This window comes from Phaeobacter sp. S60 (assembly GCF_000826845.1).
GTDB classification, from domain to species: Bacteria; Pseudomonadota; Alphaproteobacteria; order Rhodobacterales; family Rhodobacteraceae; genus Phaeobacter; species Phaeobacter piscinae.
Window position 1 is genome coordinate 1 of sequence record NZ_JSWJ01000013.1, and the last position, 54,067, is coordinate 54,067.

Consider the following 54,067-nt stretch of genomic DNA (forward strand, 5'->3'; position numbering starts at 1 on the left):
CTGCGCGGCGCGCGGCCGGTCACCGCGCGCGCGACCGCCAGCCGCCGCGCCTGCGGGGTTTGGCGGCGCTCTCCAGCCCCTCCTGCAGCACCGCCGTCATCGGATGATCCGGGTGATCTGCGGCCACCTGCTCAAGCAGGGTCGACATGGCCTGACGGCTATCAACCCCGTCGGGCAGGCTCAGCGCCCAGTCCAGAAAAATGCTGCGGCATTCCCCACTCTGAATGCCATCGATGCAAAAACTCTCCCGGATCAGCCCCTTGGGATCGAGCTGGGCAAGCGGTAGTTGTGGTGTCGCCTCAGTCGTCATGGCCAGTGGCCCCTTCTCTCTCCAATGCGGCGGCAATGATGTCACCGCAGCGCGCATAGCGCGCCGTCAAATCCGCTTCCAATGCCGCAAGATCCGCATAGCCCGTGCTGCGGCAGAGGAACAATGCGCCGCCCTCTCCCAGGGTCTGCGCATCAATGGCCTTGCCCGAAACCAGACGCGCTGCGGTCTGCACGGCCCAGAATAGATCATAGCCGCGCTGCAATTCAGCTGCATCTGCGGCATCCAGCCAGCCACAGGCGACAGCGCCCTCCAGACCCGCGGCCACATCCTGTCCGGTTGCCGCGCTGAGCAAGACCCCTGCCTGAGCGATCAACTCGATGTCCATCATCCGCCCGGCGCCGGTCTTGGCGTCCCAGGGGCCGCTTGGTGCCTTGGCAGCGGCGAGCCGCGCCCGCATGCTGGCGACATCAGGAAGAACCGTTTCGCGGCGACGCGGGGCGGCCAGAAATGACCGACGAAACGCGCTGATATCCTCTGCCAGACCGTCGGCGGACGGCGACGGCGCCGCAGCCACCACGCGTGCGCGGGTCAGGGCCAGATGCTCCCAGACCCAAGCATCATTGCGTTGGTACTGGCAGAAGCTTTCCAGACTGGTCGCCACCGGCCCCTGCGTGCCCGAGGGGCGCAGCCGCATGTCCACCTCATAAAGCTGGCCCTGCGACATGCGGGCCGTCAGGGCGGTGATCAGCGCCTGCGTCAGCCGCGCATAATAGGGCCGTGTGGCCAGCGGTCGTGGCCCGTCTGAGGCCTCTTCATCACCGGGATCATAGATCACGATAACATCCAGATCCGACAGCGCATTGATCCGCCCCGCACCCAGCGATCCCATTCCCAGAACCGCCGCACCGCGCCCCGGCGGGGGGCCGTGTTTCTGGGCAAACTGCTGCACCACCACCGGTGCCAGCCCAGCGATCACAACCTCTGCCAATTCGGCGTATTGCGCACCGGCTGTTGCGGCATCAATCAACCCGCGCAGGTGATGCACACCGATGCGGAAATGCCATTCCTTGCACCAGCGCCGGGTCGCGTCCAGCTGCGTCTCATAATCTTCTTCCTGTGCGAGCACCGCCGCCAGCAACTGTGACAGCGCGTCCCGCCCGGGCCAGTCGTCAAAGAAAGATCCACCAATCACGGCATCAAATACGCTGGAATTGCGCGACAGATAGCTCGCCAGCGTGCCGGAGGTGCCGACAATATCAATCAGCAGATCAATCAGCTGCGGATTGGCCTCAAACAGCGAAAACAGCTGCACCCCTGCGGGCAGGCCTGCCAGAAACCCGTCCAGCGCCACCAGCGCCTCGGCCGGTTGGGCGGTGCGCGACAGCCGCGCCAGCAGTTCTGGCTTCAGCCGTTCAAAGATCTGCGCCCCCCGCGCTGAGCGCAGCGCCGGATAGGTGGGCCAGCGGGCAAGGATATCCCCATCCAGCGCGTCCGGCAGGATGTCAGGCGCGGCCTCCGGCGGTGCATCCGGTGCAAAGAACCCCTCCGTCAACTCATGCACCTCCTGCAACCGCGCCTTGGTCTCCGCCAGCAGCGCAGCTGGGTCACGGTCCATCAGGCAGGCAATTCGGGCGATGCCATCCTCGGACTGTGGCATCCGGTGGGTCTGGGCGTCATGCACCATCTGGATCCGGTGCTCCACCTCGCGATGGGCGATATAATGCGCGCCGAGCTGGTCGCAGACATCCTGTGGCACCCAATCCTTGGCCGCCAAAGCGCGCAACCCATCCAGCGTGCCGCGCGGGCGCAGGCTTTCATCACGCCCCCCCGCGATCAGCTGCCGGGTCTGGGTGAAAAACTCAATCTCGCGAATTCCGCCCCGCCCCAGCTTCATATCATGGCCGGGCACTGTCAGCGGGCCGCCGGTGCCTTTGTTCTCACGGATCCGCAGGCGCATATCATGGGCGTCCTGAATGGCCGCAAAATCGAGATGCCGCCGCCAGACGAAGGGGCGCAGCGTCTGCAAGAAATCCGCACCCGCTTGCAGATCACCGGCGCAGGGGCGCGCCTTGATATAGGCGGCCCGTTCCCAAGTGCGGCCTAGGCTTTCATAGTAGCGCTCTGCCGCCTCCATCGCCATGGCGACCGGCGTCACCGATGGGTCGGGCCGCAGCCGCAGATCGGTGCGGAAGACATAGCCATCAGCGGTGCGCTCACTCAGTACTGTGCACATATTACGCGTGGCCCGAACCATGCCCTGACGCGCCTCATAAAAATCATCAGGATCAAACCGCGTTTCATCAAAGAGACAGATCATGTCGATGTCCGAGCTGTAGTTCAGCTCATAGGCGCCCATCTTTCCCATCGCCAAGAGAGTCAGCCCGCCGGCGGTTTCGACGTCCGCTTCGGTCAGCCCCGGCAATTTCTTCCGGCGGATCAGCGCCGCGACTTCGGCCTTGATGGCGACATCCGCACAAAGCTCTGCAAACTGCGTCAACGCCGTGGTCACCTGCATAAGGTCCCAGGCCCCGGCAAGATCACATAGACCGCTCAACAGCGCCAGTTGACGCTTGGCCCGCCGCAGCCCCGGTTTCAGCTGATCCGGCGCCAAGGTCCGGACATCTGCGAAGATCCCGGCAAGAGCAGCCTGCGGATCCGCCAGTGCGGGCGCCAGCCAGTTCGCTTCGCGGCTGATCAGTTCTTTCAGATAGGGGCTGGATCCAGCAGCTCCGGCCACCAGACCGGCCTGATCGCCCTGAAGTGCGGGCACAAGTGCCAGCGCATCCTCTCCCAGATCTGCATCAAATGCCCTCGGAAGGCGCTGAATTTCAATCGACTGTCCCATGTGGTGACACTGCGATCAGATGCAGTCGCCGTCAATCGACGAAACCACACCAACACGCTGCCATATCACACAAGATGACGTGGGTAAGGGGTGCCGGAATGGCCCTCTGATTAACAACAAGCTAATTCTGACTCCGCGGCTGCGCTCATGTTCCCGGGGGCCTGTCAGACAGTTTTGTAGTGACGAATGATACGGTGATCAGCGACACGTGGACGCCCAGAACCAGACGGCGCCGGCCTGTAGCACCTGTTAGGTATATTTCACGTCGTCTGACGGGAAAACGCTGCCGTGTGCCCTCTCCCCTACACTTTTCGCCACACACTCGTTTGATCAAAGCAGAAGTGGGTTCCCTGCACGCAGTGATCCGTGGCCAGACCGCAGAAGGATCGACGCGCTCTAAACCGTCAACTCCGGTGCCCAGCGCCTATGCCAGGCTCAGGACTCTTAGCCAGTAAATGACGCGAGCCGTGAAAGCGATCGCGCAGAGAAAGACCTTTGGGTATAGGTCGCATCGGGTGGTTACGTGCCGCCAATCCTTCAGCCGACCCGACACTATCGCAACCCGGTAATACGTTTTGTTTCGACGCATGTCCCAGTTTACGGTCGTCTTGCGTTGCTTCCGATCAGGGATGCACGCGCATATCCTCTTTTTCTCTTACGCTTCTCTGACCCAATTGGCATATTAGCCTCTGTCGCCAAGCACCCAATCGGCGTTCGGCAAACTAACTCACAATGCCCGCGCGCCGATATGCTCACTGACGTGCCCGCCGTCACAACGAGATTTATCGGCCAGCGTGTCGAGAGAAGCGGTGTCAAACGCCCTAGACGATCCTCAACTTGGGCACTCGGTTAGCTTTTACTGGCTATGGTCTCGGACCGACTCTCGGCCTGCATCCTTACGGTTCTAATTCTTTTGGATTGTATGGCGCTTCTGCCCTGGTGCCTTTGATCGCAAAGTCTCGGAAACCGTCTTGACAACACGCGCACATAGGTTAGTTAGTGTGACTGACCATACAGGGCGTATTTTATGAAACTGGCAAGACTGATTGAACTGGCCCACAGACAAGGCCACAGACAGTGGGCAAAAGCTGGCGGGCACTTGGGGATGACCCACAGCGAGTATGAGTATCTTCGCGCCATACAAGATCAGGAAGCCAGGAAGACTGACAAGGACAATCACGGACAACATCTTCAAGATGTTGTCGATGAGATGGGTGTTAGAAAAGCCTCCGCCAGCGCAATGGTCTTGAAGCTTGAAGAACGCGGGTTGGTCGTGCGGTTCCCGTGTCAGTACGACGCCCGCGCCCAACACATTATGTTGACCGAACAGGGACAGACGCTGTTGTCGTCTGGGGAAGAAATCTACGAGGCCGCAGCGCAGGCATTGGTTGCAGGACTGTCCGAGTATGACATCGAAGCCCTCAAAATCGCAATTGATCAGCTAGGGAAATCGGGATGACACCCATTTAACCAATAACGTAAGTCAGCCTTACTAATTGAAATAACGGAGACACGACATGACGTTCGAACTTGCACTCATGGCAACGGCTATTCACATTCTGATCTGGGAAAAGCTTCCGGAATGGGGAACATGGTTTAACACTTTCATAGCCGCATTACCGCGCCCATTGAGTTCTTTATACGAGCAATGGCACTGCCCCTATTGTGCCGGCTTCTGGATCGCGCTGGTGCTGCACGGTTTGACTGGGTTTTGGACCATCCCCGACCTCGCCTCGCTGCCAGGTTATCTGAGTGTCACTGCAATCCCGATCGGCTGGATCCTCGATGCACTTGCAACTGCAACCATGGTATATGCTGCGATCATCGGCCTGAAGGCGATTGGCCTGCCCGCGATGAAAGCACATATGATGAAAGAAGATTTCATGAAATTCGCCTTCAAAGGAGAGGATATTCAAGCGAACACTGGCGCCACCTCAGCGAATTAGTTTTTGCACCGCGCTGCTGCCAGTCGACCAAACACCCATCCTGCGCTTGCGGCGAACATCAACTCCTGCGGGCGACATCGCAGCAAGAATCTGCAACAGGTCTCGTCTATTTGCAGAGTTGGCAAAGGTCGCTGCCTGCACCGATGTACGCTCGGTTGGCCGGCACGACCTTCTTGTGATCTGCTATGTGGTCAGTGGCTGGGATTTGAGCTTCTTTGCGGCCTGCGCATGCAGCACGTATGTCTCCGCGACTGCATCATCTCCAGCGCCGCCGCGTCAGGAGAAGCCAGGATGCGGCGTCATTCGCTTCACCGCCTGCCGGCAACAATCCGGTCAAGGATAAGGGCGCAGAACAGGATCGCCAGACCTGCCAGGATGCCCTGCCCCGCCGCCGAATACTGCAGCGCTTCCAGCACGTCCTCGCCCAGCCCCTTGGCGCCGATCAGCGACGCCACGACCACCATTGCCAATGACAGAAGAATGGTCTGGTTAACGCCGGCCATGATTGTTCTGCGTGCCGACGGCGAGCCATCCCACGATACCGACGAGAACCAGGTAAAGGTTCCAAGGAGTCCAGCCAAACCCCGTCGCGGTATATCCCATGAACTGACCGGCCGATGCGCCCCACTTGCCCCCAAAGACAAGGCGCTCACGCGGCAAAACAAGGGCCAAGGCATCAGACCGCACGGGTCAACCCTCCGTCGATACGCAAGTTTTGACCTGTCATGTAGCTACCGTCTTCCGAGGCCAGCCAGGAAATAAGAGAAGACACCTCTGACGCGAAACCGTAGCGTCCCATGGGAATACGCGCTTTACGGTCTTCGGTTTCGGGCAGGCTGTCTATGAAACCCGGAAGAACGTTGTTTATGCGAATATTCTCTGACGCATAATTGTCCGAATAGAGTTTTGTGAAAGCGGCAAGCCCGGCGCGAAAGACGCCCGACGTGGGAAAAAGAGGGTCGGGTTCGAATGCCGCGAAGGTTGAGATGTTGATGATTGCCCCACCGCCCTGCGCCTGCATCAAGGGGGTGACAAGCCGTGCCGGACGGATGACGTTCATGAGGTAGACTTCCATCCCTTGATGCCAGTCGTCGTCGCTGATTTCTAGAACTGGTCCTTTGGGCCCGTGGCCAGCAGAGTTCACCAAGACATCTATACGGCCCCATCGCTCCTGCGCCCCCTCTACCAAAGCGTTCAGCGCTTGTGCATCAAGATTGGAGCCGGTCACACCAAACCCGCCGAGTTCGTCGCCAAGCGCCTCACCCTTGCCAGACGAAGACAAGATGCCAACTTTGAATCCATCTTCTGCCAGTTTGCGCGCTGCATCCGCACCCATACCGCTGCCGCCTGCTGTGATTAGAGCTACTTTTTCTACTGTCATTTTGAGCATCTCCTACTGTTTGATTCATAAATGACGCTTTCCGTGAGAAATTTCGATTCAGAATTGATGTTGAAGAGCAGTAGAAATACTACTGTAGAATGACCGACCTTCCCCCACTCAACAGTCTGCGTGCATTCGATGCAGCAGGCCGCCGCCTCAGTTTCCGCTCTGCCGCAGATGAATTGGGCGTTACGCAAGGGGCCGTTGCGCAACAGGTGCGCCAGCTCGAAGCGCATCTAGGTGTGGTGTTGTTTGAACGGGTGCCGAAGGGTCTAGCGTTCACATCGGTCGGACGCAGCTTTCACAACCGAATTGCCGGAGTGTTCTCAGACCTTCGAGCTGCAACTGCCGAATTGAAACCAGAGCCAAACAAAGTTCTCATCAGCGTCACACCGACTTTTGCTGCAAAATGGCTGATCCCCAATCTACCGGATTTTACCGCAGCACATCCGGATATAGATTTGCGGATCATGGCGACCGAAAGAATTTCCAGCTTCCACAGCGACGGAATAGACCTTGCAGTGCGCCAGGGATCGCCGCCGTTTGGCGCGTCATTGAACGTAACGCTTTTGTTCAGACAATCACTGATCGCAGTTGCCGCGCCAACGTTTGGGGACAAGGGTGATACTCCTCTTGATCCAGCATCCCTTGCCAAACAGCCGAAGATCCATGACGCCCATGACCAATGGCCAAACTACCTTGCGCATTTGGGCAATCAGGACCAGTCGCCTCGCCACCTACGCCTGAGCCAAACGTCTCTTGCGGTCGATGCGGCCATTGCCGGGCAAGGAGTGGCCTTGGTAAGCCGTTTCCTGGTGGCTCAAGACCTCAAGGTTGGACGTCTGGTGGAGGTTGGCCCGGCCTGGGAGGCAGGCGGAAATGACTTCTATGTTCTCATGCCACGAACCGCTAAGAACAATGAGACGGTGGTCACTGTCATGACATGGCTGACGGAGCGCTCGGCGGACGTTTCCTGCCTGTCTTAAACCAAGAGCGGTCATTCAGATAAGTCTAAGATTTTTTGATGCAGGCGAGTGCGTTAGGTATGAGCTTGGCGGTTTGGCCCGCGTTGACAAAATCTGACAAGGTGGAAGCCGCGGGAAGCAAGCGCCAAGGTGTTGCGGTTGCGACAACGTCCGCGATGTTAAACCATGTGTCTGGCATCGTGTGCAGCCTGCTGGCGCAGGCGAAGGAGACCAGCGAAATTGTGTCCAGACTGACTGGGCTGCCCCTTACGCTTGTTAATGAGCTAAAGGAGTGTCGTTTGGGTGTTTTCGAAGGACAAGCGGAGGAAAGCCTCTAAATATTTGATCCTTGGCTGGCAGGGGAGACGCCGGATGTCACGGCACCCACTGTTAGGAGACAATTTATATTGCAGTAACCGGAAGAGGCCGGGGGAAGCCGGACAAACGCGGATGAAGCCTAAAAAATTGGGCTTTCAAGAGGGTTTTAAAGGCTCGGGCCAAAATGGCGCTTGTCTTGCACAACTTGAAAATCGGGCGACTTTGGGGCCGATGTCGAAAACTGAGACAGTTCAAGTTTCAAATTATCCGGGGCTACCTGCCTCTATGCTTCCCAGCGTAGCGCACAGCAGCGCCCACCTGCCCTGTCGGCCTTCATTGTAAGGCTGTGAGGGCATAGCCCCAGCCAAAACGGCACCACCACAGCAGCGCCGCAAGATCCCAATAAGCGCACTTATGTTAAGTTTCTAACCGCCATGTGGTCCACCGAACTTGGAACTAGCGCACCATCGGAAGGGTCAGTTCCTAGAACGGGATTAGCTACATAAAATCAAATAGATGATCAAACACAGCTGTCTTATCCACAGCCCTTAACTTGGAACTGATTCTGACCTACTTGCACACTTCGCCGAAATTCTTCGCAAGCGCAGTTTTGTAGCCCCAACGTCAGTACTGCGCAGAGAGCCGACTTTGCAAAGTAAGGCTAATCCAGTGTTGCCAATTAGCCTAAACGGCCCAGTGCGAACATTTACTGCAGGCTCGTGCCTAGCTTTATGCTTTCATCGTCTTAAGAGGATCTGTCCTGCCATCGACAGCAGCTCCAACGGAACGTTTATGATTCTATGATCGATTGGATCCCACACGAGGCGCTCTTGGACAGAGAATTGGCGAAGCTGTAGCCACCTGTCGGCCGGAAAGCCGGTGTTCTGAACCCAATCCCTGCCGAAGGCGTCTTCGCATGCTTCTTCGGTAAACTTGATTTCGCGGAAACTCCGAAGATGCTCCGTCATCGCTACCTTGGTTCGCGGCAGAACAAACCGGTCGCGGATGAATGACTGAAACTGCGGCACTAGGCCGTCTAAGGTGATGCCAAGCCCTACGCGTAGATACGGGGGGAATGGACCTTGATACCCGAAATGGAACCGCTCCCAACCATTGGCCATGAGAGACTCGAACAGAGTGACACCGTTGTCTGCTATGCTATCGCTGTTTTCCACTCTGCACCCCGAAGTCAACACCCGGAAGGATAGGCGAAGCCTGGAGGCCGATCAACGACCCCGGCGCTTGCCACTGAAATCCTTCGTGTTGACAGTCCGCAATGGCTTCGATGCCGTCAAGCGGTGACGCAGCGGGGCGCACACATCTGCCCCCAAGCGCGCCATGGTTCCCGGCCCTTTCCAGACCTTCACCGAGCTTACCATCGCTGTAGCGCAGTTTGCCTTAAGCTGTGGTGCGAAGGTAGCTCTTAGTAGTGCAATGGTCTTTGAGTGCTGATGAAAAAGCGGTAACAACTTCGTCACCGGCATTATACATGTTTTCAAGTTCTGTAATTGTATATCGCTCTCCAACGTTGGCCGCACTTTCTCTGCCATGAGCAACTGCGTTACGTCTTTCTCGAAGAGTATTTGTTCGTCCTAGTGCTGCAGGAGAAGCACTCATAGCCGAAGCACCAAATAAACCAAGAACCCACAGCATAGTCTTACTATCTACATTTTGGAGACTTGGAGCCAGTGGATTGTCGGTGGTTCGGAGGATTTCATCGCCAGCTGATGCACTAAGAAGAGCAATTGATTTTTCAAAAATAGAATTTCGTCCGCACGAGTGTAATGATTGAACCTTGGGGAAGTGAAAAATGCTATGAAGAGAAGAAACCGTGTCCGCGCTCTTTATTCCTTCGGCTGAAATCTCATTAAGTGCAGCCTCTACGGATGCGTTTACGGATCTCTCCACCGCTGCATATAACGACACTAGCCAGAGACCGCGTTGAGCTTTTTGTAGCTGTGTCACTGGTTGGAGCGGCGGCGGCGCGCCCCGCCTCAGTTCTGCAAGTAGTATTCTAGACTCACCGAAGCGTTCTCTTGTTTCTGCCTCAGCAATAGCAAAGCTCATTGATGCGCATTCTCACTAACAAAATCTATTCTTGCATGCAGCTTTGGCGGACTGTTTGTTGCTCCCGTAGTAAGTAGTTTTAATTGATCGTCATCCAATAGGTCGTTAAGCTTCGCAGCGTCTAATTGCAGCCCAGAGCGCAGCATATCAGCTACCCCGACGGTTATGGCCTCAAACAACACTAGTGGAGTTGAGTTTGGTCTATTTGATCTCACGATGCCTTGCGGTAACGCCGTATGAATTTGAGAAAAAGTTTGATCAAAGATCAGTTGTAGCTCGTGCTTGTTATCGAACTTCGTAGATTTTTTTTCCATGTAGTCGTTCAAGAAGTCCTTCACGGAGTGTTTAAAAGACTCTCTATCCTCAAGGTAAGCGAAAAACTTGAGAGCCAATTCTTCAACGTTGCCACGCCCCGTCTTGTCAGAGCGTTTGATAACCGAAGTGAATTCCACGCTCATAGCGCAGTCTTTTAGAAAATCATTGAAAGGTCCTTGGAATACACAATTTCGAATTTCTTGTTCATGGAGGACTATCCCGCCTGTGTTGAGTCTTTCAAAAAGATCAAAACGTACTTGAAAGTCACTGTTGTCATTCAAGACAGTGATCCTCATAGGGCGTGTCATGAAGCTCAATTTCAGATTACTAGGCAATTCTTCGAAAGTTGCGCCATTCAACGAAGGCGTTTTTTCTAAGCCTTTGAGCTTTAGTGCTGGCACGGCTTCGCCATCAATTGACGAAAGCCTCGGCGATACAAATCGAAGTATTGTAGTTATCCTTTGCAGCCCGTCGATGACATCCCATGTGGCATCTTGATTTGTTGCCATGAAAAGATTTGGGACTGGGATACCTAAATATATGGATTCAATCAGTTGTGATTGTCGAGCTGCATCCCAAACAAATTTCCTTTGATAGTCAGGCGAGATGTGGATTGCCCTTTCCTCGACCATATCGACCAATTGCTTGATCGTTATGTCGTAGGTATCGAACCCGACCGTGCGCCGCTCCGTTTGGATTTCAGATAGTGCTGCAGCGTACTTCATGATTGCTTCCCGGATGATGTTACGAGGCAAGATAAGTCATGTGATGCACAATTTGAAGCTATCGTTTGAGACCCGTCTTAAACTCTGGTTTTGACCAAGGCTTACAAGGCTTACAAGGCTTACAAGGCTTACAAGGCTTACAAGGCTTACAAGGCTTGTGAAAATTTAGCCAAGTACTTTGGTACCAGACCCGCACCGTTAACCCCGGAGCTAAGAGGGAACGGTGTCATTTTTGCACCTGCAGCGAAAGACCGCTACCCGCCCGACCTGCATGTGCTGGCCCGCCAGGCTGGTCGCCAGGCATGGGGCCGCTTTGGGCTGGCGACTGCCTTTCACTTACCCCTCACAATAAGCGCCATTATATCAAGTTTTCGATCAGCGACAGCTTCGCCGAACCTAAGAGCAGTTTTCGCCGCAACCTAGACCACATCGGCTCGCTCCTGGTGACAACGAGTCACAGGCTGTACGCTCGAATTATGCCGCCCCGATGAATTGGCTAGCGCTGTTGGCGTAGCATACGCGAGGAATAGCTTTTCATTCACCGCCGGATCGCAGCCCATCACAAATGCCCAGTATTCACGCTGATCATCTTCGCACAAGTAGCGGTTCGCCTGCCTTTGAACCCTATATCCAAACCTTCTCAGTAGTACGCCAAGTGCTCGGGGCGAAAGTGACAGTAGACTGGTAGCCCCGAGCCAATGTGTGCCCCGACACAAACCAGCCACAACCAACTTAGCTTCGACGCTATATGGAGAATTTTCCGCCAACCTGTCATCGGTGACAAAGCGCGTACATTCCCACGCGGAGTGATCCGTCGGGTAAACGTCCATCAACCCGTCAGGAATACCCTCCAGCTTCCCATCGGCTGCATCTTTCAACATGTAGGTCCAATGGCCATAGGCTGCACCACAGGACAAAGCCCGCGCACCGGCGACAACAGAATCGTCATTGGTGACAATAGAGTACACAGCACCCGGCCTGTCATACTGGTCGCTCTCCAGCACGCCGTCGTGCGCTAACGCCCAACCCAGCTCGTCAACCAGCTTGCGCTTCCTAAGGGCATAAAAACCCTCTAGAACCCCTGAATAACTCAATCTCTGTGCAAATGAAAAAACATGTAGCTTCATGGCGTTCTCCTAATAAAAACGCCATGTTCATCCGGTCGACAATCTTGTGAATCGATAAGCGCTAAATCAAGCCATATTTTATCACAAGTGATATAAGCTGAGCGGTGGATGTCGCTTCGACCGCCTGCATCGCAGTTTGCCTTCGTTGCCGAACTGTCTCAAGCTTGACCCCTAGCCTCTCTGCAATTTCCCGGTCCTGGTATCCTGTACACATCAGTCTGATAACATCTTTTGACTTCTCTTTGATCGTATACCGGCAGGACTCACGATGGTGGACGGCATGGATCGAATAGAGCGCCGCTTTCGCCAATCGACGCTCCGTATCTCCCCATTTCGACCCTGAACAACTTAATATGGAGACCTGACCATCAACGTGGATGGACAGTGTATTACCGCAATCTAAGCCGAAACGAGCCGCATCATCGAAAAACTTGTTGGAAGTTGGGTAATGTCGTCTCAGATCGTCCCAAGTTGTGAAGCCGGTTGCAGATTTCCCAAAGTGGATGGTGGGGTCTAGGTCGAAATATCGTTGCACTAGATAGTGATCGATCCACTCCCTTGAGTAAGTAGACTTCATGAACACAGGTTCTGCGCCGTCGAAGCCAACACCGAGCGAGAAGCCTTTGTCCGAAATCTCTTCCAGGGTACGCAAATGCACCCTCATTATATCATTAATCATATTGGACACACACGCTATATATGTAATGACCATACTTAATACCGCATTACGGTATTATCACAAGTAATACTTTTCTGAACCGGGCGAGACAATGAACAGCAACGGAATAACGGCTCGCACCCTCGAACTCATTCTTAAGCGCGTAGCCGAGCAGAATGCGGCCAAGCCAGGAAAAGGAATACAGGCGTTTAGAGACGCGATAGAAACCGCTCTGTCAGAGAGATCGGGAACTTGCGACCAACCGACTGACTAAGTCGGCATCACTCTCAGTAAGGTCACTCGACTTTGATATAACCTCGCGCTCTCCAGCGGAGGGGCTATCTGAAAAAAGATAGGCCATCTCTATATTTGCGACTTCGCAGATTCTCAGAATTCTTGCCACCGTTGGATTGAAGCGACCATTCAGGATCTTGCTGACGTACTCGTCGTTATTACCCGCTGCTACTGAGACCTCTCCGTAGTCCAAGCCACGGTCATCCAACGCCTGTCTTAGGCGTTTGCGCCACATCTCAGTGTCGGCACCACTCACCGCTTGGCTTCTATCAATCGGTCCAACCATGATTGCATCATACAGGGAATTATAGTTCCCGCAATCGGGAATATAAATCCCTAGGAGTGCGTCTGGCCACATTAAATCGCCCTATACTTCTATATAATCGACTTCGTGTGTTGAGTTGATAGAATTTTAGTTCTATCGTGTCGAACTACAGGAGGATGCGATGACGCCGAACACGATTATTTCACAGATGAGCGGGCGACAGTTTGCCAAACTCTTGAACAGAGAGTTTACAGCCGCAAACCGAGGGTTGGGAAAACTCTCTTATGCCGAGCTGGGCCGCTCATGCGGTGTGACAGGTAAGTGGCTACGCAAGCTTGCCGAGCAGCAAGGTACGCCTTCAACCCTGACCATACGACTGGTGCTCTACACCTTGGGCTATGAGGTCGATGGACCTGAGGAAGATGTTGTTCCTCACCTGCAAGGCAAAGATTGTTACATTGATGCACTGCACAGTCCAAATCGCCCCCGTAAGCAACTCACGGCAAACGACATTACGCTAAGCGCCGAGAGCGCAGGTGCGCCGACATGAGAGCGCCTGAGGTTCTTTCCCCGATAGCCTACGGCGACAATGTCCTCGTCGCTAAGTCGGGTAACTACCCCAGCGGCCATGGGGATGCGCCGCTGGGGGCTTTTCTGCGCGACCCAGCAGCCGTGCGGCGAAGGTTGCGCGACGGTTTCAAACACTACTTCCCCACCCCGTTCGACTTTTGGGGCGACCTTGTCGGTGCCGTATGCGTCTTCGTCCTGCCCGTCGCCCCCCTACTTTGGAGCCTTTTGCAATGAGCGCGATTGACTTTGAATTGATCCAATTCCCCCCGCACCGGCTTGCGGGTGAGCTGACAAAACACGCCGCCAACTACGCGCGATGCCGGTCAGCACTGCAACAAGCGATTACGGCCCATCAAGAGGCCCGAACCCTTGGAAGCCGTGATTGCGGTACTTTGGCCGACGCCGTGGATAGCGCCGCTGAGGCGGTTGGCGCGGCCCAAGAACGCGTCGCCGATCTTGTCGCCCACCTAAATGGTCGCGGTTCCTTGGAGTGCCTCGCTGACCTTCTGAAACTCGAAACCAGCGGGCGTCCCTGATGCCCGGCGCGCTGACCCACGCAGGCCATGCAGCCCAGGTGAAGCGCCGCAACCTCATCTGCCATGTCGCACAGAACGACAGGCCCAAAAATTCAACTTTCAGTTACGATGGAGCATCCCCAATGACCCCACCCGTCTGGCAACAAATCCAAACCCTGCCCCTAGATGATATTCAGGTAGAGGAACGGTTGCGCACCGCCTCTGAAACAGCGGTTGCAAGCATTGTGTCCTCTATTCAAGAGGTTGGCAGCATCCTGCAACCGCTCTTGGTCCGCCGTGTCAAAGACGGCTATCGCCTGCTGGACGGCCTGCACCGCCTAACTGCCGCAAAAGAAGCAGGATTGGCCGAGGTGCCGGTTAAAGTCAGCGAGTGCACCAACGATCAAGCGATCCGTATTGAGGTGGACGCAAATGTGGCCGGCGCACCTTTGACGCCGCTGGATATGGCCGTGTTTCTGGCCGCACACAAAGAGCTATACGAGCGCGAAAACCCCGAAGCGACCAGAGCACACAAAGCGAGGCAAGCCCGCCTGTCTGATCATACTGACAAAATGTCAGTACGATCATTCGCCGCCAACGCCGCTGAGGTGTTCGGTAAGGGTGAACGTCAGATTTTTCGCCTGATCAGTGTCGGCGAAAAGCTCTCACTTAGTGAAATCGCCCAGCTCCGGGACGCCCCGCAAAAGGTCCAATTCAAAGACCTAGAGCATATTGCAAAATGTGGAGAACAAGCCGACCGAGCTGCTATCTGCGCCGCCCTGGGCGATGGGACAGCCAAATCCGCTAAAGAGGTTTTGGACCGTAAAAAAGCGCCCGGTGCCGCCCTTAGAACGCCTGTTGAACAGCAGTTTTCAAAGCTGGCTGATGCGTTCATCCGCGCCAGCAAAGAAGCGCGCCGCCAGTTTGTCGCGCAGTATGGCGACGTTCTCTCTGAATTGATCGAAGACGCCAAAGGCGAGGCACAGGTATGACAACGCCCGTCTCGCCCAAACAGGAATGGTGGTCTGTGGCTGAGCTGGCTGCGGCCCGCCTGCCCGGCATTCCTGGCACTGCACGGGGGGTGACTGCAAAAGCCGACCGTGAAGGCTGGCGGGACGTGCCCGGTGCGATCAAACGCAAGGTCGGTCGCGGTGGTGGTTTACTCTATCATTGGTCGGTGCTGCCGCTGGCCGCACGTGCTAAACTGATCAAGCATGACGCCAGCCGCCCGGTCAAAAAGCTCGACCGCAACAGCGCCTGGGCCTCCTATGCAGCCCTACCCCAGAAATCCAAAGACGAGGCCGCGCGCCGCCTAGATGCGATCACCAAGGTTGAATTGCTTCACACCAGCGGTGCGGGCCATGTCCACGCCGTCGACACTGTCGCCGCAGAAATCGGGTCCAGTACCCGGACGATCTATAACTGGATCGACCTTGTCGCCGGTGTGGCACCAGAGGACCGGCTTGCATTCGTCGCGCCCAAGGCGCCGAAAAAACGCACCCAACAGGCAGATCGCACCGCCTATCAGCCGTTTATGGATTGGCTCAAGAGCGCTTGGCTGCGTCCCGAGCGCCCTACCTTTGCGCAATGCTACCGTATGTCCATGCGTCAGGCCGAACAGGCGGGATGGCCCATCCCGATTGAGAAGACCGCAAAGCGCTGGGTAGATGCCGAGGTGCCACGCACAACGCAAGTCTATCTCCGCGAGGGCGTTAATGGCCTAATGCGCTGCTACCCCGCCCAAATTCGCGACCGGTCGAGCCTCCATGCGCTGGAAGCTGTCAACGCCGATTGTCACAAGATCGACGTCTTTGTCGAATGGCCCGACGGCACCATCAACCGCCCCCAAATCGTGGCGTTTCAAGACCTCTACTCCGGCAAATTCCTGTCCTGGCGCGTGGACCACGACCCGAACAAAGTCATGGTGATGGCTGCATTCGGTGAATTGGTCGACAACTGGGGCATTCCAAAACGATGCCTGTTCGACAACGGGCGCGAATTTGCCAACAAATGGATGACAGCAGGCGCGCCAACCCGGTTCCGTTTCAAAGTTCGGGAAGACGATCCGATTGGTGTTTTACCCTTGCTTGGCATTGACATGCACTGGGCCACCCCGGCCCACGGTCAGGCGAAACCCATTGAACGCGCGTTCCGCGATCTGGCCAGTGATGTGGCCAAGGATGTGCGCTTTGCAGGCGCCTACGTCGGCAACCGACCCGATGCCAAACCGGAAAACTATGGCAGCCGGGCAATCAAGGCCGCTGAGTTTCTGGAGGTCCTGGCGGAGGGTATTGCCGAACACAACGCCCGCACGGGTCGCCGATCCGATACCGCCAACGGTCGGTCCTTTGATGAGACATTCGCCGAAAGCTATGCGACCGCGCCGATCATAAAGGCGACCGAAGAACAGCGGCACCTTTGGTTGATGGGCCAGGCAGACGGGAAATTGCACAAGGACAGCGGCAAGCTCACCCTCCACGGCAATGTCTACCATTGCGATTGGATGAGCCAGGAAGCGGGTCGCAAAGTGATCATCCGCTTTGATCCCGAAGACCTGCACAGCGGCGTACATCTTTCAGCGCTTGACGGCCAATATTTGGGCTTTGCCGAATGCCAGCAGAAGGTTGGTTTCTTCGATCTTGACGGCGCGCGGTCAACAGCCCGCCGCAACCGCCAGATCGTCAAAGCGGAAAAAGCCCTGGCAGAGCTGCAACGGCCCATCCAGGTCGAACAACTTGCCGCTGATATGACCAACTCGGCTCCGCCACCGTCTGAGGTTCTGGCAGATCTGGAGGCCAAGGTGGTGAAGCCGGTTTTCCGCAAGCCCGCTGCGGTCACCACGTTCCGCGATCACATGGACCCGGCGGCGGAACGCGAACAAGAGGCACTTATCTTGCAGATGGGTGCCAAGACCCCGGCCAAACCAGAACCGCAGAACAGTGGGTTCTCGGTTGCCAACAGCCCCGAGGAGCGATTCCGCCAGGCCGAAGACATCGCTCAGCGACAGCGGCAGGGGAAACCTGTTGGTGCGGCCGAAGCTGGTTGGCTGGAGGGGTTTTTAGAACACGCTGAATACAAGGCATATTCGGCGATTTTCGGAGATTTCGGCAGCAACAGCGCCGGATAAGAAAACCGCCGCCCGGCTGGCCCCGAAGCGACGGTCAATATTGAGTAGGAGCAAACGATGTCACAGCTTATCGAGGTTGGCAATAGCATCCAGCCGCTGACCAATGTCGCGAAACTGGCAACGCTGGTTAACCAGCTACAGGATCGTGCCTTTGGCGTCCCCGGCCTCGCGGTTTTCTATAGCCACCCCGGCTACGGCAAGACCTTTGGGGCAATCTACTGCGCGTCTAAATTTGACGTGATCCATATCTCCATGCAGGCGGACTGGACCAAGAAAACACTTCTGTCCCGTCTGCTCGGAGAGCTGAGCGTGTCAGCCCACAAGACGATCCCAGACATGGCCCTGCAAGCCTGCGAAGCTTTGGCGTTGAATGGCCGTACATTGGTTGTCGACGAAGCCGACTACGCGCTCAATCGCGGTGTCATTGAACTGATCCGTGATTTGCATGACGGATCTGACACGCCGGTCGTTATGATTGGCAACGAGAGCTTTCCTCAGAAATTGAAGAAATTCCCGGTCATCGACAGCCGAGTGTTGAGCTACGTCGCCGCGCAACCCGCGTCCCTGAAAGACGCCCGCCTGCTGGCGACTATCTACGCGGCAGGCGTTGAGATCCGCGACGATCTGCTGGGGTCTATCATCGAACGCAACACCGGCAACCCGCGACTGATGGTGGTGAACATTGCCCAGGTCAAAGAAGAGGCTATCAAGCTTGGCCTGAAATCCATGGGAGCCGATGAATGGGGCGGTATTGAGTTCATGGCCAACGAGGCCCCAGCTCCGCGTCGGGGGCTGAAATGGTGAACGCACTGGCCAACAACAGCGCTGAACAGGAAATCCTTGATTACATCAGCACCCGCCTGCGTTTCACCCATGCAGAGGTCGCAACTTACTGCGGTGCCAGCGAGTGGACCCGTCAAAACTACCTGCGCGCGCTCCAGCGCCAAGGTGTGGTGCGCGAATGCGGCAAGGACGGGTACGCCACCTGCTATACTGTCTTCGATCCCGAAGAAGCCCGGCAGTTTGAAGCCAATGGCAACCAGCATGAACGGGATACAGAACGGTCCAAAGCCCGTCTTGCATCGTTGATCGCGTCAATGAATGAAAACGACGCGCGCAATTTGGAGCTACCGAGTGCTGAGCCGCGTTCGCCAGAAGAAAAGCAGATCTGGAAGTATATCAACGACCTTGCCTATTTCACTGCCAAGGATCTGAAAAACGTCTGCGCATCAGAGACTATCAGAACGCGGTTCTTCCAGCGTCTTAAGCAAGCTCAAGCCGTCCGGGTATTCGGGCGCGGCAACGGGGAAACCTTCTATACAACCAAGCTGCCAAGTGAGGTTCGTGACAGCTCCAAGAGCAAGCGCGACAGCCTGGAAGGCATCATGTGGACGGCTATTCGTCGGCAAAAGCGCTTTCGCCCCATCGACCTATATGCGGCCCTTGTACCGGCCCGGCCTGATGTATCGAAGAAAGGCATTCTGGCCTATTGCCGCACCCTGCGGCTGGCTGGATACCTGCGCGCCGCCGCCAACAATCGCGGTCTGGGCGAGGAAACGCCCCTGCGGCTCATCAAAGATAGCGGTCCCCTACCCCCTGTAAAACGGAGCATGACGGTGGTCGTGGACAGTAACGACGAAAAGATCGTCTACGCACCCGGAGGGCGTCTGTGATGAGCGACCGCCTGATCCTTGCCCAAGATGGTTGGGGCGAGGCCCTACCCGAGTGGGTCGCCGTCCTGATCGCCGAATGCGACCGCACTTCGCAAAACGTGGTCGCAAAGCAGCTCGGCGTGAGTGCCACCGTCGTCAGCCAAGCAATCCGCAACCGCTATGCCGGAAATATGGTCCGCATTGAATCTACGGTGCGTGATGTCTTCATGAACGCACCGGTGCAATGCCCGGCCTTACAGGTGGAAATTGCGAGTGCAGCTTGCCTCGACCATCGCCGCCGCGCTGAGACCTGGTCCCATTCCAACCCATTTCGTGTCCGCATGACCCGCGCCTGTCGCGCCTGCCCGAAATTTACAAAATCAGAAGGTGAAACATGATCACTCCGCACCCTTTTTGCCGCCCGAAACCTGAGAAGGTGCGCGCAGCAGTGAATGACCTCGTATCAGGCGCGCACGTTCCCATCGGCACCGCCGACGTGCTCGCAGACGCCATCATGATCAAGGATCCGGTTCACGCAGGTATCGTGCTGCGCAGCCTGGCTGACGTGCTGGACCCAGAGGGCGCATAGCCCGACTTGAACCCAAGCCACCACAAAGAGAGCAATTGCAATGACCCAAGCCCAGACCTCCTCCCTCGAACGAGCAGACATTCCCGACGGCATCGTCGAGGCCAATGGCAACAAATACATGACCGACGCAAAGGGCAAATTGGTGCCACTGGAAACGGTCAACGCCCGCGACAAACTCCAAGACGAAACCGTCCGCAAGATCATCAGCTATGCCCTGCCGCTGCGTAGCCAAGTTGCCCGCTTCAAAGCGCATACTGGCCGCGATGTTGCCGATTTGCAGGCCCTGCTGGCTCAGGAATACGGCGCGCAGCTTGGCGGTGCTAAGGGTAATATGACCCTGTCCTCTTTTGACGGTCTGTTCAAAATCACCGTTTCCGTCGCCGATAAGATCGACTTTGGCCCGGAATTGCAGGTGGCCAAGCAGCTATTGGACGAATGCCTGAACGAATGGTCCGCAGATGCCCCGGCAGAGCTGCGCGCCATCGTCACCCGTGCGTTCAACACCGAGAAGCCCGGCCAGATCAATCGCGGTGAGGTGATGATGCTCTTGCGGCTCGACATAACCGATGAGCGCTGGAAACGGGCAATGACGGCCATCAAAGACGCCATGCGCGTTGTCGGCACCGCCAGCTATACGCGTTGCTATCAGCGGCCCAGCGTCGATGCGCCCTGGGAACATATCACGATTGACTTGGCCAAGGCATAGGAGCGCGTCCAATGGCAATGACCCAATCTGAAATCCAAACCGCTCTGCACCGCGCATTCAGCAGCTATGCCACCAAAATGCGGCGCGCCAATCTGCTCCTGGGCAATGGTTTGGTCGTTCTGCGGCGTGAGGCGGAGATTGCCAAGATCCCGCCTGAGGCATTCGACGCGATGGTCCGTAAGGAAATGAACCAAGCCGACAAGCGGATGCAGGACGACGTTGCCCGGCATCCCGTTGCCGCCCCGATAGCCGAGGCTGTGTGATGAGCCGCGCCCTGCAACAGAAGATCCACATCGGCTGTCGTCAGCTTGGCATGGACAGCGATGCACGGCGCGGCCTGCAACTGGCCGTCACGGGCAAAACGTCGATGAAAGACATGACCGAGGCCGAGTTAAAGAGCGTTTTAAAGCGCCTTAAAAACGATGGTTTCAAGGCCGCGACAGCCGGGAACCACCGCCATAAGAAAGCCTCCTGTGCTGATCTGCGTTTGGTCCATGTCCTTTGGCGCAAGCTCGGTGAGGCCGACGCGTTGCGTGACCCTAGCCGCAAGGGGTTGAACACATTTATCCGCAAACGATTTGGCTCCGCTTGGCAGTCGGTGCCCGCTGACGTTGATATGCTCCGCGATCATGAACAGATCGACCAGGTCATTCAGGCGTTGAAGTATTGGGGCCACCGCCAGGACATCGACTTTGATTGGTCAGACCATCAGCGATGAACCGCAATTTCCGCCCATATCTGCCCGGTGTACTGTCCTACATCGCCGAGGAAATCAGCCTTGATCTGGCCGTGCGCCTGGCAGAGGCAAAGGGCGGGCGTGAGGTCTATATCTCGGATAAGGCAGGCTCCAGCCTTGCGGAACTGCTGGGCGCAGAGGATGCGCTCCGCCTGTACAAACTACTAGGTGGCGGCAAACTGGTTGTCCCTGCCGGAAACTTTGGCGGTCAAGCCGGGCGCCGCCAGCGAATTGCCATGTTGCTGGGCCAAGGCAAAAGTCACTCGGTGGTCGCCGCCGAGGTTGACGTGACCCTGCGAACAGTCGAGCGTGTCGCGGCCAGTCTGCGCAGACGCAACGACGATCAAGGCGACTTTTTCATCTAATATTGCATTGCCCCCGACACCTGCCGGGACGGCAATCACCCAGCACCACAGGTAGTTTTGTCTTACACAGACGGAGCCACCGGCCATGCCATCAGTCCAAACCATTGCAGAGGAAATCGTCGCGCGCGAAGGCGGGTTCGTAAATGATCCCGCCGACCCCGGCGGCGCAACCAATTACGGCGTCACCATTCATACGATGCGCCGTCTGGGATTGGACCTTGACCGTGACGGCGATGTTGACGTGTTGGATGTGCGCGCTTTGAGCCGCGCGCAGGCCGTTGAAATTTTCATCCGGCATTATTTCACAAGACCCCGGATCGACCTGTTGCCGCAGGCGCTGCAAGCCAGTGTTTTTGACATGCAAGTCAATGCCGGTGCCTATGCCATAAAGATCCTCCAGCGCCTGCTGGCGGGTTTTCAGGAACCGGTCGCACTCGATGGCGCACTTGGCCCAAAGACCGCCGCAGCAGCCCACCGGGCCTATGAAAAGGCCGGGCACTATCTGGTCGATGCCTACGGTATTGCCCGCCGGGACTACTATCTGCGCCTCGCTGACCGTCGGCCCGCATCCCGTAAATTTGCCCAGACCCGTGCAGGCGGCAAAGGCGGTTGGATCAAGCGCGCCGAGGAATTCATTTCACCCCGCTACCACCTGAGCGACGCCGCTTTCCAGCAACGGACAGCGGCGTGGGGATGAGCGCGCCGGGCGATTGGCAGGTTTCGCAGTTTCCGCATCCGTTTTGCTGCGACGTAGGAGGCAAGATATGCAGTTTTTGAAATGGCTCTTTGGCGATGGTCGCAATGTGATCGCTGAAACAGCAGGCGTTTTCCGCCCACACGCCGAGGCGAGCGCACAACGCGACGCCGTTTACGTGCAATCCGCGCTGGCCCAACATGGCGCCGAGTTCAGCCGCCCCGCCCTGGGGCGTTTTGACCGGCTTATGGATGGCATGAACCGCCTGCCGCGCCCGCTGATGGTGATTGCCACATTCGCCCTCTTTGCCTCGGCCATGTTCGACCCGCTTTGGTTTGCTGCCCGGATGCAAGGGTTGGCCCTGGTGCCTGATCCGCTCTGGTGGCTGGCTGGAACAATCGTCGCCTTCTATTTCGGCGGGCGGTTTCAGGTGAAGTCGCAGCAGTTCCGCCAATCGTTGAGCCAGGGCACCGCGCTGTTGCCGCAGGTTCTGGAAAACATCAGCGCAATCGACGCTCTACGACATGACACGCCCGGCGCCGCTGAGGGCGGCGTGGCGGGCGATGACATCGCCAAGGCGCAGCCGAAAGAGGACAATCAAGCCGTGATGGACTGGTGGGAAGCGGGGCAGAAACGGTGACCCTGGATCTTGAGACCATTCTAAAGCTGACCAATCTCGGAATTTCGGTCTGCGCCATCATCTACACGTTCTTTGCCACCCGTCAGAAAGACACCGACGAACGGTTCAAGGAAGGGTCCAAGCGGATGGACCGCCACGAAAACCGTATCGCGGCACTAGAGCAAACGGTGCAGATCCTCCCCGGCACGGGCGACATTCACGCCCTGCAATTGGAGCTGGTCAAACAGACAGGATCGCTGGCTGAAATCCGCGCTGTGATGGACGGCAACGCCAAGATTATGGCCCGCCTTGAAACCATCGTCAGCCGTCACGAAGACCATCTAATCGGGACCTAAGAGACCATGAGCGCATACCAAGACACCCTGTCCAAACACCGTCGCCTGACAATCCTAAAATTCCTGTCAGACAGCCCGGAATATACGTCCAACGCATCCATCCTCGTGGACGTCTGCAATAGCTACGGCGTAGCTACCACCCGTGATCAGGTCATGGGCGAGCTGGACTGGCTGAGCGAACAGGGCTTGGCCAGTGTCACTGATAACGGGCTATTCCGCATTGCCACTGCGACCAGTCGCGGTGTTGAGGTGGCCGAAGGCAAAGCGCGCCATTCTGGCGTCCAGCGCCCCCGGCCTGGGCCGTAGTCATGCCCCCACCCCGCAAGATCGACCTACTGCCAAGTGAGATGCGCCATTGGCTGCAAGATGAGCTGAAGGCGCGTGGTTTCTCTGATTATGAGGATGTCACCGAGGCGTTGAATTTTCGCCTTGAAGACGCCGGGCTGGAAATGCGTATCGGCAAGTCTGCCGTTCACGCCTATGGGCAAGAGTTTCGCGACTACGCCAAGATGCAGGAACAGGCCCAGGACGAAATCCGCGCCTTTCTTGAAGAGGCCAGCCTGCAAGATGAGGTCGATGTCACCTCGGCCCTGTTCCAGCAGCTCACCACGATTCAATGGCGGTTGCAGATGGCGATGGCCAATCCCGATCAGCTTCCCGATCCACGCGGGCTGAAGGATCTGACCACCGCCCTGAACAACCTGATCCGCAGCACCTCGCTGCGTGATGAAATCGCCAAGGCCGAACGCGACGCAATGGCGCGCAAACTGGATGAGGCGGTGGAAGCCGGAGACGTGGAAAAAGAGGCCGCGCAGAAGGCCCGCGAAATCATGGGGTTTGTCTGATGAGCGATATGGCAATTGGAACTGTTGTGCTGGTCGGTGACTACAATTGGCGCAAGGGGCCAATGTGGCCCTCTATAGCTGCTGTGTTCTTTGGGCGGCGCCAGAGGTTCGTCCACCTTGGAATGCGCTGCACAATCGCGTGGTACAAAGAGCAGCCCTACCTGATTGCAATGCGTGAGGCGCCCGAGGCCAAAAATGGCGGTTAGCGTTGGGCCGGTCATTGACTTCCTGCCCTACCAGAAGGCCTGGATCGCCGACACATCCCGTTTCAAAATTGGCATGTTTACCAGGCGGGGCGGCAAGACGTTCGGCTCGGGTGGCGAAATCGTGGGCGACTGCGTTGATGCCGAGATTAAAGGGCGCAAAACGCGTTGGACGATCCTGTCACGGTCAGAGGCAACCGCCAAAGAGGCTATTGAAGACGCCGTAAAACCCATGACTGAGGGCTATTATGCGGCGCTTACGACATTGGCCCGTAAGGGTCGGCCAGAGTTTTCCGAGGAAGATTTCCACGTGCCCGCCCACAAACGCGAGGTCGTCCAGAATGGCGCTGTCCATCTGGTTGATGTTGAGGCTGCAACCTACAAGGCGCAGGAAGTCCGCTATCCGGGCGGCTCCCGCGTAACGGCGATTTCCGCCTCACCCGACGCCGCCCGTGGCTTTGGCGGCAATATGCTGTTTGACGAGTTTGCCTTCCATGCCGACAGCCGCCGGATCTGGGGGTCGGCCTTTCCGGTTGCCGCGCGCGGTGGCCATAAGATCCGGGTGATCAGCACCCCCAATGGCAAGGGCAATAAGTTCCATGAGCTGATGACCACGCTCAACAACGGCTTTTCCAAACACCACGTCGATATCTACGAGGCGGTCAAACAGGGACTGGACGTTGATATCGACGAATTGCGCGCCGGTATGTCCGACGAGGACGCCTGGGCGCAGGAATTTGAGCTGAAATGGCTGGACGCGGCCTCGGCCTGGCTGGACTACGATCTGATTTCATCCTGCGAAGATGTGCGCGCCGGTCACCCTGCGCTCTATCGTGGCGGGCTTTGCTATGTCGGCGTTGATATCGCGGCACGAAACGACCTCTTTGTGATCTGGGTGATGGAACTGGTCGAAGGCCAGTTGATCACCCGCGAAGTCATCGCCGAACGCCGTATCAGCTTTGCGCGGCAAGACCAGCTTTTAGCAGATGTGTTCCGCCGCTACCGGGTGGCGCGCTGCTGCATGGATCAGACCGGCATGGGCGAAAAGCCGGTGGAAGATGCCAAGCGCAATCACGGCGAGGACCGTGTTCTCGGCGTGTTGTTCAGCGCGCCGGCCAAGCTGGATCTGGCCACTGGCATGAAAGACCGTTTTCAGGATCGCTCAATGTTGATCCCCGAAGGCGACCCCAAGCTGCGCGCGGATCTTCATGCCATCAAATCTGTGACCGGCCCCACGGGTATCCGGCGCCTCGTCGCGGACACCGACACCGACGGCCACGCCGACCGCTTCTGGGCAGCAGCCCTGGCCTGCGAAGCCGCAGAAACCGAATACCAGCCGTTGGTCTATCGCCCCGTCGCACCCGGCGGCGACAAACACACACAACGGCTGATCAACCTGACCGCAGGTTTTAATGCCAGAAAAGGAATTTGGTGATGACACCCCGCTTGCTTGATGCCTATGGGCGCCCGATCAAACTCCAGAGCCTGACGCAGCGGGTGCCCGAACCGGGGATCACCTCTATCCGCAACGCATGGGCCCCCTCTGTCGCACTCGGTCTGACACCGCAGCGCCTGTCGCGGATTCTACTGGCGGCCAATGAGGGCAATATTCAGGACTATCTTGTCCTGGCTGAGGAAATGGAAGAGCGAGACCAGCACTATGGTTCGGTCCTGGGCATCCGCAAACGTGCGATTTCGGGCGTTGACCCCGTTGTCACTCCGGCATCCGGTGACCCGCAGGACGAAAAAATCGCTGATGCCGTCCGCGAAAACATTGCAGAGCATGACGGGTTTTCCGACCTGATTGAGGATATGCTGGACGCGCTCGGAAAGGGGTTCTCCCAAACGGAAATCATCTGGGACCGGAGCAAGACAGAATGGTGGGTCAAAGAGTTCTTACATCACGACCCGAGGTTCTTCACCGTAAACCGTGAGACAGGCCGCGAGATCCGAATGCTAGACGAGCGGGACATGATCGACGGGATCGAGCTGGAGCCGTTCAAGTGGATTTCCCACCAAGCCAAACTGAAGTCCGGTTTGCCGATCAGGGGCGGTCTGGCCCGGCTCGTGTCCTTTGGCTGGATGTGCAAAGCCTATACGATGAAAGACTGGATGGCCTTTGCAGAAACCTACGGCCTGCCTTTGCGCGTTGGGAAATACGGGCCAAGTGCCACGCCCGACGACGTCGAGGTGCTCTTTCAGGCTGTTGCCAATATCGGCACCGACGCGGCGGCGGTTATACCCGAGGCCATGAAAATTGAGTTTGTGCAGGCCATGAGCGGCAGCGCCAGTGCCGAGGTGTTTGAAAGCCTTGCCCGCTGGGTCGATGAACAGACATCAAAGGCCGTGCTCGGCCAGACCATGACCTCAGACAATGGCTCATCCATGGCCCAAGCCGAGGTGCATAATGACGTCCGCCACGACGTTGCCAAGGCCGATGCCAAATCTGTCACCACCACTCTGAACCGGGATTTGGTGAAGCCCTATGTAGATCTGCATTTTGGGGTCCAGAAGCGATATCCACGCCTGGTGATCACGATTGACGAGATCGAAGACGTGGACATGATCCTGCGTCACACCGCTGAGATGGTGGATCGGGGCGTTCGGGTGCGCCAGTCCGAGGTGCGCGGTAAGCTGGGCTATTCTGAACCCGATGCGGGAGACGAGATCCTGACGCCATCACGGGCGAAATCCAACGCCGCAGATGCAAAGCCGCCAGCGCCGCCCACCGAAACCGCCGCCAACCGATCTGAAACGCCGACGGGCGCAAGCAATCCTTATGCGCCGCTGGACGATCTGGAGGCAGAACTGGCAGATGACTGGGAGGCAATCATGGGGCCAGTTGTTGCCCCGGTTCTGGAACTGCTGGAGACCGCCACCTCCTATGAGGATGCGCTTGCGACACTGGCAGATGCGTTCCCCAAAATGGACACGCGCCCGCTCTTAGACAGCCTGGTCAAATCTGCCGTGAAATCGCGCGCCCTGGGAGACATTAGCGATGGCTGAGTTTCGCGACCGGCCCGGCTACAGCTTCAATCCCGGCGCGCCACCTGAGGTGGCGGATTTTTTCCGCAATAAGGCCATGCGCCCCAGCTTCAGTTTTCGCGATGTTGAGCCTGAAGAACACGCCGTCGCATTCACCGTAGCCAAGGCCATGCAGGTCGATGTATTGCAGACCATCCGCGACGAGCTGCAAACGGCCCTTGACAAGGGCATTCCCTTTGAAGAGTTCCAGAAGACTTTGACCCCACGCCTTCGGCGCATGGGCTGGTGGGGTGTCAAAGAACAGGTGGATCCGCTTACCGGTGATGTGAAGAAAGTGCGCCTTGGATCGCCTCGCCGTCTAAAGACCATCTATCGCGCGAATATGCGTTCGGCCCGCGCGGCGGGCCAATGGCAACGCATCCAGCGCAGCAAGCGCGCCCTGCCCTATCTGGTCTATCTGCTCGGCCCGAGCGTCCGCCACCGGCCAAGCCACGCGGCCCGGAGCGGCATGGTGCTGCCGGTCGATGATCCGGCCTGGCAGGTTTGGTATCCGCCCAATGGCTTTGGCTGCAAATGCCATGTCCGCCAGATCACCCGCCGCGAAGCTGAAGAAATCGGCATCAGTGAAAACCCCGACACCCCCAGCCGCGAGGTGTTCAATCCGCGTACCGGCGAGCTGAAGAAAATTCCGGTTGGCATCGACCCTGGATGGGAAAGCAATCCTGGCCTCTACCGCCAACGCCGCATGGCCGAGTTCCTGCAAGACAAATTGAACACCGCAGATCCGGCCATTGCTCACGCCGCCGCCCGCGACATGGCGACAAGCTGGCGTGTGCGGCGCATCCATGACGGTTCAGCCACCGGTTCGGCCCCCGTCGCCATGCTGCCGCAGGAGCTGGCAGACCGGATCGGCGCCAAAACCCGCGTGGTGCAGTTCTCCGATTACACAGCCGAGAAGACCAGGCGCAAACATGGTGAGGCCACCGCCGACCAGTTCAGACGCGTTGCGGAGCTGTTGGAAACAGGATCTATCGCGCATGAGATATCAGGCACCGGAACCGAAAGCTTGATCTTTGAAGGCCATGGCGCGAAGCGCTGGCGACTCGTACTAAAGCGCACTGCGGCCGGGGATGAGATCTTCCTGAGCACATTCCATCGCAGCACACCCGCCAAATGGGCAAAGCTGTTGCGCGGAAAAAACGTAACCATAGTGAGGGAGTGACGCGCGTGGAGGGGCGGAAATTCCCTCGCGGCTCAAGACCGGCTTCCCTAGGCTCACGCGCACTTCAAAGATAGCAATCAGGGATGAAATTTTCAATACCAGCCCGAATAGTGCCTGCGAGCCGCTGATCGCCCCGACCTCATGCCACGAGGATCGTTTTTAAAGGGGGGTTAAAGGGGGTAGAAAGGGGTGGAACGGGTTTTCGGGCGGCATCATGCGAGATCAGCCGTTACGCCCGTCTAAGCCCCCTCATTCGGCAACCTCTTTCTGACCCTCGATCTTGCCCCCGACACCTGCCAGGGCTGAGTAGTGCGGCACGGCGGGGCATTGTGGCCTCATGACACAGGCCAACTCCATAACCACCATTGCGCTAGCGCTGAACGCTGAAGGCGATAGCGTTCCCGATTGGATCCAGCTCACGCCGACCGGCCCGCACCTGACGGGCCGTGACGGGCGCCAATGGCGGCTGACCAATCCCGACGCGGTTGTCGCTGAATTTGCGCGCAACCGTGCCGACCTTCCCGTTGATTTTGAACATGCCACCCAAGTGAAGGGCGCAAAGGGCGATGCCGCCCCTGCGGTCGGCTGGATCAAAGAACTGGAAGCGCGCAACGGGGCGATCTGGGGGCGCGTTGAATGGAATGACGCAGGCCGCAATTCCATCGCGTCGAAAGGATACCGCTATGTGAGCCCCGTTTTCACCTTCACCAAGGCGGCCAAGGAAATCAGCAAGATGATTTCAGCGGGCCTGACCAACCAACCCAACCTGGAACTAGCCGCCCTGAACACCGAAGACCGTCAGGGTGGCGCTGATGAGGTACTGCCGATGAACAAGGCGATCCTTGAGGCCCTCGGCCTGCCGGAAAACGCGTCCGATCTGGATGTGGTGACGGCGATCAACAAAATGAAAACGGATGAGGCGACCGCCCGCAATCGGGCCGAAAACCCTGACAGCGGCAAATTCATCCCGCGCGCCGATTACGATCTGGCGATGAACAAGATCAGCACCTTTGAAACCGCTGAGAAAGAACGCCAGGACGAGGCGATCAACACCGCCGTCGGCGCTGCCATTGAAGCGGGTAAAATTGCGCCAAGCAGCCGCGACTACCATGTGGCGGCCTGCCGCTCCGAGGGCGGGCTGGAGAAATTCCGGCAACTGGTCGAGGCCAGCCCCGTCATCGCCGCAGACAGCGAGCTGCGCGACAAAACTCCGACCGCACAAAACAAGGCGCTGTCGCCCGACGAATTGGCGATCTGCCGCCAGATGGGCCTCACCCCTGAAGAATTCCACGCGGCGCAAGCTGAAACCGAGGAGAGCTGATCATGGCTGCAATTACACCAGCGGTGCTATCGGCACTTTGGACAGGCGCCAAAAAGAACTTCAATGATGGCTATGAGGCGATGGCAAACCAGTCCTTTTACAAGGACGTCTGCACCATCGTGAATTCCAATGATGATCGCGAGACCTACGACTGGTTGGGCGATGCGCCGGAAATGCGGGAATGGATCGGCGACCGGGTGGTCAAAGATATCAAGTCGCACGGCTATCAGATCATCAACCAGGAATTTGAGACAACCATCGGCGTCAAAGCCAAGGACATCAAAAACGACAAGCTCGGCACCTACGGTCCTCGTTTCCGCCGCCTTGGTGAAGCCGCCGCCCGCAAGCCCGACCAGATGGTCCGCGATCTGATCATCAACGGAGCAAGCCAGACCTGCTATGACGGCCAGTACTTCTTTGACACTGACCACCCTGTCTATGCCGGGCATGACGGCACTGGCGCGGTGACAACCGTTTCCAATATGACCGATGGCGCCGGGTCGCCCTGGTATATGCTGGATCTGAATTCGGTCCTGCGCCCGTTCATTTTCCAGGAGCGCGAAAAGGTCGGCCTCATTGGCAAGGAAGACCCCAAGACCAGCGACCATGTGTTCATGCGCAACCAGTACCTCTATGGCGCCGACGCATATTGGGCGGCTGGCTATGGCTTCTGGCAAATGGCCTATATGTCCAAGGCCGAACTGAACGGCGACAATTTTGATGCCGCCTTTGAGGCCATGATGGGCGTGACCGGCGACGGCGGGCGCGAATTGGGCCTGATGCCCTCGCACATCATGGTGGGCCGGTCCAACCGCTCCAAGGCCAACAAGGTCGTCAAGATGATGCTCGGCGACGGCGGCGCATCCAACCCCAACTACAACGAGGTCAAGGTTCTGGTGAACCCCTGGCTGCCTTAAAGGAGGGCCGCGCTATGACATCCAAGAGCTATACAATTTCAGGCGTACCAAAAGAGGGTTTTTGCCGCTGCGGCACGTTCTTTCCCAACGCTGGCATCCCGGTCAACGCCGAGGATTTCGACGCCGATCAATGGCGCCGCCTGAAGGCAGAGCCAAACCTGCGAGTGGCACTGGCCGAAGCTGACCCAGCTTCAGACGCAGCAGCACGTGATGCCCAGATCCGCGAGGCTATCAAAAGCCTCAGCCCCGAGGATTTCCAGAAGGACGGCAAGCCGAAAATCGACGCCCTGTTCGACCTTCTGGGCGATGATCTGGGCAAGATCACCACCGCCGAGCGCAACGCGGCCTGGGATGCTCTCACCAGTGGCGGGTTTGGAATCCCAGCCGCCACTGCACCGGCTTAAACCAGGGGGCGATGATCCGACGCGGCCACGGGGTGCTGCATCGGGGAGCCTCTTGCCCCGACGACTTATCCAAGACCCGCAATCAAAGGTGACCTGATGGCCTACGCCACTCAGACAGATATCGTGACGCTCTATTCGCAGGACGCGCTCTATGTGGCGGATCGCGACGGCGACGGCGTACCCGACGAGGCCGCCATTGCCCGCGCCTTGCAAACGGCGGGTGATGAGATCGACAGCTATCTGGGCGTCCGGTTCAGCTTGCCGCTGGAGACCGTGCCCGGCCTCTTGGTTCAGTTCAGCGTGGATATCGCCCTTTACCGGCTGGCGCTGTCCGGCGACGTGCTGTCGGACGAACACCGCACCCGCTACGAGGACGCCCAGAAACACCTGAAGGACATCGCGCGCGGCACCGCCACATTAAACACAGGCGCGACGCAATCCGGCGACGGCGAAGAACCCGCAGCTCCGGCCCGGCCCCGTCCGGTGGTCGCGGTCGGCCCGGAACGCGAGTTCACCCGTGACAAGATGCGGGGGCTTTGATCCATGGCCGGTGTTGCTGCAACTCTCACATCCACGGGCTTGACCGAAGCCATTGCCAAGGTCCGCCGCCTTGAGGGCTTTCGCTTGGCCGAACTGGCAGATGATGCCGGGGCGGTTCTGGAAAGCTCTACCCGGCGCCGGTTTGACACTGCCGTCGCCCCCGACGGCGACCGTTGGGCGCCCTGGTCAGAAAGCTATGACGAAACCCGCGACCATGACGTGCATTCGCTTTTGGTCGATGAGGGAGATTTGCGGGACAGCATCGCCAGCTATGCCAGCGAGAGCGAGGTCCAGATCGGCTCCAATCTTGTCTATGCCGCCCACCACCAGATCGGCGGCGATGAAATCGACAGTGGCATTCCGGCCCGGCCCTACCTTGGCGTCTCTGGTGAGGATGAGCTGGACTTGCACGACCTCGTCACGGTGACGCTGGAGGATTTGTTGCAATGAGCGATCCGAACAACGTTATGGCTGATCTGCCCACCCAGGTCTGCGCCCGGTTCAACGCCCTGTTGCCGGATCTTCGCCAGTGTACGCCGCATGAGGGCAAATACACCCTTGATGACCTGAAACGCGAAGGCATTCCCGCGCCAGCGGTCAAGGTCTCGTGTCTCGGCGCAAAGCAGGATCAAACCTATGCAGGGGCACCGGCAACCTTTCTGCTGTTGATGGCAGCATATGTGGTCACCCGTGATGGCCTCGGCATCAGTCGCGATATTCTCGCCGCTCAGATCTGCCAGACGCTGCTGGCCGCCATCCCCGAACAGACTTGGGGCCTGGACGGCATCGGCCCCGCCCGAACCACGGCGATGCACACGTTGATATCGACCAAGGTCAAATCGAAAGCGGTTTCCCTTTGGGCGGTCACCTGGCTTCAGCCCATCAGCTTTTTTCAGCCCGTGCCCCGCTCTCTGGGCGTGGAACTGCATGTCGGCATCGCGCCCAAAGTCGGCGCGGATCATGTCGATGACTACGAACACGTTGGAGGCTCTGACGATGAGTGAACACCTCGCAGAAGCAGACCGCCGCATTGAAAACTTGCTGATGACCGGAAAGGTCATTGCGGTTGATGCGGCCTCAGGCCGGGCGCGCGTCCAATGCGGCGACATTGAGACCAACCTGATCCCCTGGATGGCACAGCGCGCCGCGAGCAACCATTCGTGGTGGCCCTTGCAGACCGGCGAATGGGTGATGCTGGCCGCCCCATTCGGCGATCTGGCCCAGGCTGTCATTTTGGGCGCCCTGCCCACTGGAAAGAACCCGCCCCACGGGGCGCCAGACACATTCCGCCTCAGCTTTGAGGGCGGCTCATACATCGAAGCTGCTGGTGGCAATATCGCCATCAAAGCGGTTGGTGAGCTGATCCTGCAAGGCGTCAAAGTAAGGATCAACTAATGCCAAAAGCAGCCCGTAATACCGACACCTGCACCGGCCATGCCGATTTTCCATCCCGGCCCGCCACTGGCGGCAGCCCGAATGTAGACATCGAGGGCCTCGCCGCCCTGCGCCAGGGCGATAGCTGGGCAACCCACTGTAACCCCGACCTGCTCTGCCACGGTGCAAGCCAGGCGACAGGCTCATCCACCGTTTTTGTGAACGGCAAACCCTTGGCCCGTGTCGGTGATGCGGTGGGCTGCGGCTCATCCATCGCGACTGGCGCCGGAACCGTGATTGTAGGAGGCTAAGATGCCATTGAAACTGGATTATGTGACCACTGCCGAAGGCTGGACGGCGGGCCAATGGCGCCCCAAAGGCGCGCCTTTGCAACTGACCCCGGACCAGGCGCAATATGAGAATGTTGTCCTAGCGGATGAGGCCCCGAAACCAGCTGCCAAATCAGGCGCAGGCAAGCCGGAGCGCGCCAAGTCGTGACCGGTATGAGCCGACATAGCGGGCGGGCGTTGCAGGGCGACGGGCATCTTGCCCAGTCGATCCACGACATCCTGACCACCCCAAAGGGGTCAACGGTGATGCTCCGGGACTATGGCTCGGACCTGCCCTTCATCATCGACCAGCCCTTGAATGGTGACACCCTCATTGACGTCTACCAGGCCACTGCCGAGGCGCTGGCCCTCTGGGAGCCGCGCATCACGCTTGCGCGGGTACAGGTCACCGAGGCGCGCCCCGGCTATGCGGTTCTGGAACTGAGCGACCCCGACGGCAACCTTTTGCCCCTGCCCGTGGATCTGTCACCGGAGGCCCGCCAATGAGCGGCTTTACTGCCATCGACCACAGCAAGCTTCCCGCGCCGGAAATCCTGCGCTCGGTCGGCTTTGACGTACTGTTCGCCGATATGAAGGCAGAGGCGATCCGCCTGGAGCCGGAGCTGGCGCCGTTCCTTCAGCTCGAAAGCGAGCCGGTCAGCAAACTGATCCGCGTCTTTGCCTATTACCGCCTGCTGGATCGTTTGGAGTTTAACGACGATGCGCGCGGCCTGCTGCTGGCGCTTGCAACTGGCGCAACACTGGATCACCTCGGTGTGTTTTGGGGCGTTGAACGTCTGACCATTCAAGGGGCCGACGACAGCCCCATTCCGCCGATCCCTGAGCTGAAGGAGAGCGACGACGCATTCCGCCACCGCATCCAGCTATCCATGGAAGGTCGCAGCACCGCCGGGCCGCGCGGATCCTACATCTACTGGGCGCTGTCAGCGGCGGGCGGCATCAAAGACGTGGACGTGGCGGCGCCAGCCTTCACGCGCCTGCAAGTCGCGCCCGAACTGGCTGCGCAATTGCCTGACGGTGCCCTGGTGCTGGGCGTTCTGGATGATGCCGGTCTGGTGGACCCGATGCCGGGTGACGTGGCCATTACGGTATTGAGCCAAACCGGCGACGGCAGCGCTTCAAACGAGGTTTTAAGTGCCGTTGAAACCTCTGTGAATGCCGAAGACGTCCGCCCGATCACCGACAACCCACGCCCGCGCAGCGCCGGTATTCTACCCTATGAGATCACCGCGGAATTGTTCCTGAAGGACGGCCCCGATCGCGCCTTGGTTTTGGACACCGCGCAAGCCTCACTGGCCGATTACATCAACCGCAATCACCGGCTTGGTCACGACATCACACGCGGCGCAATCTATGCCGCGCTGTTTGTGGAAGGTGTGCAGCGCGTGAATCTCATCAGCCCTGCCGCCGACATCGAGGTCGGAGACTGGCAAGCAGCCTATTGCGCGACCGAAGGCGTGTCCCTGACCGTTGGGGGGCAGCATGTCTGATCAGCCCTCAATCCTGCCACCAAACAGCACATCGCTAGAGCGATCTTTGGAACGGCTGATCCAGAGCACACGCCCGGATCTGTCGCCTGTTACCACGCTGATGAACCCCGATACCTGCCCCGCCGATTTGCTGGGCTGGTTGGCCTGGGCGTTCTCAGTGGATGTTTGGGAACCCTCCTGGGATGAGGCGACCAAACGCCGGGTCATCAAGGCCGCGCTCGCGGTTCACCGTCGCAAGGGCACTGTCACAGCGCTGCGCCGCGTTTTGGAGAGCATCGGCTTTGATGCGGAGGTCCTAGAATGGTTCGCTCCTCGACCGGGGCGTCCTCCCATGGCGCCTCGCAGCTTTGCGGTAGTTAGAAGCATTCCGGCGGGGGCGTATTACAACGCCAAAGAAGCGTCTGTGGCCCGATCCGCCAAAGAGGCCATTGCACGAACTAAGCCTGTTGCGGCTCAATGCTCATTTGGAATTGAGCAACAGGTCGAAACGACTGCAAACCAAACAGGTGCCTTGCTCGGTAGACGTATAAGCGAGAAAGCCTACTCCGTCGTTCTGAAAGCCGCAGGAAAATACCGACCCCATTGTGCTCTCGCGATGCAGCTACGCCAAGTCGCCCCCTCATCGAAACCCGTTTTCTCCCGCACCGAACCCTCTGGTTCGATGCTCGTTCTGATCCGTAAAAAGGAGTACGTCCATGCGGCTTGATGTAACGACCGCTGGTTTTGCCGCCCGCCAAGCCGCGCTGCAGTACGGCACCCCGCTGTCGCCGCTTCATCGTTTTGAGGTCTCATCGGGAGGCACCGAAGATCTTACAAATGCAGACCGACTTTCCAATGTGTGGGCCGAGGTGCCGATTATATCTAAGGAAAGCAAGTCGGCTTACACATTGGAATTGACCGCGAATATCCCACCGGAATCTGCGGGTCAGATGGTACACGTCGGCTTGCTTCTGGAGGATGGCACGCTCTACGCCACCGCGACTTACAGCCCCGAAACCGAGGGTATTTTTGTGGATGCGTCCACGACCTTTACGTTTTTTGCACTGCTCACCGAGGGCAATACAGACGGGCTCCAAGTTACGTACTCCGCATTGGATATCGACGAAACTGCGACACGGATAGCCGATCAGGCCACCGCGCAGATTAATGCCCGGACCGATGCAGGAATGATTGAAATTCTCAAGCACCTTTCCGGCCTGAATCGCGAAATTCTCACTCAACAAGACAAACTGAACACCTTGGAGACATCCCATGTCTGACATTCCAACGCTCATCGCAACAATTGAAAATGACCGCGCGCTTGCGCTTGAAGTGCTGCGCAAGCTGCCCGCATTGGTCAACACGACCGCCCTAGTTCAGTTTGATCTGGACACACCGGTGGAGGTTCCCTCTATCCCTATGTTCCAAAAAGAACTCTCGGCAGGAAATCTCGGCACCCGCGTTGGCAACCTGGAAACCCTCTCTCGTGGGTTGATCCAAGAGGTCGACGACATTTCCAGCGAGGTCGGGCTAGATCGGGTCAATCCATTCTGGTCGCCGCTGTTGCTAGAAAATGATGGTGACGGTGACCGCACAGAAATTCTGTTCCGCGCTGAAGTCGAAGACGGCATCCGTATGCCCTTTGACGGCTATTATGAGATCTTTGTTGACCGTCAATTTGAGACCGATGCGGCGCGTCTGGGTAATTGGATGTTGCCAAACCACACCGAAGACACCGACGCGCGCTTTACTTCGCCCCCAAATTACAACGAGGTCGTGGATGCGAACAGTTACCCGCTGACGACAGGAACCCGCACACGAACCCGTAGCTACACACGCCGGTCCTACCGCGTTGGTCACTACTACCGGTGGCTGCGTTGGCGTCGTCGCAAGCGTCGGATCGTAGTAACCCGTAGCTACAGTGTTACCACTGTTGAACCGGTCACCTCAGCCCTGGAAGGTTCGATGATCGGCCAGACGTTCCGCGTCGATGAGGCGCGTATTCTGACTGGGCTAGACATCTATCTTGATCGTCCCGGCACTTATGCACCCGCAGCCAATGCGCGTGTTATCCTGTGTGAAACAGCCTATGGGCGGCCTGATCTTGATCAGATGGTCGCGCAAGGCACATTTCGCGAAAATGCAGCGCTCACCTATACCACGAGTTCCAGCTCTCGTAACCAACAGCTTTGCAATGTCGATCTTGATCGACCTGTCTTGCTGGAGGCCGAAAAGAGCTATGCCTTTGTGATTGTCGCTGACGCGGCCTTCCATGTTGGCCGGTTGGGCAATGTAGATAAAACCGGCAGCTTGTTTTATACACAAGACGCCGCAGCCTGGGATCAGAATCTCAGTCAGGACATCGCATATCAACTGCGGTTCGCTGTATTCGAAGGCCCAACCGAGACAATCAACATCAGCCCAATGTCTTTGTCTGGTGGCATTGCGTCCATCAAGCAAGACCTTCTGGCGGTGGTGCCTGAAGGCGGTGATATCCGAACTGAATTTGAACTGGGTGGCACTTGGTTGTCTGTCGAGGACGTCGAAGAACTGAACAGCCTACCCGCTCATACGCCCATGCGGTTGGTCTTGTCCGGTTCTGAGAAGGTGATGCCGTTGATTGATGTGACCGGCTCCAAAGTGATCGGCCTGCGTCCGGCATCACAAATGCAGTTCTATTCAAAAGAACGGCCTGAAGCGCAGGAGGTGCGGGTTTCCTATGAACTGGTCGGGTTCGTGGATATCTACCACACATTTGATCCTGGTCTGAAGGTTGGCGGCACCCGCTATACTCCGTCTCTGGTCGAACACAAGGATAGCGCAGATGGCAATGTGCGCTCGCTGACTGCTGTCTTCGAACTGCCCACAGTGTTGGCCTATCAGCACGACATCAAGGCCAGCACCACCACCGCAGCAAAGGTGTTTGATATCTCATCCATTATTGAGCTGAACACATAAGGAGGCGCGCAATGCAAACCACCACTCTACAGGCCGCCGCGATTATCGGCGGCAAACCATACCCCGCAGGCACCAACGTGACCGCTACCCCGGAAGCTATCGAGAAGGGCATCCAACGGGCAGTAAAAGCGACAATCCGTCAGCAGATCGAAGCACGGGCAGGGGATGCGTTGTCTCTTCTCGGCACGCTGTCCGACATTTCTGGCGTGCTGTTGGCACATGTGGTGGCCGATGTCGTCGCCATTTCGGAAAACCCCGGCAATGAAGCGCAGCGCCGCCGTCTGGATATCATGCAGGCGCTTGCAGGTGATGATGATGTTGAGGCGTTGGCAAAGGATGCGCTTGCCCGCCTGACAAGCGGTGATGCGGTGCTGACATCCAGTATCAAAGGTCTGCCCGCGGTACTAGACGAGGTTCTTGGTCGGGCCACGGAAACTGCGAAAGTCCTAACGGCTGCCCTCGAAACCCAACCCACAGGCCAAGAGGAGATCCCCAATGCCTGAAATGTTTCTTCACGGGGTCGAAGTTGTTCGCATTGACGACGGCCTCCGCCCGATCCGCTCGGCCAAAAGCTCCGTTATCGGGCTTGTCGGCACCGCGCCCGATGCGCCCCTCGGCTTTCCCCGCAATAAGCCGGTCCACCTGAAAGGCCCCCGCCACGCCAGTGAACTGGGCGTCGGCGGCACCCTGCGCGATGCCTATCTGGCGGCCTATCAAAACGGCGCAACCGAGGTGGTCGTGGTGGCCGCTCCAGAAGGGGAAAACGCCGCTGCAACCAAGGCCAATGTGGTTGGCGATCCGACCACCGGAACCGGGGTGTTTGCCCTGGAACATGCCCGCAGTATTTTGGACATGACCCCCCGGATCACAGCGGCACCCGGCTTCACCTCTGGCCTGCTCGGTGAGGGCGTCAATCCGGTTGTGTCCAATCTCATTACCCTGGCGGAAAAGACCCGCGCCGTGGTGCTGAAGGACGGCCCCAACACCACCGAAGAGGACGCGAAGTTGGACCGGCAGAATTACGGTTCCGACCGTCTGTTCATCATCGACCCAGCGGTGACCGCGTTTGACACCGACAGCGCCAGCAATGTGACCCGCCCGGCATCCGGCTATGTTGCCGGGCTGATCGCCAAGAATGACGTTGAAAACGGCTATTGGCATTCCCCGTCAAACAAGATCCTGCGCGGCATCAATGGCACCGCTCGCCCGGTTGGGTTCCACATCAACTCAGCGGCTACCGAAGCCAACCGGATGAACGAGGCCGAAGTCGCCACGATCATCCGCAACAATGGGTTCCGTCTCTGGGGTAACCGCACGACCTCAGCAGATGCGCAATGGGCGTTTCTGTCGGTTGTGCGGACGGCTGACATCGTCGCCCAGAGCATCGCCGAAGCCCATGATTGGGCCATGGATCGTCCTATGTCGGCGCAGCTCATCATGGATATCCGCGATGGTGTTCTGGCCTTTGGTCGCGGGCTGGTTCAGCGCGGCGCCCTTTTGGGTTTCAACTGCTGGATGGACCCGGAACTGAACACCGAGGCCACCCTGAAAGCGGGCAAGCTGTATCTGGACTACGACCTGGAGCCGCCCGCCCCACTGGAACACCTGATTTTCCGGGGCCACCGCAATGGCGCCTATTACGACGATCTTGTTTCCGGCGTGAAACAGGCAGCATAAGGAGGCTGAACGATGATCCAATATCCCCGCACAATCCGCAATTTCGGCGCGTTCGTGGACGGGCGCAGTTATTGCGGGCGCGTCACCGAGGGCAAGCTGCCGGAACTGAAACTCCAGCTTGCCAATCATCGCGGCGCAGGCATGGACGGCACCGTCGCTCAGGACATGGGCACAGAGGCGATGCGCTGTGAGCTGACGCTGGCTGATTGGCCCCCGGAGCTGATTACGATGTTTGGCACTCGCAAGCGGCTGACACTGCGCCCCGGCGCGATGGGTGAAGAAGACTTTTCCTCTGACACCTATGTCGCCACCGTTGGCGGTCTGTTCGCTGTCACCAATTTTGCCGACCTCAAGCCCGGTTCTGACGCTCCACTGAAGCTCACGCTTGAGGCCGATTATTTCCGCCTGCTGCACAACGGCAACGAGCTGTTCGAGATCGACGTGCGCGCGGGCAAGCGCGTCATCGGTGGCGTTGATCAATTGGCTGCGCTTCGCGCCTCAATGGGCTTTTAACGCAGCATTTAAGACCCATTGAACACCCCGCAGGGCGGCTCATCCGCCCTGCCCTTTCCCCCACTTTTTTGAAAGCCTGCCCCATGAGCAAAACCCAAAAACTCAACGCTGTCACCCTGTCCTCGCCCGTTACCATCGACGGCGAAAAGATCACCGAAATCACCCTGCGGCGCCCCTCACCTGGGGAACTGCGCGGCCTGTCGATGGTGGATATCCTGCGGATGGAAGTGGACGCCATGTTCAAACTGCTGCCCCGCATCACCCAGCCGCCGCTGTCGCCTGTGCAATTGTCCTCGGAACTGGAGCCGGAGGACTTCACCGAACTGGCGACGAAAACCCTGCTTTTTTTCGCGAAGAAAGAACAGTTGGAGGGGCAGTTTCTGGAACTGGAGGCGACCCCCTAAAACTGCCCGAATTTGTAGAGGACGCGATGGCGGATATCGCCCTCGTGTTCCACTGGCCGCCCGATGTGATGGACAGCATGAGCATCGAGGAGCTGGCCATGTGGCGGGAAAAAGCGCGCGAGCGGTCCGAGGCCCAGAACGGCGCGCAGCAATAGGCTGATATTGGAGTGGGTGGCATGGCCACAGGCGATCTGAACATTGCCCTGATCTTGAAACTGGTCGACCAGGTGTCGGCCCCAGCGCGTCCGGTAACTGCCGCACTGGACAAGATCGGCCACGTCACCGAACAGACCGGGCGCCGTGGTGTGGAATGGGCCAATCAACAGCTTGAAGCCAACAAGGCGCGCCGCTCCGCCCTGCAAGGCGAGGTTCTGGGGCTAGCCGCATTGGGCGGGACTCTGCTCGGCTTGACCGAACCCGCCATTCAGGCCGAACGGCGTTTGGCCGAGGTGTCCAAGGTGGTGTCATTCAAGGACGCCAATGGGCTGAATATCCTGCAAACGCAGATCCGCGAGTTGGTGACGTCTGGCGGGTTGGCCGCCACCGCCGAAGGCATGACCGATATCATCGCCGCCGCTGGTCGGATGGGCGTGGTAGAAGAAAACCTGCCCGATGATGAGAAACGTCGCCAGTTGCTGGAATTTGCCACCGACGCTGCCAAGATGAGTGCCGCCTTTGGCATCACCGCCGATGAGGCCGGAACGGCGCTGGCGCGTTGGCGTCAGAACCTGAAACTGACCCACACGGAAGCCATGGTTCTGGGCGATACCGTCAACCTGCTCGGCAATACGATGGCGACCAGCGAGGCGGACATTCTGGCCGTGATCAACCGGCAAGGCACCGTTGCCAAATCCGCCGGTCTTGCCGCCGATGAAATCGCCGCACTCAGCGCCACATTGCTGGCCGCAGGCGCGGCCCCAGAAGTGGCCGCAACCGGGCTGAAGAACTTCACCAACGCGCTGACCCGTGGCAGCAATGTCACCAAACGCCAGAAGGCTGTCTATAAGGCACTCGGCTTGGATCCGGTTCAACTTGCAAAAGACATGCAGGAAGATGCAACCGGCGCCATTCTGAAGGTGATCAAGTCATTTGACAGCGTCCCGGTTCATCAGCGCAATTCGATGGTCGGTATTCTCTTTGGTGAGGAAGCCAAGGGCGCGATCACCCCCCTGATCACCAATGTCGAAATGTTGGAGACCGCCTTTGCCAACGCCGCCGACACCGCCAGCTTGCTAGGGCTGATGGAGGAAGAATACAGCCGACAGGCGGCCACCACCTTTGTGCAGCGCCAGCGCCTGCTGGAGTTCGCCAAGGGGCTGGCCGTTGTCGTCGGCACTGCCGTTCTGCCACAGATGAATGAACTGATGGCCACGCTGATGCCGATTGTGGCTGCGATGACCGATTGGGCCGCCGCCCACCCCGCTCTGATCAACGGCATGATGAAAGCCGCACTTGCGCTGTTCAGCCTGCGGGTCGCATCCATTGCCCTGCGCTGGTCGCTGTTCTCGATCCTGCCGGTGTTCCTGCACATCATCCGGGCGGGCAGCGGTTTCCTGATGTTGGCGCCACTTCTGGCGCGTGGATTGCTGGCGCTGGTGAACCCGTTAAAGCTGGTGCGCGGCGCGTTGATCGCGATCCGTTGGGCGTTTCTGGCCACCGGCATTGGCGCGCTCCTGGCCGGTGTCGCGATGGCGGGTATCTGGATCTACAACAACTGGTCCGGCCTTGGCGCCTTCTTTACCGGGTTCTGGGACGGGTTCCGCGCCGCCCTTGGTCCCGCCGCGCCAATGCTGGACGAAATCGTCCGGGCCGCGCGTGATCTTTGGCAGTGGTTTAGCAATCTCCTGGGGCCGCTGGACGCCAGCCGCGACGCCTGGACGTCCTGGGGCACCGATGCCGGGGCCGCGCTTGGTCAAATGGTGGCGTCGCTGTTTGAATGGGACGGCAGCTTAGGCCGTGTCATTGCCTCAGCCGCAGCCCTCTATGCGGGTTTTGCCGCGTTGCGCCTGATCTGGTGGCTTCCCATGGCCCCCATCTTCGCGGCGGGCAAACTGCTGATGTGGGTTGGCAAAGGTCCGCTGTTGTTGTTGCTGCGCGGGGTCAAGCTGCTGAGCGGTGCCTTTGTCCGCCTTGGCGCTCTGGCCATGGCCAATCCCATTGGCCTGGTCGTCGCAGCCGTCGCCGCACTTGCCTATGTCGTCTATGACAATTGGGACAAGATTGTCGGCGCAGTCACTGAGAAAATCGAACTGGTGCGCGCGGCCTTTGATGAGGGGCTGATCAAAGGCGTGTTCAAGCTGCTGGCAGAGTTCAACCCCTTCACCCTTGCGATTGAAGGCGCCATCGGGCTGGTGGCCTATGTCATGGAGCTGTTGGGCGTCCCGCAGCAGATCATTGCCAAGTTCCGCGAAATCTCTCTCTTTGCCAGTGGCGTCACGTTGATGAAATCACTCTGGGACGGCATGGCCTCAATCGTCGACCAGGCGGTGACGTTCATCACCAACAAATTGGTCAATCTCAAGCCGCAATGGCTGACGGATCTGCAAGCCTGGGCCAGTGGCGACAGCCCCACCGCCAAGGCAGCGACCGGCGAAGGGCGTGAACGCTCCCCCAGGTCACATCCCCTGAGCGGGCAGCGAGACGCAGGCGGGCCGGTGCGCGCCGGGATGCCCTATCTGGTCGGCGAACGCAGCGCCGAGATCTTTGTGCCTGGCGTATCCGGCAGCATCCTGCCCACGCGGGTTCTGAAGGCGGCAATGGCGGCGACCTCGCTGTCGATCCCGGCGGCCGCCGTCGCAGGCCCCGGCGACATCCAGCGCCAGATTGACCCGCGCCCGGCCCTGTCGGCGCAAGCCGCCGCACCGCAGATCACCCGCCAAGGCGACACGATCAATATCACCATCGCACCGCCGCAGGGCACCGATGAGGCCGCAATCGCGCGGATGGTGATGCAAGAGCTGAACCGACGGGAAAGCGCGCGCCGCGCCGACCTGCATGATGGGTTGGATTACTGATGTTGAGCATGGTCATGATGGCTCTTGGCGGCTTTCGCTTTGGTATGGGCGGGGATTCCTATCAACAGTTTGCCCGCACCGCCGCGTACCGCTGGGAAAAGGTGAATCGCATCGGACGTGCCCCGGCCCTTCAGTTCACCGGGCCAGACGCTGAGGAACTGCGGCTTGAAGGGGTGATTTATCCCCATTTCAAAGGCGGTTTACGGCAGGTTGAGATGATGCGCCTGCAAGCCAAAGTGGCCAAACCGATGATGATGGTTGATGGCCTCGGCTGGGTCTGGGACCGCTGGGTGATCACCCATGTTGAGGAACGCAAAAGCGTCTTCCTGGCCGATGGCGCCCCGCGCAAGATTGAGTTCTCGCTGACCCTGCAAGCCTATGGCCAGGACAACGGCGTCCTGTCCTCATTCCTCGGGGGGCTGTGATGAGCATCGTCGTCTACGAAACCGAGTTTCTCACTCATTCAGATTTGCTCGGTCCCGACGGCAAACCGCTGGCCTATCAGCCACGTCAAAAAATTGGCTTTGATCTGACGCCCAAAGCCAAGCAACCGGAGCAAAAGAAATGACGGCTCACCGCACCAGTGAAGGCGATATGATCGACGAGATCTGCAAGGATCACTATGGCCGCGAGGACATGACCGTTGCCGTTTATGAGGCAAATCCGGGGCTGGCGCGGCTTGGTCCTATTCTTCCTAAGGGGTTGCTGATCACCCTGCCCAATCCGGCCCCGGCCACCGTCCGCAAGCCGCTGCGCCTCTGGGGCACGTCATGAAGGTCGCCTATCAGATCATCGCCGATGGTGAGGATGTCACCGGCAATTTTGCCGACCGGCTGATCGGCCTGACCGTCATTGATGAGGCGGGCAGCAAATCCGACCGCGCAGAGATCACAGTGGACGACCGCGACTATGCCATCGCCCTGCCCGAAACCGGCGCCGCACTGCAAATCTCGCTTGGTTTCACCGGCGATCTGGTGGAGATCGGGCGCTTTGTGGTGGATGAGTTGAGCGGCAGCATTGCGCCGGATATTCTGACCATCGGTGCCAAGGCCGCCGATATGCTGAGCGGTATCCGGGCGCGCAAATCCCGGTCCTGGCGTAACGTCTCCCTTGCCGACATTGTGACCAAGATCGCGGGCGAACACGAGCTGAAACCGGTGATCAGCGACAGCCTGAAATCCCACCGCTATGCCTATCTTGCCCAGACCACCGAAAGCGACCTCAACTTCCTGACCCGCCTGGCCAAGGATCTGGACGCCGTCGCCAAACCGGCGGGCGGTGCTCTGGTTGTGGCCAAACGCGGGGAGAACAAAGCCGCAGATGGCTCTGCCCTGCCGGTGTTCGAGGTGAACCGCGCGCAGATGTCGTCTTGCGATTGGCAACTGAAAGGGCGCGGCAAATATGGCTGTGTCATCGTGGAATGGACCGACCTTGGCAGCGCTGAGATCCGCACCTGCAAGGCCGGAGACAAAGACCCCAAGCTGAAGCTGCGCCACCGTTACCCAAACGAGGCCGAAGCACAGCGCGCCGCCGACGCCGCCCTGTCCCGCACCGCCCGCGCCAGCGGATCGGTGGATGTTCAGCTCGGCGGCTTCTGGGGTGATCTGATGGCCGAGGCCAAGGTCAACCTGACCGGCATCAAACCCGAACTGGAGGGCGAATGGTTGATTACCAGCGTCACCCACTGCCTCGACACCACACTCACAACAAGCTTCAAAGCAGAACGCGACAACGAGAAAGCGAAGAAATAGTGCCTTCTCTGCGCATTGGCTAATCGAGATAGCGTTCAACGGACAAACCACATCGCACCCTGCACCCGGAATTTGACCGGAAACCCTGATAGCCCTCTCTGGGAAAGGTCGATAAAAAACACATTCTTATCAATCCCTCCTTGCATTCCGTTTGCTGAATAGTGAGTTGTCTTAGTAAAGCGATTCATTTTTCTATCGAAGGTAAGATTTTTGGTCAGCATTCGAGATTTTCTCAAGAAAACGGCACCGTATAGTCGCAACCGCCATATCGAATCCATTGCTCAAAAATACACGGACAGCCGTCGGCGTCGTGCACTTAGGCGTGGTTGGGGTGTCGACGGGTTACCGCCTCGCCAGCGAGCGAACATCAAACGAACGATACAGAGAATAATCCGAAAACACAAAACCTACCTTGGTGGCAACAGGCCTCTGACGACGAGCGACATGGTACTACTCATGCGCGCAATGCGGCCATCAAAGCTACTAGACAAACTTCATCCAACTCGTAGCAAACCAGAAGCCTGGAAAAAACTACAGGATCGTAGTCCTGAGACCTACGGCACGCCCATACCAATTGATCTTAGCGACTTCAGTTTCTTAGATGCTCCTCAAAAAACACTGGATGGACTTGTCGAAATTGCGAAAGCAGAAGCAACTTCGGCTTCAGCGATAATTAATTTTAACGACACCTTTTGCCAAGATGTAGCTCCATTCATGCTCCTCGTGGAGTGTTGGGATGAGATGCTACCAATCTTTGAGGGTGGCAAAATGAACGTCCCGATGCAGAAAGTGTTGGCCGCTATAGGCGTCGAATACGCCCTAGGAGTACGCTTCGCAGGAATCAAAGATTTCAACGATGTTTGGGCATTCCCGTTAAACCGCCGACGCGGTGAAGGAGAGACACGTTCGAAACAACGGTATATTGATGTTCAAACAAGGGAGGAAGCCACTGATAGCTTCTGCGATGCCATGAATGAGTGGTTGGCGCGCCCTGAGATCAATCGAGAACTTTCGAACAGTGGCGTCGGATGGATCAAGCAGTTGCTTGGCGAACTTTTAGAAAACGCAGAACGCCATGCTGATGGCCAACGCCGAGACGGTTCTTGGTCGATCTCAGGATTCCTAGCCAAACGCGACGTAGGTGAGGAGAAGATTTTTGTTGTCCAACTGGGAATTATCTCTCTAGGCGATACATTCGCGGAAAGCTTGGAAAGAGCTAGACCAGAACAGAAGAACGATATTAACGAATATATTGCAAACATGAAAAGGCTCGGCGCTACACAGTCAAACGAAACGTTAACGACACTAGCAGCGCTACAAGACGGAGTAACATGTGTTGCAGAAGCTGACGAGGAAGGACGCGGCGGGACTGGACTGATGGAGATGCTTCATCTGGTGGACACCCTCGGATACACTCGAAAGAGCCAATTTCAGCCTAAAGTTACCATTATTTCCGGTGCAGCTTGTATCAATCTGGAAGAGCCCTACTTTAGAGGCAGCGTCATGACAGAAGATTCGAAGACGAGAGTACAGTGGTGTAACCCAAACAACTCTGCTATGAGTGCGCCTGATTCGAAGCACGTTTTCGACTTGGATAGAGGGCTGCCAGGTACTGCGATAAGCATTAGGTTCACTCTTGACCCAGATTACCTATCGCAAGCTGAAAACTGAGGAACAAAAATGATCATTGATTTTTCTGAGTTGACGCAGGGAAAAGTTCGTAACCTGTCTGGACATGAGCGTGGTGCTGAAGCCAGAGGTTATTTTGACCTTAATTCACTCGACGAGACTACAGAAGTTGTGGAAGTCGTAGTTCCAGATAATCTTGACGCTATTGCGACCTCCTTTTTTCAGGGCATGTTTGCTCGCAGTGTGAGGAAATTCCGTAGCGAGGAAGAATTTCTGTCACATTACCGTTTTGCGGCACGGCCGGAGATCATTTCTCAGGTTATGCGCGGCATCGAACGGGTCAAAATGGAACGCGGAAGCGCATTTCTGCACTAGCATCGCCGATCTTCAAGCATGAGTTCTGACCCGAAATTTCTGGCGTTATATGTGGCACTTGCCTCGTTAGTTTGGAATCTTGGGAACACCGTTTACACAAAATTAGTCGACAGTAGGAATCGAGTGCGCACAGTCGAACTCGAAGAATTTCGCTCATCACTGCGCCAACCAATCGAGGCTCTCCTTACGGAGGTTCAAGATCTGGAGGTTAAGCTCGAAAGTGCCGCCGCTCGTAGCTCTAGCCAGAGTTCGGATGTCGGAACGATTGTTGATATTAATCGAGAAATCATAGCAGTTGGAGCTAAACTCGGTAAGCGGCTAGATGACGCTGACCGTAGCAAATTCTCAACCTCCAATGATTGGTCTGACTACTACTACAGTAAAGAAGACGCAATTCTTCAGGCGATGAATATCGCTACAAGCGCTCCCGTAGAGACCGATTGGGAAAAACGAAGTTGTGCTTTGCTTGAGACCTCTCGACACCTAGTGGCGATGAGACGCGGCATAAGAAATGTACTTGAGGATCAGGTCTCTAAGATCTCCGGCTAATTTGCACTTAAAGTCTTCACACTCTGGTACAGTTTCGGGTTGCTCCAACCCGAAGTATTAGATTTTGCAGACAGATGTGTCCTGCTATTGTCAGTTCCATCTCCCCACGTCACGCTACTGTGACGTAGCGCGACAACTACCACCTAACACCAGGTCCAAGTTCTAAGCAATTTGCTGCAACTTGAAGTGTCCGAGTTTGCAAACGGAAGTGTCCCGCTACAACAGTAATAACAGTGACTTAGCCCCACAAACGCATCTTTATGTGAAAAAGATTTACATCGAACCTTGAAACCAAGTCCGGGGACTCCGATATTCCATAATGTGAAGCGCATTCACATAGGCGCCGCACCTTGCAACGTTAACCTGGAGACCCCGATGACGAGTTATACCTCAACCGCCCCGCAGCCGTCCGAACAGGGCTGGTTTTCCCGCAGCGAATCCTGGCTGGACAGCAAGGGCAAAGGCGCCTGGATCGCAGCGATGGTCCTTGGCTTCGTGTTTTTCTGGCCGGTTGGCCTGGCCCTCTTGTTTTACATGATCTGGAGCAAACGCATGTTTTCAAAATCCTGCAGCACACGTCGTAAATCCTGGACCCGCCATGGCATGTCGGCGATGACCCCCTCTGGCAACAGCGCCTTTGACGCCTACAAGGCCGATACATTGCAGCGCCTGGAGCAGGAACAGCATGATTTTGAGGCTTTCCTGCAGCGCCTGCGCGCCGCGAAGGACAAATCCGAATTTGATGAGTTCATGCATGAGCGCGCGCTGCAGAACGATGATGAGGCTATCGAACTCGACGACGAGGATGACGACGATAGCAGCTCCCGCCGCAGCAAGCGTCACTGACCCCCCTCCCCCCAGCCTCGCCCCATCCGGGGCGGGGCACCTACCGTGGCCAAGACCGCTGCCGCTTCTTGCAGGCCGCAGATCCGTTTCCCCCCGAGATAAAACCAGAAGGAGGCTGTGATGACCGCTCTTCCCGACCCGGACTATCAGGCCGATTTCTACCAGTTTGTTGCCTCAAAGCGCCTGTTCGCCTGGCTGATCGACAGCGTCTTGATCACGCTTCTAGCCAGTGTCGCGGTGGTTTTCACCGCCTTTACCGGGCTGTTCATCTGGCCTCTGCTCTATCTGGTCATCGGCTTCATCTACCGTGCGGTCACCATCGCCGCAGGTTCCGCCACCTGGGGGATGGTCATCGCGGGAATTGAGTTGCGAGACCTCTCAGGGCGCAAGCTTGATGGTCAGGGCGCGTTGTTGCATACCGCCGGCTACTCGATCTCGATGGCCTTCCCTGTGCTGCAGGTGATCTCGATCCTGATGATGCTGATGACGGCGCGCGGTCAGGGGCTGACGGATGCGGTGCTGGGCACGGTGATGCTGAACCGGCGCAGATAATCCGCAACCAATGCCCCCAAGACGCAGCCCCGGATACGGCGCCGAACAGATCCCAAAATCTGTAAACCTTAATCGGAACTGGCCCCTTGGCGCATGGCGGCGGCGTTGCTATCATCGACATCAACCTAGTGGCCAGAGTGCCCCGTTCTGTCAGCGCAACCGCATTGCAGCGCCCGCGCGACATTGGGGGCCTTTTGCGCCAAGACCAAACGGACACCCACCCGCCTGATGCGCCATACTCTGCCGATTGCCCCACAGTTCTACGTGACTGCGCCGCAGCCCTGCCCCTATCTGGCAGATCGGATGGAGCGTAAGCTGTTCACTGCGCTACAGGGCGATGGGGTTGAGCAGTTGAACAACAGCCTGTCACAACAGGGCTTTCGCCGCTCGCAGAATGTGCTTTATCGGCCCTCCTGCTCGGACTGCTCTGCCTGCCTGTCGGCCCGGATCAATGTCGCTGAGTTCAAGGCCAGCCGGGGGCAGAAGCGAACTCTGAAGCGTAATTCCAGGCTGGAGCGGCGCGCCACCTCCCCTTGGGCGACCGAAGATCAATATGCGCTGTTTCGCACCTATCTGGACAGCCGCCATGCCGATGGCGGGATGGCTGATATGGATGTCTTTGAATATGCTGCCATGATCGAAGAAACACCGATCCGAAGCCGGGTGGTGGAATACAACGATCGTGAGACCAATGCCCTCACCGCTGTATCGCTCACCGATGTTCTCGAAGATGGCCTAAGCATGGTCTATTCCTTCTACCAGCCCGATCTGCCACAGAAGTCGCTCGGCACCTTCATGATCCTTGATCATATCGAAATCGCGCGTGAAGCCGGTCTACCTTATGTCTACCTCGGCTATTGGGTCCCGGGCAGCGCCAAGATGGGCTACAAGGCGAAATTCACCGGACTTGAGGTCTATCACCGCGGGGCCTGGCAGCCGATGACTGATCCCGACGCTTTCGATGACACGGCACACCCTCTGTCGACCGATCCCATCGCAGAACAGGTCGCCAACATTCATTTGCCGGACTCCCGCAGCCCCAACAGGTAATATCATGCAAACCCTCCATGCCGTCACACTGGTCATTCCCGACTACGACGAGGCGATTGAGTTCTATTGCGGCACGCTCGGCTGGCAACTGGCCGAAGACGTCGATTTGGGGCGTAAGCGCTGGGTCAGGATCCTGCCACCAGGTGCCAGTGATGGCAGCCTCATTCTGGCACGCGCAGATAGCCAGCAACAGCAGGCCGTTATCGGTGATCAGTTTGGCGGTCGCGTCGGACTGTTCTTGCGTACTGACGACTTTGCCCGAGATCACGCCGCGATGCTTGCCGCAGGTGTGATATTCGAGGAAGAGCCCCGCCACGAAGTCTACGGCAGTGTCGCTGTCTGGCGCGACCCTTTCGGCAACCGCTGGGATCTGCTTCAGCTTACCTGAGCAATTGCGCGCCCCTCCTCTGGCCTGAAATACCCCGGGGTGAATGCGCCCCTGGCGCAGTGGGGCAGCGTCCCTGCACCGCGCCCTTTGGCATGAGAAAAGGGCCCTCCGTCTGGAGGGCCCTTTGATGTGACGATTGAGGCAGGATCAGTTTGGCATCAGCGCCGGAACAATGGTCACAATCGAAGGGAACATCCACAGGATGCCCAGACCCACCACCTGGATCAGCACAAATGGCAGGATCCCGCGGTAGATATGGCCGGTGGTGACCTCCTTTGGAGCGACCCCGCGCAGATAAAAGAGCGCAAATCCGAAGGGGGGCGTCAGGAACGAGGTCTGCAGGTTCACCGCCACCATGATGGTCACCCATTTCGGATCGAAAGACCCGCCATAGATCACCGGTCCCACGATCGGGATCACAATGTAGATGATCTCGAGGAAGTCGAGCACGAAGCCCAAGATGAACAGCACCACCATCACAATGAGGAAAACCTTCAGCTCACTGTCAAAGCTCTTGAGGAACTGCTGGATATAATGCTCCCCGCCAAAGGAGATAACCACCAGGTTCAACAGTTGCGAGCCGATCAGAATGGTGAACACCATCGAGGTCACTTTGGCGGTTTCGCGCACCACAGGTGTCAGGACGCCACCCTTGAACAGCACCCAGCAGCCGTAGATCAGGCCAAACAGCGCAAAGAGATAGGCGCCATAGGCCACGCCAAAGGCGATGACCGTTTCGGCCGACACACCGCTCTGACCGTTGATGCGCAGATCGAAATTCACGCCCACCAGAATACAGATGGCCACTGCAAAGGTTGCCCAGATGATGATCTTGCCGGATTTGCCCTGATCCTGAAGCTTGCGGTAGGCCGCCAGCATAATGGCGCCACCAGCCCCCAGCGCCGCAGCCGGCGTCGGGTTGGTGATACCGCCCAGAATGGACCCCAGTACCGCAACAATCAGGATCAGTGGCGGGAAGACAACCCGGATCAGATCATTTTTTGCACTGCGTCCCGCAGCGATTCTGCACCCGTAGAGGGCCAGAAGCGTCGGCAGCGCGATCAACAGAACCGTGACACCTGGGCTGGTGGTCGGTGAAATCGCCACAACATCCACCAGCGCGATCAGCAGAACACCAATTGCGCCAAGGATCAGCGGCTTGGGATCGGCCGAAGGTGAAACACCACGACCGACAGCCAGAACCAGCCCCATCAGCACCATCAGCACGGTCAGGCCAGTGCCGATTGGCGCCGCTGCGTCAATTTTGGCGATCTTAGCAGCGACAAGCTCTTCCTCTGTGAGCTTGGTAGCTTCGGTCACGCCGCCCGCCGCATCAATGGCCTCCTGTTCGACCACTGCTGCATCCCAGGCTTCCTGACCATGCAGATCAATCATCGCGGCCTTACAGTCATCACCAACGTTGGTGCGCAGTGCTGCGGTCTGACCTGCGTCGGAGAAGGCAGAGACATTGACGTTCTGGCTGCCGATCAGATTGATCTGGCCAAGCAGCATAGCACCCGCAATCAACGCAACCGGCACGCCAAGGAACCAGGTCAGGCCTTCGCCCCGGGTGATCGGCTCACCGGTGCCGCCTTCCAGAACCACCGCAGGGGCTTTTTCCGGGTTCAGCAGCGCATAGCCAAACGCATACAGCGCATAGAGCAACGCCAGCATGATGCCCGGCAACAGGGCTGCCTGAAACAGGGTGCCGACCGACACTACCGCAGGCTCCCCAAGATAGGTCAGCGCATCAGAGCAGCCAAACTCCTGCGCGCGGGCTTCCTGCGCGGTGGAGTAGAGATCCCCCGCCAGCGTGCCCAAGAGAACGATCACGATGGACGGCGGAATGATCTGGCCAAGTGTGCCAGAGGCCGCAATCACACCAGTCGCCAGTTCCGGCGAATAGTTGTTGCGCAACATGGTTGGCAGCGCCAGCAGGCCCATGGTCACAACAGTTGCGCCCACGATCCCTGTTGAGGCAGCGAGGAAAGCGCCCACAACGACAATCGACACCGCCAGACCGCCGGGCAGCGGGCCAAAGACGCGCGCCATGGTGGTCAGAAGGTCGTTGGCGATCTTGGAACGTTCCAGTGTGATGCCCATCAGAACAAACATTAGGACCGCCAGCAGGGTCTCAATCGACGCCCCCGCCAGGACCCGTTCGTTCATCCGGTTCACGATGAAGGAGATGTTGCGATCCATCGCAACTTCCCAGCCTTGCGGGAAGACGGCCTCGGCGACGCGTGGCAGATCGGGGTATCGGAAGACCGACACAGAATCCGGCTTCACGCCGGAATTCACCAGATCCCGATAGACCTGCGACGAGGTGTCGATGGCCTGGTGAACAAGGATCCCGGCGCTGTCCAGCGCCGCAATGATCCCAAAGGAGATGACCCCGGCTCCGCCGATGGCAAAAGCCACCGGAAAGCCGGAAAGAATACCGCCAAAAAGGCAGAAGAAGACAATGATCAGGCCGATTTCAACGCCATCAAGTCCGAATAGCATGGGGGCTGTCCCTTATTTAATGCGCGCCTTCATAGGCTTCTTCACCTTCACCAAGGCTGTCCTTGTCGAGGTGTTTGTTCTCACTGCCGGGCCCTTCCACAAACTCAAGGAAGGAGCGGTAGAAAAACGCGATGGCATGCAGGAAGACGATACCGGCGAAGACCACCAGCAGGATCTTGAACAGGAAATACCCGTTGAACCCATTGGGGCTGAAGCCGATGGTTTCCACGTTCCAGCGCAAGGCCCGTGATTTCATCACCAGCCGGTCCAGAGTGTCAGAGGCGGAGGGTTTGGGCACAATCAGGTGGCGCCACAGGAAGAACCAGCCATACATCCACGTCAGCACCGCGGCAGGCATCATGAAGATCAGCGATCCCAGCATGTCCACCACCCGCTTGGCGCGGAAGCTGATACCGGAATAGATCAGATCGACCCGCACATGGCCGCCCTGCACAAACGTGTAGGTCACGCAAAGACAGACGACCAAAGCATTGTAAAGCTTCAGTTCTTCTGCAAACCAGCTGATGTCTTTTTCCAGCGCGATGCCCAGACCAAAGCTCATGTCCGGGCGTGCAAACACCCGTTGCATGAACACGATCACGATCTGCTGCAGCACCATCAGCAGGCCTGCCCAGGCAAACAGACGCCCCAGCGTGTTGGCAAAGCCCTCCAGTCCGCGCACGACACCCCACATAATGGAATGGCGATAGATGCCGACAGCCGTCAGCACCAGAAACGCGGTGAACACCACAAAGAAGAGCTCAACCGACCCGCCATAGTAGACAAACCGCATGACGGAGGCCTTGTCGGACCAATCGAGCCAGAGCTGCGGGTTGGCGACGGCATAGCCGAAATTATAAAAGGCGCCCGCAATGTTCTGAACCAGCCAGATCAGGCCGCCCAGTAAGGCTCCAAAAAAGGAAACGCCACTTTCGTCCTGCATTTTTCCCTCGAATAAATGCGTGCAGCGCGGGCCGTTTGATTGTCATCTTTGGGATAAAATCAGGCGCGCACGGATCGTAGGACCCGATGGGCATAGATGGCCGCGGCCTTCCCTGCCGGCTGCAATTGCGAAAGGATCCCCCGCCGTTGCGGAGGATCCGATTGAAACCGCTCGAAG

At 57.8% G+C, this 54,067-nt stretch carries 68 protein-coding genes and 2 pseudogenes; 56 read left to right on the plus strand and 14 right to left on the minus strand.

The window, feature by feature from the left end:
* Positions 1–19 precede the first annotated feature (19 nt).
* The 3 genes and pseudogenes from OO25_RS13675 to OO25_RS23265 all read right to left on the minus strand — a co-directional run.
* Complete coding sequence (locus OO25_RS13675) at positions 20–310, minus strand: hypothetical protein (protein ID WP_040180751.1); 291 nt, start codon at positions 308–310, stop codon at positions 20–22.
* On the minus strand, positions 300–3,116 hold the full coding sequence (locus tag OO25_RS13680) for a glutamine-synthetase adenylyltransferase (protein ID WP_040180753.1): 2,817 nt from the start codon (positions 3,114–3,116) through the stop codon (positions 300–302). Before OO25_RS13680 ends, OO25_RS13675 begins: the two co-directional genes overlap by 11 nt.
* Positions 3,117–3,540: 424 nt before the next feature.
* Positions 3,541–3,905 (minus strand): annotated as a pseudogene (locus OO25_RS23265) (IS5/IS1182 family transposase); the annotation flags it as partial.
* A gap of 238 nt (positions 3,906–4,143) precedes the next feature.
* Between OO25_RS23265 and OO25_RS13685 the strand changes: the two are divergent.
* A complete protein-coding gene (locus OO25_RS13685) occupies positions 4,144–4,575 on the plus strand; it encodes a MarR family winged helix-turn-helix transcriptional regulator (RefSeq protein WP_052465676.1) in 432 nt (143 codons plus the stop codon).
* A 58-nt stretch (positions 4,576–4,633) separates the two neighbouring features.
* Positions 4,634–5,062 carry a hypothetical protein gene (locus OO25_RS13690; protein ID WP_040180755.1) on the plus strand — a complete coding sequence of 143 codons (429 nt, stop codon included), beginning with the start codon at positions 4,634–4,636 and terminating at the stop codon, positions 5,060–5,062.
* Between the two features lie 308 nt (positions 5,063–5,370).
* On the opposite strand, the pseudogene OO25_RS13695 reads toward OO25_RS13690, so the two are convergent.
* From OO25_RS13695 to OO25_RS13705, 3 genes and pseudogenes are all read right to left on the minus strand, one after another.
* A pseudogene (locus OO25_RS13695) lies at positions 5,371–5,571 on the minus strand (glycine/betaine ABC transporter); the annotation flags it as partial.
* Positions 5,552–5,665: a DUF6552 family protein gene (locus tag OO25_RS23445; protein WP_369808867.1), complete on the minus strand. Its 114-nt coding sequence runs from the start codon at positions 5,663–5,665 to the stop codon at positions 5,552–5,554. The gene OO25_RS23445 and the pseudogene OO25_RS13695, both read right to left, overlap by 20 nt.
* Before the next feature lie 73 nt (positions 5,666–5,738).
* Complete coding sequence (locus OO25_RS13705; protein WP_040180774.1) at positions 5,739–6,443, minus strand: SDR family oxidoreductase; 705 nt, start codon at positions 6,441–6,443, stop codon at positions 5,739–5,741.
* Between the two features lie 98 nt (positions 6,444–6,541).
* Between OO25_RS13705 and OO25_RS13710 the strand changes: the two genes are divergently transcribed.
* Positions 6,542–7,429, plus strand: coding sequence for a LysR substrate-binding domain-containing protein (locus OO25_RS13710; RefSeq protein WP_040170688.1), 888 nt, complete (start codon positions 6,542–6,544; stop codon positions 7,427–7,429).
* Between the two features lie 59 nt (positions 7,430–7,488).
* The gene (locus tag OO25_RS23450; RefSeq protein ID WP_369808868.1) at positions 7,489–7,746 is read left to right on the plus strand and encodes a histidine phosphatase family protein; all 258 of its coding nucleotides are present in this window, start codon (positions 7,489–7,491) and stop codon (positions 7,744–7,746) included.
* Positions 7,747–9,124: 1,378 nt separating this feature from the next.
* Here OO25_RS23450 and OO25_RS22810 read toward each other — a convergent pair.
* The 5 genes from OO25_RS22810 to OO25_RS13740 form a co-directional block, all read right to left on the minus strand.
* On the minus strand, positions 9,125–9,793 hold the full coding sequence (locus OO25_RS22810; RefSeq protein ID WP_131551011.1) for an MAE_28990/MAE_18760 family HEPN-like nuclease: 669 nt from the start codon (positions 9,791–9,793) through the stop codon (positions 9,125–9,127).
* Positions 9,790–10,833 (minus strand): DUF262 domain-containing protein, encoded by a 1,044-nt coding sequence (locus OO25_RS13725; protein WP_040170686.1) that lies wholly within the window; start codon positions 10,831–10,833, stop codon positions 9,790–9,792. Before OO25_RS13725 ends, OO25_RS22810 begins: the two co-directional genes overlap by 4 nt.
* Positions 10,834–11,252: 419 nt before the next feature.
* Positions 11,253–11,960 carry an acyl-homoserine-lactone synthase gene (locus tag OO25_RS13730; protein ID WP_040170683.1) on the minus strand — a complete coding sequence of 236 codons (708 nt, stop codon included), beginning with the start codon at positions 11,958–11,960 and terminating at the stop codon, positions 11,253–11,255.
* 61 nt (positions 11,961–12,021) lie between these two features.
* Complete coding sequence (locus OO25_RS13735) at positions 12,022–12,672, minus strand: autoinducer binding domain-containing protein (protein ID WP_255352598.1); 651 nt, start codon at positions 12,670–12,672, stop codon at positions 12,022–12,024.
* Positions 12,673–12,853: 181 nt separating this feature from the next.
* Positions 12,854–13,270, minus strand: coding sequence for a helix-turn-helix domain-containing protein (locus tag OO25_RS13740; RefSeq protein WP_369422703.1), 417 nt, complete (start codon positions 13,268–13,270; stop codon positions 12,854–12,856).
* An 88-nt stretch (positions 13,271–13,358) separates the two neighbouring features.
* Between OO25_RS13740 and OO25_RS13745 the strand changes: the two genes are divergently transcribed.
* The 45 genes from OO25_RS13745 to OO25_RS22375 all read left to right on the plus strand — a co-directional run bounded on the left by OO25_RS13745 (position 13,359) and on the right by OO25_RS22375 (position 45,053).
* On the plus strand, positions 13,359–13,727 hold the full coding sequence (locus tag OO25_RS13745) for a hypothetical protein (RefSeq protein WP_040170682.1): 369 nt from the start codon (positions 13,359–13,361) through the stop codon (positions 13,725–13,727).
* Positions 13,728–13,977: 250 nt separating this feature from the next.
* A complete protein-coding gene (locus OO25_RS13755; protein ID WP_040170679.1) occupies positions 13,978–14,283 on the plus strand; it encodes a hypothetical protein in 306 nt (101 codons plus the stop codon).
* Complete coding sequence (locus OO25_RS13760) at positions 14,283–15,254, plus strand: ParB/RepB/Spo0J family partition protein (RefSeq protein WP_052463856.1); 972 nt, start codon at positions 14,283–14,285, stop codon at positions 15,252–15,254. The genes OO25_RS13755 and OO25_RS13760 overlap by 1 nt, the downstream gene beginning before the upstream one ends.
* On the plus strand, positions 15,251–17,389 hold the full coding sequence (locus OO25_RS13765; RefSeq protein ID WP_040170677.1) for a transposase domain-containing protein: 2,139 nt from the start codon (positions 15,251–15,253) through the stop codon (positions 17,387–17,389). Before OO25_RS13760 ends, OO25_RS13765 begins: the two co-directional genes overlap by 4 nt.
* A 57-nt stretch (positions 17,390–17,446) precedes the next feature.
* Positions 17,447–18,193 (plus strand): AAA family ATPase, encoded by a 747-nt coding sequence (locus OO25_RS13770; RefSeq protein WP_052463855.1) that lies wholly within the window; start codon positions 17,447–17,449, stop codon positions 18,191–18,193.
* Positions 18,187–19,062, plus strand: coding sequence for a hypothetical protein (locus OO25_RS13775; RefSeq protein ID WP_040170675.1), 876 nt, complete (start codon positions 18,187–18,189; stop codon positions 19,060–19,062). The genes OO25_RS13770 and OO25_RS13775 overlap by 7 nt, the downstream gene beginning before the upstream one ends.
* Positions 19,062–19,439 carry a hypothetical protein gene (locus OO25_RS13780; protein ID WP_040170673.1) on the plus strand — a complete coding sequence of 126 codons (378 nt, stop codon included), beginning with the start codon at positions 19,062–19,064 and terminating at the stop codon, positions 19,437–19,439. The genes OO25_RS13775 and OO25_RS13780 overlap by 1 nt, the downstream gene beginning before the upstream one ends.
* Entirely contained in the window at positions 19,436–19,630 is a 195-nt protein-coding gene (locus tag OO25_RS22985) for a hypothetical protein (RefSeq protein ID WP_040170672.1), read from the plus strand. The genes OO25_RS13780 and OO25_RS22985 overlap by 4 nt, the downstream gene beginning before the upstream one ends.
* A 40-nt stretch (positions 19,631–19,670) precedes the next feature.
* Positions 19,671–20,336 carry a DUF3164 family protein gene (locus tag OO25_RS13790; protein ID WP_040170671.1) on the plus strand — a complete coding sequence of 222 codons (666 nt, stop codon included), beginning with the start codon at positions 19,671–19,673 and terminating at the stop codon, positions 20,334–20,336.
* Positions 20,337–20,347: 11 nt separating this feature from the next.
* Complete coding sequence (locus OO25_RS13795; protein WP_040170670.1) at positions 20,348–20,599, plus strand: hypothetical protein; 252 nt, start codon at positions 20,348–20,350, stop codon at positions 20,597–20,599.
* Positions 20,599–21,054, plus strand: a complete 456-nt coding sequence (locus tag OO25_RS13800; RefSeq protein WP_040170668.1) for a gp16 family protein — start codon at positions 20,599–20,601, stop codon at positions 21,052–21,054. The genes OO25_RS13795 and OO25_RS13800 overlap by 1 nt, the downstream gene beginning before the upstream one ends.
* Positions 21,051–21,437, plus strand: coding sequence for a hypothetical protein (locus OO25_RS13805; protein ID WP_040170666.1), 387 nt, complete (start codon positions 21,051–21,053; stop codon positions 21,435–21,437). The genes OO25_RS13800 and OO25_RS13805 overlap by 4 nt, the downstream gene beginning before the upstream one ends.
* A gap of 85 nt (positions 21,438–21,522) precedes the next feature.
* Entirely contained in the window at positions 21,523–22,134 is a 612-nt protein-coding gene (locus tag OO25_RS13810) for a holin-associated N-acetylmuramidase (RefSeq protein ID WP_040170664.1), read from the plus strand.
* Between the two features lie 67 nt (positions 22,135–22,201).
* Positions 22,202–22,771, plus strand: a complete 570-nt coding sequence (locus OO25_RS13815) for a holin family protein (protein WP_040170663.1) — start codon at positions 22,202–22,204, stop codon at positions 22,769–22,771.
* Entirely contained in the window at positions 22,768–23,106 is a 339-nt protein-coding gene (locus tag OO25_RS13820) for a DUF2730 family protein (protein WP_036766944.1), read from the plus strand. The genes OO25_RS13815 and OO25_RS13820 overlap by 4 nt, the downstream gene beginning before the upstream one ends.
* Positions 23,107–23,112: 6 nt before the next feature.
* Positions 23,113–23,412 carry a hypothetical protein gene (locus tag OO25_RS13825; RefSeq protein WP_040170660.1) on the plus strand — a complete coding sequence of 100 codons (300 nt, stop codon included), beginning with the start codon at positions 23,113–23,115 and terminating at the stop codon, positions 23,410–23,412.
* Positions 23,413–23,414: 2 nt separating this feature from the next.
* Positions 23,415–23,951 carry a phage protein Gp27 family protein gene (locus OO25_RS13830; protein ID WP_040170659.1) on the plus strand — a complete coding sequence of 179 codons (537 nt, stop codon included), beginning with the start codon at positions 23,415–23,417 and terminating at the stop codon, positions 23,949–23,951.
* Positions 23,951–24,157, plus strand: coding sequence for a hypothetical protein (locus tag OO25_RS13835; protein WP_040170658.1), 207 nt, complete (start codon positions 23,951–23,953; stop codon positions 24,155–24,157). Before OO25_RS13830 ends, OO25_RS13835 begins: the two co-directional genes overlap by 1 nt.
* Positions 24,147–25,589: a terminase large subunit domain-containing protein gene (locus OO25_RS13840; protein WP_040170656.1), complete on the plus strand. Its 1,443-nt coding sequence runs from the start codon at positions 24,147–24,149 to the stop codon at positions 25,587–25,589. Before OO25_RS13835 ends, OO25_RS13840 begins: the two co-directional genes overlap by 11 nt.
* Positions 25,589–27,160 (plus strand): DUF935 domain-containing protein, encoded by a 1,572-nt coding sequence (locus tag OO25_RS13845; RefSeq protein WP_040170654.1) that lies wholly within the window; start codon positions 25,589–25,591, stop codon positions 27,158–27,160. The genes OO25_RS13840 and OO25_RS13845 overlap by 1 nt, the downstream gene beginning before the upstream one ends.
* Positions 27,153–28,361 carry a phage minor head protein gene (locus OO25_RS22370; protein WP_071196541.1) on the plus strand — a complete coding sequence of 403 codons (1,209 nt, stop codon included), beginning with the start codon at positions 27,153–27,155 and terminating at the stop codon, positions 28,359–28,361. The genes OO25_RS13845 and OO25_RS22370 overlap by 8 nt, the downstream gene beginning before the upstream one ends.
* 337 nt (positions 28,362–28,698) lie before the next feature.
* Complete coding sequence (locus OO25_RS13855; RefSeq protein WP_040170652.1) at positions 28,699–29,682, plus strand: phage protease; 984 nt, start codon at positions 28,699–28,701, stop codon at positions 29,680–29,682.
* Between the two features lie 2 nt (positions 29,683–29,684).
* Positions 29,685–30,599 carry a Mu-like prophage major head subunit gpT family protein gene (locus tag OO25_RS13860; RefSeq protein WP_040170650.1) on the plus strand — a complete coding sequence of 305 codons (915 nt, stop codon included), beginning with the start codon at positions 29,685–29,687 and terminating at the stop codon, positions 30,597–30,599.
* A gap of 14 nt (positions 30,600–30,613) precedes the next feature.
* The gene (locus OO25_RS13865) at positions 30,614–31,003 is read left to right on the plus strand and encodes an HI1506-related protein (RefSeq protein WP_040170648.1); all 390 of its coding nucleotides are present in this window, start codon (positions 30,614–30,616) and stop codon (positions 31,001–31,003) included.
* A gap of 96 nt (positions 31,004–31,099) precedes the next feature.
* Complete coding sequence (locus OO25_RS13870; protein ID WP_052463854.1) at positions 31,100–31,543, plus strand: gp436 family protein; 444 nt, start codon at positions 31,100–31,102, stop codon at positions 31,541–31,543.
* 3 nt (positions 31,544–31,546) lie between these two features.
* Positions 31,547–31,993, plus strand: coding sequence for a phage virion morphogenesis protein (locus OO25_RS13875; protein WP_052463853.1), 447 nt, complete (start codon positions 31,547–31,549; stop codon positions 31,991–31,993).
* On the plus strand, positions 31,990–32,547 hold the full coding sequence (locus OO25_RS22815) for a hypothetical protein (protein WP_040170647.1): 558 nt from the start codon (positions 31,990–31,992) through the stop codon (positions 32,545–32,547). The genes OO25_RS13875 and OO25_RS22815 overlap by 4 nt, the downstream gene beginning before the upstream one ends.
* Entirely contained in the window at positions 32,540–32,938 is a 399-nt protein-coding gene (locus tag OO25_RS13885; protein ID WP_052463852.1) for a phage baseplate assembly protein V, read from the plus strand. Before OO25_RS22815 ends, OO25_RS13885 begins: the two co-directional genes overlap by 8 nt.
* Positions 32,938–33,228 carry a PAAR domain-containing protein gene (locus OO25_RS13890; RefSeq protein WP_040170646.1) on the plus strand — a complete coding sequence of 97 codons (291 nt, stop codon included), beginning with the start codon at positions 32,938–32,940 and terminating at the stop codon, positions 33,226–33,228. Before OO25_RS13885 ends, OO25_RS13890 begins: the two co-directional genes overlap by 1 nt.
* A gap of 1 nt (position 33,229) precedes the next feature.
* Positions 33,230–33,415 (plus strand): hypothetical protein, encoded by a 186-nt coding sequence (locus OO25_RS13895; RefSeq protein WP_040170645.1) that lies wholly within the window; start codon positions 33,230–33,232, stop codon positions 33,413–33,415.
* A 5-nt stretch (positions 33,416–33,420) separates the two neighbouring features.
* Complete coding sequence (locus tag OO25_RS13900) at positions 33,421–33,753, plus strand: GPW/gp25 family protein (protein ID WP_241770552.1); 333 nt, start codon at positions 33,421–33,423, stop codon at positions 33,751–33,753.
* Positions 33,750–34,757 (plus strand): baseplate J/gp47 family protein, encoded by a 1,008-nt coding sequence (locus OO25_RS13905; RefSeq protein ID WP_040170641.1) that lies wholly within the window; start codon positions 33,750–33,752, stop codon positions 34,755–34,757. Before OO25_RS13900 ends, OO25_RS13905 begins: the two co-directional genes overlap by 4 nt.
* Positions 34,750–35,463: a phage tail protein I gene (locus OO25_RS22240; protein ID WP_082035038.1), complete on the plus strand. Its 714-nt coding sequence runs from the start codon at positions 34,750–34,752 to the stop codon at positions 35,461–35,463. The genes OO25_RS13905 and OO25_RS22240 overlap by 8 nt, the downstream gene beginning before the upstream one ends.
* Entirely contained in the window at positions 35,453–36,016 is a 564-nt protein-coding gene (locus OO25_RS13915; protein ID WP_040170639.1) for a hypothetical protein, read from the plus strand. The genes OO25_RS22240 and OO25_RS13915 overlap by 11 nt, the downstream gene beginning before the upstream one ends.
* Positions 36,009–37,694 carry a hypothetical protein gene (locus OO25_RS13920; RefSeq protein ID WP_040170637.1) on the plus strand — a complete coding sequence of 562 codons (1,686 nt, stop codon included), beginning with the start codon at positions 36,009–36,011 and terminating at the stop codon, positions 37,692–37,694. The genes OO25_RS13915 and OO25_RS13920 overlap by 8 nt, the downstream gene beginning before the upstream one ends.
* Positions 37,695–37,705: 11 nt before the next feature.
* Positions 37,706–38,197 (plus strand): hypothetical protein, encoded by a 492-nt coding sequence (locus tag OO25_RS13925; protein WP_040170636.1) that lies wholly within the window; start codon positions 37,706–37,708, stop codon positions 38,195–38,197.
* On the plus strand, positions 38,190–39,371 hold the full coding sequence (locus tag OO25_RS13930) for a phage tail sheath C-terminal domain-containing protein (protein ID WP_040170634.1): 1,182 nt from the start codon (positions 38,190–38,192) through the stop codon (positions 39,369–39,371). Before OO25_RS13925 ends, OO25_RS13930 begins: the two co-directional genes overlap by 8 nt.
* A gap of 12 nt (positions 39,372–39,383) precedes the next feature.
* On the plus strand, positions 39,384–39,884 hold the full coding sequence (locus tag OO25_RS13935; RefSeq protein ID WP_040170632.1) for a phage major tail tube protein: 501 nt from the start codon (positions 39,384–39,386) through the stop codon (positions 39,882–39,884).
* Positions 39,885–39,967: 83 nt separating this feature from the next.
* A complete protein-coding gene (locus OO25_RS13940) occupies positions 39,968–40,288 on the plus strand; it encodes a phage tail assembly protein (RefSeq protein WP_071196540.1) in 321 nt (106 codons plus the stop codon).
* Between the two features lie 26 nt (positions 40,289–40,314).
* Positions 40,315–40,443, plus strand: a complete 129-nt coding sequence (locus tag OO25_RS22590; RefSeq protein ID WP_081698684.1) for a GpE family phage tail protein — start codon at positions 40,315–40,317, stop codon at positions 40,441–40,443.
* Positions 40,444–40,464: 21 nt separating this feature from the next.
* A complete protein-coding gene (locus OO25_RS13945; RefSeq protein ID WP_040170630.1) occupies positions 40,465–43,302 on the plus strand; it encodes a phage tail tape measure protein in 2,838 nt (945 codons plus the stop codon).
* The gene (locus tag OO25_RS13950; protein ID WP_051338946.1) at positions 43,302–43,727 is read left to right on the plus strand and encodes a phage tail protein; all 426 of its coding nucleotides are present in this window, start codon (positions 43,302–43,304) and stop codon (positions 43,725–43,727) included. The genes OO25_RS13945 and OO25_RS13950 overlap by 1 nt, the downstream gene beginning before the upstream one ends.
* Entirely contained in the window at positions 43,727–43,870 is a 144-nt protein-coding gene (locus OO25_RS22990) for a hypothetical protein (protein WP_165587444.1), read from the plus strand. The genes OO25_RS13950 and OO25_RS22990 overlap by 1 nt, the downstream gene beginning before the upstream one ends.
* Positions 43,867–44,076 carry a tail protein X gene (locus tag OO25_RS13955; RefSeq protein WP_040170628.1) on the plus strand — a complete coding sequence of 70 codons (210 nt, stop codon included), beginning with the start codon at positions 43,867–43,869 and terminating at the stop codon, positions 44,074–44,076. The genes OO25_RS22990 and OO25_RS13955 overlap by 4 nt, the downstream gene beginning before the upstream one ends.
* Positions 44,073–45,053, plus strand: coding sequence for a phage late control D family protein (locus tag OO25_RS22375; protein WP_040170627.1), 981 nt, complete (start codon positions 44,073–44,075; stop codon positions 45,051–45,053). Before OO25_RS13955 ends, OO25_RS22375 begins: the two co-directional genes overlap by 4 nt.
* Positions 45,054–45,088: 35 nt before the next feature.
* On the opposite strand, the gene OO25_RS13965 is transcribed toward OO25_RS22375, so the two are convergent.
* A complete protein-coding gene (locus OO25_RS13965) occupies positions 45,089–45,274 on the minus strand; it encodes a hypothetical protein (protein ID WP_040170626.1) in 186 nt (61 codons plus the stop codon).
* 223 nt (positions 45,275–45,497) lie between these two features.
* On the opposite strand from OO25_RS13965, the gene OO25_RS13970 reads away from it, so the two are divergent.
* The 7 genes from OO25_RS13970 to OO25_RS14000 all read left to right on the plus strand — a co-directional run bounded on the left by OO25_RS13970 (position 45,498) and on the right by OO25_RS14000 (position 50,442).
* The gene (locus tag OO25_RS13970; RefSeq protein ID WP_040170625.1) at positions 45,498–46,724 is read left to right on the plus strand and encodes a hypothetical protein; all 1,227 of its coding nucleotides are present in this window, start codon (positions 45,498–45,500) and stop codon (positions 46,722–46,724) included.
* 9 nt (positions 46,725–46,733) lie between these two features.
* Positions 46,734–47,057, plus strand: a complete 324-nt coding sequence (locus tag OO25_RS13975) for a hypothetical protein (RefSeq protein ID WP_040170623.1) — start codon at positions 46,734–46,736, stop codon at positions 47,055–47,057.
* 123 nt (positions 47,058–47,180) lie between these two features.
* Positions 47,181–47,606 carry a hypothetical protein gene (locus tag OO25_RS13980; protein WP_131551010.1) on the plus strand — a complete coding sequence of 142 codons (426 nt, stop codon included), beginning with the start codon at positions 47,181–47,183 and terminating at the stop codon, positions 47,604–47,606.
* Between the two features lie 375 nt (positions 47,607–47,981).
* On the plus strand, positions 47,982–48,452 hold the full coding sequence (locus tag OO25_RS13985; protein WP_040170619.1) for a DUF2852 domain-containing protein: 471 nt from the start codon (positions 47,982–47,984) through the stop codon (positions 48,450–48,452).
* Positions 48,453–48,572: 120 nt separating this feature from the next.
* Positions 48,573–49,004: an RDD family protein gene (locus OO25_RS13990; protein ID WP_040180759.1), complete on the plus strand. Its 432-nt coding sequence runs from the start codon at positions 48,573–48,575 to the stop codon at positions 49,002–49,004.
* Positions 49,005–49,232: 228 nt separating this feature from the next.
* Positions 49,233–50,054 carry an arginyltransferase gene (locus OO25_RS13995; protein ID WP_040180775.1) on the plus strand — a complete coding sequence of 274 codons (822 nt, stop codon included), beginning with the start codon at positions 49,233–49,235 and terminating at the stop codon, positions 50,052–50,054.
* Between the two features lie 4 nt (positions 50,055–50,058).
* A complete protein-coding gene (locus OO25_RS14000; protein ID WP_040180761.1) occupies positions 50,059–50,442 on the plus strand; it encodes a VOC family protein in 384 nt (127 codons plus the stop codon).
* Positions 50,443–50,589: 147 nt separating this feature from the next.
* On the opposite strand, the gene OO25_RS14005 is transcribed toward OO25_RS14000, so the two are convergent.
* Positions 50,590–52,947, minus strand: a complete 2,358-nt coding sequence (locus OO25_RS14005; RefSeq protein WP_040180762.1) for a TRAP transporter large permease subunit — start codon at positions 52,945–52,947, stop codon at positions 50,590–50,592.
* Between the two features lie 16 nt (positions 52,948–52,963).
* On the minus strand, positions 52,964–53,890 hold the full coding sequence (locus OO25_RS14010; RefSeq protein ID WP_040180763.1) for a TRAP transporter small permease subunit: 927 nt from the start codon (positions 53,888–53,890) through the stop codon (positions 52,964–52,966).
* Positions 53,891–54,067: the final 177 nt, after the last annotated feature.

Excerpts from the sequence above, each read along its gene's own strand:
- OO25_RS13675 (WP_040180751.1), bottom strand. The coding sequence starts at position 310 with ATGACGACTGAGGCGACACCACAACTACCGCTTGCCCAGCTCGATCCC.
- OO25_RS13680 (WP_040180753.1), bottom strand. The coding sequence starts at position 3,116 with ATGGGACAGTCGATTGAAATTCAGCGCCTTCCGAGGGCATTTGATGCA.
- OO25_RS13685 (WP_052465676.1), top strand. The coding sequence starts at position 4,144 with ATGAAACTGGCAAGACTGATTGAACTGGCCCACAGACAAGGCCACAGA.
- OO25_RS13690 (WP_040180755.1), top strand. The coding sequence starts at position 4,634 with ATGACGTTCGAACTTGCACTCATGGCAACGGCTATTCACATTCTGATC.
- OO25_RS23445 (WP_369808867.1), bottom strand. The coding sequence starts at position 5,665 with ATGGGATATACCGCGACGGGGTTTGGCTGGACTCCTTGGAACCTTTAC.
- OO25_RS13705 (WP_040180774.1), bottom strand. The coding sequence starts at position 6,443 with ATGACAGTAGAAAAAGTAGCTCTAATCACAGCAGGCGGCAGCGGTATG.
- OO25_RS13710 (WP_040170688.1), top strand. The coding sequence starts at position 6,542 with ATGACCGACCTTCCCCCACTCAACAGTCTGCGTGCATTCGATGCAGCA.
- OO25_RS23450 (WP_369808868.1), top strand. The coding sequence starts at position 7,489 with ATGAGCTTGGCGGTTTGGCCCGCGTTGACAAAATCTGACAAGGTGGAA.
- OO25_RS22810 (WP_131551011.1), bottom strand. The coding sequence starts at position 9,793 with ATGAGCTTTGCTATTGCTGAGGCAGAAACAAGAGAACGCTTCGGTGAG.
- OO25_RS13725 (WP_040170686.1), bottom strand. The coding sequence starts at position 10,833 with ATGAAGTACGCTGCAGCACTATCTGAAATCCAAACGGAGCGGCGCACG.
- OO25_RS13730 (WP_040170683.1), bottom strand. The coding sequence starts at position 11,960 with ATGAAGCTACATGTTTTTTCATTTGCACAGAGATTGAGTTATTCAGGG.
- OO25_RS13735 (WP_255352598.1), bottom strand. The coding sequence starts at position 12,672 with ATGGTCATTACATATATAGCGTGTGTGTCCAATATGATTAATGATATA.
- OO25_RS13740 (WP_369422703.1), bottom strand. The coding sequence starts at position 13,270 with ATGTGGCCAGACGCACTCCTAGGGATTTATATTCCCGATTGCGGGAAC.
- OO25_RS13745 (WP_040170682.1), top strand. The coding sequence starts at position 13,359 with ATGACGCCGAACACGATTATTTCACAGATGAGCGGGCGACAGTTTGCC.
- OO25_RS13755 (WP_040170679.1), top strand. The coding sequence starts at position 13,978 with ATGAGCGCGATTGACTTTGAATTGATCCAATTCCCCCCGCACCGGCTT.
- OO25_RS13760 (WP_052463856.1), top strand. The coding sequence starts at position 14,283 with ATGCCCGGCGCGCTGACCCACGCAGGCCATGCAGCCCAGGTGAAGCGC.
- OO25_RS13765 (WP_040170677.1), top strand. The coding sequence starts at position 15,251 with ATGACAACGCCCGTCTCGCCCAAACAGGAATGGTGGTCTGTGGCTGAG.
- OO25_RS13770 (WP_052463855.1), top strand. The coding sequence starts at position 17,447 with ATGTCACAGCTTATCGAGGTTGGCAATAGCATCCAGCCGCTGACCAAT.
- OO25_RS13775 (WP_040170675.1), top strand. The coding sequence starts at position 18,187 with ATGGTGAACGCACTGGCCAACAACAGCGCTGAACAGGAAATCCTTGAT.
- OO25_RS13780 (WP_040170673.1), top strand. The coding sequence starts at position 19,062 with ATGAGCGACCGCCTGATCCTTGCCCAAGATGGTTGGGGCGAGGCCCTA.
- OO25_RS22985 (WP_040170672.1), top strand. The coding sequence starts at position 19,436 with ATGATCACTCCGCACCCTTTTTGCCGCCCGAAACCTGAGAAGGTGCGC.
- OO25_RS13790 (WP_040170671.1), top strand. The coding sequence starts at position 19,671 with ATGACCCAAGCCCAGACCTCCTCCCTCGAACGAGCAGACATTCCCGAC.
- OO25_RS13795 (WP_040170670.1), top strand. The coding sequence starts at position 20,348 with ATGGCAATGACCCAATCTGAAATCCAAACCGCTCTGCACCGCGCATTC.
- OO25_RS13800 (WP_040170668.1), top strand. The coding sequence starts at position 20,599 with ATGAGCCGCGCCCTGCAACAGAAGATCCACATCGGCTGTCGTCAGCTT.
- OO25_RS13805 (WP_040170666.1), top strand. The coding sequence starts at position 21,051 with ATGAACCGCAATTTCCGCCCATATCTGCCCGGTGTACTGTCCTACATC.
- OO25_RS13810 (WP_040170664.1), top strand. The coding sequence starts at position 21,523 with ATGCCATCAGTCCAAACCATTGCAGAGGAAATCGTCGCGCGCGAAGGC.
- OO25_RS13815 (WP_040170663.1), top strand. The coding sequence starts at position 22,202 with ATGCAGTTTTTGAAATGGCTCTTTGGCGATGGTCGCAATGTGATCGCT.
- OO25_RS13825 (WP_040170660.1), top strand. The coding sequence starts at position 23,113 with ATGAGCGCATACCAAGACACCCTGTCCAAACACCGTCGCCTGACAATC.
- OO25_RS13830 (WP_040170659.1), top strand. The coding sequence starts at position 23,415 with ATGCCCCCACCCCGCAAGATCGACCTACTGCCAAGTGAGATGCGCCAT.
- OO25_RS13835 (WP_040170658.1), top strand. The coding sequence starts at position 23,951 with ATGAGCGATATGGCAATTGGAACTGTTGTGCTGGTCGGTGACTACAAT.
- OO25_RS13840 (WP_040170656.1), top strand. The coding sequence starts at position 24,147 with ATGGCGGTTAGCGTTGGGCCGGTCATTGACTTCCTGCCCTACCAGAAG.
- OO25_RS13845 (WP_040170654.1), top strand. The coding sequence starts at position 25,589 with ATGACACCCCGCTTGCTTGATGCCTATGGGCGCCCGATCAAACTCCAG.
- OO25_RS22370 (WP_071196541.1), top strand. The coding sequence starts at position 27,153 with ATGGCTGAGTTTCGCGACCGGCCCGGCTACAGCTTCAATCCCGGCGCG.
- OO25_RS13855 (WP_040170652.1), top strand. The coding sequence starts at position 28,699 with ATGACACAGGCCAACTCCATAACCACCATTGCGCTAGCGCTGAACGCT.
- OO25_RS13860 (WP_040170650.1), top strand. The coding sequence starts at position 29,685 with ATGGCTGCAATTACACCAGCGGTGCTATCGGCACTTTGGACAGGCGCC.
- OO25_RS13865 (WP_040170648.1), top strand. The coding sequence starts at position 30,614 with ATGACATCCAAGAGCTATACAATTTCAGGCGTACCAAAAGAGGGTTTT.
- OO25_RS13870 (WP_052463854.1), top strand. The coding sequence starts at position 31,100 with ATGGCCTACGCCACTCAGACAGATATCGTGACGCTCTATTCGCAGGAC.
- OO25_RS13875 (WP_052463853.1), top strand. The coding sequence starts at position 31,547 with ATGGCCGGTGTTGCTGCAACTCTCACATCCACGGGCTTGACCGAAGCC.
- OO25_RS22815 (WP_040170647.1), top strand. The coding sequence starts at position 31,990 with ATGAGCGATCCGAACAACGTTATGGCTGATCTGCCCACCCAGGTCTGC.
- OO25_RS13885 (WP_052463852.1), top strand. The coding sequence starts at position 32,540 with ATGAGTGAACACCTCGCAGAAGCAGACCGCCGCATTGAAAACTTGCTG.
- OO25_RS13890 (WP_040170646.1), top strand. The coding sequence starts at position 32,938 with ATGCCAAAAGCAGCCCGTAATACCGACACCTGCACCGGCCATGCCGAT.
- OO25_RS13895 (WP_040170645.1), top strand. The coding sequence starts at position 33,230 with ATGCCATTGAAACTGGATTATGTGACCACTGCCGAAGGCTGGACGGCG.
- OO25_RS13900 (WP_241770552.1), top strand. The coding sequence starts at position 33,421 with ATGAGCCGACATAGCGGGCGGGCGTTGCAGGGCGACGGGCATCTTGCC.
- OO25_RS13905 (WP_040170641.1), top strand. The coding sequence starts at position 33,750 with ATGAGCGGCTTTACTGCCATCGACCACAGCAAGCTTCCCGCGCCGGAA.
- OO25_RS22240 (WP_082035038.1), top strand. The coding sequence starts at position 34,750 with ATGTCTGATCAGCCCTCAATCCTGCCACCAAACAGCACATCGCTAGAG.
- OO25_RS13915 (WP_040170639.1), top strand. The coding sequence starts at position 35,453 with ATGCGGCTTGATGTAACGACCGCTGGTTTTGCCGCCCGCCAAGCCGCG.
- OO25_RS13920 (WP_040170637.1), top strand. The coding sequence starts at position 36,009 with ATGTCTGACATTCCAACGCTCATCGCAACAATTGAAAATGACCGCGCG.
- OO25_RS13925 (WP_040170636.1), top strand. The coding sequence starts at position 37,706 with ATGCAAACCACCACTCTACAGGCCGCCGCGATTATCGGCGGCAAACCA.
- OO25_RS13930 (WP_040170634.1), top strand. The coding sequence starts at position 38,190 with ATGCCTGAAATGTTTCTTCACGGGGTCGAAGTTGTTCGCATTGACGAC.
- OO25_RS13935 (WP_040170632.1), top strand. The coding sequence starts at position 39,384 with ATGATCCAATATCCCCGCACAATCCGCAATTTCGGCGCGTTCGTGGAC.
- OO25_RS13940 (WP_071196540.1), top strand. The coding sequence starts at position 39,968 with ATGAGCAAAACCCAAAAACTCAACGCTGTCACCCTGTCCTCGCCCGTT.
- OO25_RS22590 (WP_081698684.1), top strand. The coding sequence starts at position 40,315 with ATGGCGGATATCGCCCTCGTGTTCCACTGGCCGCCCGATGTGATGGAC.
- OO25_RS13945 (WP_040170630.1), top strand. The coding sequence starts at position 40,465 with ATGGCCACAGGCGATCTGAACATTGCCCTGATCTTGAAACTGGTCGAC.
- OO25_RS13950 (WP_051338946.1), top strand. The coding sequence starts at position 43,302 with ATGTTGAGCATGGTCATGATGGCTCTTGGCGGCTTTCGCTTTGGTATG.
- OO25_RS22990 (WP_165587444.1), top strand. The coding sequence starts at position 43,727 with ATGAGCATCGTCGTCTACGAAACCGAGTTTCTCACTCATTCAGATTTG.
- OO25_RS13955 (WP_040170628.1), top strand. The coding sequence starts at position 43,867 with ATGACGGCTCACCGCACCAGTGAAGGCGATATGATCGACGAGATCTGC.
- OO25_RS22375 (WP_040170627.1), top strand. The coding sequence starts at position 44,073 with ATGAAGGTCGCCTATCAGATCATCGCCGATGGTGAGGATGTCACCGGC.
- OO25_RS13965 (WP_040170626.1), bottom strand. The coding sequence starts at position 45,274 with ATGCTGACCAAAAATCTTACCTTCGATAGAAAAATGAATCGCTTTACT.
- OO25_RS13970 (WP_040170625.1), top strand. The coding sequence starts at position 45,498 with ATGGTACTACTCATGCGCGCAATGCGGCCATCAAAGCTACTAGACAAA.
- OO25_RS13975 (WP_040170623.1), top strand. The coding sequence starts at position 46,734 with ATGATCATTGATTTTTCTGAGTTGACGCAGGGAAAAGTTCGTAACCTG.
- OO25_RS13985 (WP_040170619.1), top strand. The coding sequence starts at position 47,982 with ATGACGAGTTATACCTCAACCGCCCCGCAGCCGTCCGAACAGGGCTGG.
- OO25_RS13990 (WP_040180759.1), top strand. The coding sequence starts at position 48,573 with ATGACCGCTCTTCCCGACCCGGACTATCAGGCCGATTTCTACCAGTTT.
- OO25_RS13995 (WP_040180775.1), top strand. The coding sequence starts at position 49,233 with ATGCGCCATACTCTGCCGATTGCCCCACAGTTCTACGTGACTGCGCCG.
- OO25_RS14000 (WP_040180761.1), top strand. The coding sequence starts at position 50,059 with ATGCAAACCCTCCATGCCGTCACACTGGTCATTCCCGACTACGACGAG.
- OO25_RS14005 (WP_040180762.1), bottom strand. The coding sequence starts at position 52,947 with ATGCTATTCGGACTTGATGGCGTTGAAATCGGCCTGATCATTGTCTTC.
- OO25_RS14010 (WP_040180763.1), bottom strand. The coding sequence starts at position 53,890 with ATGCAGGACGAAAGTGGCGTTTCCTTTTTTGGAGCCTTACTGGGCGGC.